This window comes from Vibrio rhodolitus (assembly GCF_003350325.1).
Lineage (GTDB): Bacteria > Pseudomonadota > Gammaproteobacteria > Enterobacterales > Vibrionaceae > Vibrio > Vibrio rhodolitus.
This window is the reverse complement of the sequence record NZ_QLYZ01000002.1, coordinates 115,343-173,013: the sequence shown is the minus strand read 5'-3', so window position 1 is coordinate 173,013 and position 57,671 is coordinate 115,343. Positions and strand designations below refer to the sequence as shown.

At 44.0% G+C, this 57,671-nt stretch carries 22 protein-coding genes (1 of these 22 cut by a window edge); 3 read left to right on the top strand and 19 right to left on the bottom strand.

All coding sequences use genetic code 11. The features are described 5' to 3' along the window. Positions 1 to 29 precede the first annotated feature (29 nt). Positions 30 to 1,793, top strand: coding sequence for a methyl-accepting chemotaxis protein (locus DPF93_RS02640; RefSeq protein ID WP_114764671.1), 1,764 nt, complete (start codon positions 30 to 32; stop codon positions 1,791 to 1,793). 66 nt (positions 1,794 to 1,859) lie between these two features. Here DPF93_RS02640 and DPF93_RS02635 read toward each other — a convergent pair whose 3' ends face one another. The 8 genes from DPF93_RS02635 to betI all read right to left on the bottom strand — a co-directional run bounded on the left by DPF93_RS02635 (position 1,860) and on the right by betI (position 17,233). Then, positions 1,860 to 5,639 carry an Ig-like domain-containing protein gene (locus DPF93_RS02635; RefSeq protein ID WP_164675295.1) on the bottom strand — a complete coding sequence of 1,260 codons (3,780 nt, stop codon included), beginning with the start codon at positions 5,637 to 5,639 and terminating at the stop codon, positions 1,860 to 1,862. A 237-nt stretch (positions 5,640 to 5,876) separates the two neighbouring features. After that, positions 5,877 to 10,067: an Ig-like domain-containing protein gene (locus DPF93_RS02630; protein ID WP_114764669.1), complete on the bottom strand. Its 4,191-nt coding sequence runs from the start codon at positions 10,065 to 10,067 to the stop codon at positions 5,877 to 5,879. A gap of 314 nt (positions 10,068 to 10,381) precedes the next feature. After that, entirely contained in the window at positions 10,382 to 11,566 is a 1,185-nt protein-coding gene (gene choV / locus DPF93_RS02625) for a choline ABC transporter ATP-binding protein (RefSeq protein ID WP_114764668.1), read from the bottom strand. A 1-nt stretch (position 11,567) separates the two neighbouring features. After that, the gene (choW, locus tag DPF93_RS02620; RefSeq protein WP_114764836.1) at positions 11,568 to 12,410 is read right to left on the bottom strand and encodes a choline ABC transporter permease subunit; all 843 of its coding nucleotides are present in this window, start codon (positions 12,408 to 12,410) and stop codon (positions 11,568 to 11,570) included. 56 nt (positions 12,411 to 12,466) lie between these two features. Beyond that, positions 12,467 to 13,405, bottom strand: coding sequence for a choline ABC transporter substrate-binding protein (locus DPF93_RS02615; protein ID WP_114764667.1), 939 nt, complete (start codon positions 13,403 to 13,405; stop codon positions 12,467 to 12,469). Positions 13,406 to 13,440: 35 nt separating this feature from the next. Then, complete coding sequence (gene betA / locus DPF93_RS02610) at positions 13,441 to 15,141, bottom strand: choline dehydrogenase (protein ID WP_114764666.1); 1,701 nt, start codon at positions 15,139 to 15,141, stop codon at positions 13,441 to 13,443. An 18-nt stretch (positions 15,142 to 15,159) separates the two neighbouring features. Further along, a complete protein-coding gene (gene betB / locus DPF93_RS02605; RefSeq protein WP_114764665.1) occupies positions 15,160 to 16,620 on the bottom strand; it encodes a betaine-aldehyde dehydrogenase in 1,461 nt (486 codons plus the stop codon). Between the two features lie 16 nt (positions 16,621 to 16,636). Continuing rightward, positions 16,637 to 17,233 carry a transcriptional regulator BetI gene (gene betI / locus DPF93_RS02600; RefSeq protein ID WP_114764664.1) on the bottom strand — a complete coding sequence of 199 codons (597 nt, stop codon included), beginning with the start codon at positions 17,231 to 17,233 and terminating at the stop codon, positions 16,637 to 16,639. A 456-nt stretch (positions 17,234 to 17,689) separates the two neighbouring features. On the opposite strand from betI, the gene yddG reads away from it, so the two are divergent. Next, on the top strand, positions 17,690 to 18,616 hold the full coding sequence (yddG, locus tag DPF93_RS02595) for an aromatic amino acid DMT transporter YddG (protein WP_114764663.1): 927 nt from the start codon (positions 17,690 to 17,692) through the stop codon (positions 18,614 to 18,616). 91 nt (positions 18,617 to 18,707) lie between these two features. Here yddG and DPF93_RS02590 read toward each other — a convergent pair whose 3' ends face one another. The 3 genes from DPF93_RS02590 to DPF93_RS02580 form a co-directional block, all read right to left on the bottom strand. Further along, positions 18,708 to 21,806 (bottom strand): DUF748 domain-containing protein, encoded by a 3,099-nt coding sequence (locus DPF93_RS02590; RefSeq protein WP_114764662.1) that lies wholly within the window; start codon positions 21,804 to 21,806, stop codon positions 18,708 to 18,710. A gap of 205 nt (positions 21,807 to 22,011) precedes the next feature. Beyond that, positions 22,012 to 22,263, bottom strand: a complete 252-nt coding sequence (locus DPF93_RS02585; RefSeq protein WP_114764661.1) for a DUF2999 family protein — start codon at positions 22,261 to 22,263, stop codon at positions 22,012 to 22,014. Positions 22,264 to 22,398: 135 nt separating this feature from the next. Beyond that, entirely contained in the window at positions 22,399 to 22,800 is a 402-nt protein-coding gene (locus tag DPF93_RS02580) for an NUDIX hydrolase (RefSeq protein WP_114764835.1), read from the bottom strand. Positions 22,801 to 23,340: 540 nt separating this feature from the next. Between DPF93_RS02580 and DPF93_RS02575 the strand changes: the two genes are divergently transcribed. Next, on the top strand, positions 23,341 to 24,234 hold the full coding sequence (locus DPF93_RS02575) for a DMT family transporter (RefSeq protein ID WP_114764660.1): 894 nt from the start codon (positions 23,341 to 23,343) through the stop codon (positions 24,232 to 24,234). Positions 24,235 to 24,263: 29 nt separating this feature from the next. Here the strand turns inward: DPF93_RS02575 and DPF93_RS02570 are convergent, their stop codons facing one another. The 8 genes from DPF93_RS02570 to DPF93_RS02535 all read right to left on the bottom strand — a co-directional run. Further along, positions 24,264 to 26,204 carry an ATP-binding cassette domain-containing protein gene (locus DPF93_RS02570; protein ID WP_114764659.1) on the bottom strand — a complete coding sequence of 647 codons (1,941 nt, stop codon included), beginning with the start codon at positions 26,202 to 26,204 and terminating at the stop codon, positions 24,264 to 24,266. Positions 26,205 to 26,306: 102 nt separating this feature from the next. Then, a complete protein-coding gene (locus DPF93_RS02565; protein WP_114764658.1) occupies positions 26,307 to 28,199 on the bottom strand; it encodes an EAL domain-containing protein in 1,893 nt (630 codons plus the stop codon). Further along, positions 28,199 to 28,645 carry a hypothetical protein gene (locus DPF93_RS02560; RefSeq protein ID WP_114764657.1) on the bottom strand — a complete coding sequence of 149 codons (447 nt, stop codon included), beginning with the start codon at positions 28,643 to 28,645 and terminating at the stop codon, positions 28,199 to 28,201. Before DPF93_RS02560 ends, DPF93_RS02565 begins: the two co-directional genes overlap by 1 nt. Next, positions 28,638 to 29,084 carry a hypothetical protein gene (locus DPF93_RS02555; protein ID WP_114764656.1) on the bottom strand — a complete coding sequence of 149 codons (447 nt, stop codon included), beginning with the start codon at positions 29,082 to 29,084 and terminating at the stop codon, positions 28,638 to 28,640. The genes DPF93_RS02560 and DPF93_RS02555 overlap by 8 nt, the downstream gene beginning before the upstream one ends. Continuing rightward, complete coding sequence (locus DPF93_RS02550) at positions 29,085 to 30,230, bottom strand: HlyD family secretion protein (protein ID WP_164675294.1); 1,146 nt, start codon at positions 30,228 to 30,230, stop codon at positions 29,085 to 29,087. A 96-nt stretch (positions 30,231 to 30,326) separates the two neighbouring features. Then, positions 30,327 to 31,685: a TolC family protein gene (locus DPF93_RS02545; RefSeq protein WP_114764654.1), complete on the bottom strand. Its 1,359-nt coding sequence runs from the start codon at positions 31,683 to 31,685 to the stop codon at positions 30,327 to 30,329. Between the two features lie 66 nt (positions 31,686 to 31,751). Beyond that, entirely contained in the window at positions 31,752 to 56,732 is a 24,981-nt protein-coding gene (locus DPF93_RS02540; protein WP_114764653.1) for an Ig-like domain-containing protein, read from the bottom strand. Between the two features lie 908 nt (positions 56,733 to 57,640). Next, positions 57,641 to 57,671: the end of a protein kinase domain-containing protein gene (locus tag DPF93_RS02535; RefSeq protein ID WP_114764652.1), read on the bottom strand. 710 nt of this gene lie beyond the right edge of the window; only the last 31 of its 741 coding nucleotides appear in the window; the start codon falls outside the window, past its right edge; its stop codon occupies positions 57,641 to 57,643.

Below are 57,671 nucleotides of genomic sequence, written 5' to 3'. Positions count from 1 at the left end.
TTCCCGTCAGTCAAAGATTGGAAGACATTATGAAAATAAAAACAAAATTATACTTACTTGGCGCAGTTGCAATTGTAGGTATCACCTCACTTTTGGGAACAAGCGCTCACTTAACCCAAACCACAGACGAACTAAATCACGCAACGCAACTGACTAAAGACTTGGAAATTCGTCTTCTTAACCTCAGACGCAATGAAAAAGACTTTTTGCTACGCGAAGACTTAAAGTATTTGGATAAATTTCAAGACAATATGGCGACATTTCTCGAGGTAGAATCTGAGTTAGCCAATATTCTCACCTCACATAACTTACCAAGCAGCGCAAGGTTAAAGAGTGACATAGCTCTGTACAATACTGCATTTGAGAATCTCGCCCAATCTTATAGCGTCTACGGCTTAACACCTTCTGAGGGATTACTTGGTGAGTACAACAAACTAGTTACTGAACGAAAAAGTTCATTTTCAAATCAACAGTTAATCAACTTGATCGCCTTTGATAGTCAACTTAAATCCGGAAAGTTTGAGCCCCAGTTACTCGCTAGCAAAGACCCGATAATTGTCGATGCAGCAAAACGTTTGTTCGATCAGAAGAAAGTAATAGGTTTACGTTATGATCAAGGCTTGCTAGGTGAAGCTCGACAAGCTTCGCATGCAGTTGAAAAACAGTTCAGCCAATTTTCGCAATCTTTGAACCAACAAGCAAACGACGAAATTAAGCAGTTAGCCATAATAAAGAACAGTTTGAGCGGCGTTGTCGCAATTATCATCATTGTATTGATCGCGCAAATTGCTCGTTCAATCATGAGCAAAATTGAGTCACTTTTACGAGTGATCCGAGATATATCGGATAACAATGATATATCACTGCGTGCAAACTTAACTGGTAATGATGAGCTTACCGATCTTGGTCGCTACTTTAATCAATTACTCGAAAAGCTAGAAAGCCTGCTTTCCAACACTAAGAACAAAGCTCATGGTCTTTATGACAGTACCTCTAACATGCACAACGAGCTGGAATCCGTGATCTCGCAATTCCAAGTGCAAGCAGAACATACCACGCATATGGCGACTTCCGTACAAGAAATGGTTGCGACAATCCGCGAGATATCGGAGAGCACTTCTGTCGCGGCGGAAGGTGTTCAGCAAGCAAGTATTAACGCCGACGATGGACGTAATGTTGTCGTTGATACCATCGACAATATAACCCAACTTTCAGAGCGCCTTTCAGGTAGCCAAACGTCAATTAGCTCACTAAATCACCATGTCGATAAAATTGGCGATGCGGTCAATATTATTCAAGAAATCGCTGAGCAGACGAACTTACTGGCATTGAACGCAGCTATTGAAGCAGCGCGTGCTGGTGAGCAAGGGCGTGGTTTTGCGGTAGTAGCGGATGAAGTACGCGCTCTTGCAAGTCGAACTCACCAATCGACAACAGAAATCACCAACGTTGTTACTGCTATCCAAAATCAGATGACGACAGCAATGAGTGACATTGAAGAGTGCAACAATCAGGGCAAACAAACGCTCGCTGGGTCAGAAAAACTCGACATGAGCCTTGCACAAATATTGTCAGATATGCAGGGTATTCAAGCCAATTCAGAGCGCATCGCTTCAGCAATTGAAGAACAAGGTGTGGTTATGACCCAAGTTAGCGACTCGATCACCGAGCTAAACACCATTTCAGACAACAATACCCAGTCAGCGAAGCATTGCTTAGTCGAAGTCGACCAGGTAGCGCTACAAGCTTCAGACATGGATAAAGAAGTCGCGATGTACAAAACCTCGGCTTAATAATAAAAAGCCGCCGATAGATGGTAGTCCAGCTATCGGCGGGCAATTGACCAACGAATACTTCATTTACCCGTTATTATTTGGGTCAGTAATGATTAAAGCAAGTTGCTCACTGATAGGATTATTTCCTAGCTGATCTGCGATATTGTTAATTTGAATCGACTGTGACTGACCACCCTTATTTATCGTCAAAGTAACATCATTATCGTTTACTTCGGCGATAACATTTTCGAGAATATCATCAATGGTTTCACCCGGTTCTAACAGATCGCTAAGGTCAATAGAATCCTCTCCAATGGTAAAGTCGCCGATAACGTCAGTACCTCCATCGAAATCCTCAGCTTGCCAAACAAACGTATCACCGCCGCCCAAACCAAATAGAATTTCATCACCAAGGCTTGCTCCCAGGGTATCAATAGATTCACTGCCTTGTTGCAGTAATGACCCCTCAGGTAACACTGTGATATCCACTGGGCTCGTTTTGACTTCTGTATTATCGGCTGTTAGTACAACAACATTGAACGTATAGTTGCCAGGCTCAGCCACGTTTAACGATAGCCCAGATAAATCACCTTGATAATCGCTAACATCAATAGAACCCTTGTTGTCCACGCTTAGTTCATCATTACCTAGCTTGTATTGCGTACCTTCCGGGAGTTCACTGACATCCAGTTTTACTTTAAGCTGATCTAACGACAGTTCGTTACCGGCTAAAGCAACGGTGATATTGTTGATTGGGAAAAAGCCGTCTTCTACACCAACGTTATTCAGTGTTTCAAGCTTGATATTATCAAGTAACGCACCATAGCTATCTGAATCCTCTGACTCAAACACCACTCGATAATCACCACTACCGCTGGTTTGGAAATGTATAATTTCGGATGTCCAGTCTTTATCTTGGTCGTAGGTGTACAAAAGCTCCCTTGATATACCATCAGAAGACTCTAAGAAAATTGCCATCGGTGAGTAGCGATACCCCCGGCGGGCAACATCGAAGGCTAGTGTATAGAACTGCCCTTCACGAGCATTAGAAATTTCCGTATAGAGTTGGTTGTCACCTCGGCGAGCCTCCAATTCGAACACTTGGTTGTTCTTATCATCAGCTAAATTACCTCGATAAATGGGTTCATGTCCGACTTCTATAATGTCATTCTTATTGTCAGTTCCCCAGACACCCTCTGCTCCATCAGCTATTCCCGCTTGGGTATTGGCCGTATTGAGGTTTTCAACATCAAGATAACTCCATTTGTTACCAACATCTATCTGGTCGAAATCATGATACGAAATGATTGAATCTTCCTCTTGTTCAATCAAAACATCAACAATATCCCCTGTCGAAGTGATGCCTCCTATCATCAGTGTAATATCTTCGACACCTTCATCTAGTTCATCAACCAACGTCGGTAATACCACCGAAAACTCACTCACTCCGACCGGAACTGTAACCGTTTGTGAGATCGGATTATAAGTTACGCCGTGTGTAAATTGAGCGCTGCTTAGATCTACATCGTCTAGCGTTGCTTGATCACTCGGTAATCCAATCAGAATGGCAAACTCTGCCGCACTTAATACCCCGGTGTTCAACTCAACACGGAATACCAAATTATCCCCTTCAACCACTGCGTCATCTTGTAAGTAAATGCAATGAACACAAGGCTCAACCGGTTCAGGATTAACAATGATACTAACGGTCGCTTCAGAGAAGCCGCCTTTGTCATCGGTGATCTCATAGTCAAAGGTTGTCGGTCCCGAGAAATCATCATCTAAATCAACGTAGACGATGCCATCTTCCACCCAAATTTGAGCATTGTTCACTTCAGAAACATGAGTAAAGCGGATTGCGTCCGAGTCAGGGTCAAAATCGTTTCCTAGTAACTCCTCTATTGGGATTTGTAGTACTTCACCTTGATTCGCGGCATAAGCTCCTGAACCAGATGCAGTAAAGCCCGTTAAGAAGTAATCAGAAGAGTCCGTACCTCTTGCTGGCTCATTAACAAAATCCACTGCCTCAAACACCACTCGGTCAAAGGCAACATCACCGGAGAAGCTGTAGTTCCCTTGATTACTGCCATCATTAGCAATAAACATTGCGCTTGCGACAGCTGTATTTCCCAAGTAAGCCACCCACTTACCTTGCTCATGATTGCCTTGTCCGCCTTCATTTTTAAACAAGTTGGAAAAAGTAAAGCTGAACTCGGTTGCTGGCTTTTCTAAGTTAAATATAAACTGCTCAGAAATCCCTTCTTCACGATTAAATTGGATCTGATTGGCAGGACCGCCATTTTCATCTCCGCTTACACCACGTTTTAAGCCATCGCCTGAGATTTGCTGAGACTGACCATCATAAGCAGCTTCTATCTCACCCTCATTATATTCCCAAGAGCCCTCGTTGAAGCTACCGTATGCAACACTAAAGCCCTCGGGGTCATCTATCGCAACTGGTGGATTGTTATCAGGTAAACCAAGTGTTACCGTACTTTCTTCACTTACATTATTGTCACTATCTACCGCACGGTAATCAAAAGAATCATCCGGTACGTTAGTTTCTAAATAACGTAGCTCCCAATTGCCGGGGCCCTCGGTACTCAATTCTACATTGGTAATGGAGGCATCAGATGAAGGCGGGACATCAATGGTAATTTCTTTGAATAACTCAGCGTTACCTGACGTCGTCTTAGTGACTAACTGCTCAATCACGGAGCCATCATCTAACGTTACTCGGATAACGACTTTAGTCTCTTTCGGGTGACCTTCTTCAAACCACCCGCCCATGCCATCAAGTCCCAATGTGAGTGAGCCTGCTGGACGTTGGCTCAAATCGATATTAATCGTCTCGCCTTGGTTAATACCATTACCATCTCCCACACCTAATCCATATCCGATGTGGTTTTTATCGCCATAATATTGTGTAGGGACACTGCCGCTAGTTGTTATAAATATTTGGTCGACGACATCATCATTTTCATCGGTAAAGTTAAGCACTCGAATATTGGGGTCGTCTGTGGCTTCACCCCAGTTTAAAAAGGCGGTGGTGCTCTCATCACCCTCTCGACCCTCTGGCTCTTCTTTCACCCCAAGGATGAAGCCGGTAGATTGCTGGTCGTTTTGATAACTAAAAAGCTCAGGATCGAATTTTTGCAGCTCTCCAATTGGCGCACCACCATCGTCAAACAAAGTAAGCATATCTTCAGTAACAGGCTCACCGTCATAGAGTAATGTGCCGGACTTTGGAAGTGAGGTGATCACAACAGATAGTGGTGTATTTACAGCGTCATCTTCTAAGTCGGAAATGTGATCTTCACTAGCAACCGGACTATTAAATCGCACGCTAGCAAGACCATCACTATCTAGTAAAACAGTAAAGTCTTCAGATAGTGGCGGAGTATTTGGGGAAAGAATTGAAGCTATAGACGAAAACTCTCGGAAGATATCAAGCAGTACACCTTGCTGTGTCGTCGATAAACCAAGACGCTCGAAACCTTGAGTTTCAAACAACGTAGCAGCTATCGTTTCATCACCACTACGAAAAACCGTATCGAGCAGAGTGCCGCTCGATGTATCTTCACTACCTGCCCCAGGATCTAGCTCTTCGCTTAGTTCAGCAGGGTCTTGCCCTTGCTCGATCGCCTCTAAAACTTGGTTTACATCATCAGTGATATTCACTTGCGTTCCATCACTGCTGGATAACGTCGCTTGTGCCGATTGTTCAGGACCTTGCTCAATGATTACTTCATTTGGGTTGAGCGACTCTCCCGGGTTTAGAATTCGTGCGTTACCAGAGGCATCTATTACAATAGCTTGCCCTGCTGCTAGCTTAGCGATTGCTGCCAATCCATCATAGCTCATAGCCATCACCGTCCATTATCAAGTACAGGTTCTCAGCTATAATTATTGACTATTTTGACAGCGCGTTATTCCCAGAAAATGAAACTGGCAAGAAAATCAAAGCCAATAACTTGCACCAAACTCATAACGTTCTAATATTTAAAACAATAGAGGCACTAAATATGACCGTCTCAATAATGAGAATGGAGCATTTATTGTTGTCAAACAAAAAGAGGGCTAATTTGCCCTCTTTGTTATTTATGGTGTTGTGTTAGTTATATCATTGAGTAAACGAGATAACTGATCACCGCTGATCTCACCGGCATTAGCATCTAGATAGTTTGCCTGCTCTGCTAACCCCTCTAGTCTAATTTCTTGACTTGCGGAACTATCACCTCTTGACGCATCTACGGTTAATATTACGTCTCCATCATCTGATACAACAGAGCTTAAAATATCGTCCATTGTTTCACCTGAACTGAATAACTCAGAAAGGTCGATAATATCTTCGCCTAGTTCAAAATCTTTAATTGTATCTGCGTTGACTGAGCTTAACGCTTCGAAATCCCAGCTAAACGTATCAGAACCATCTAGACCAACTAAAATGTCAGAATCAGTTTTCGCCTCTAGTAAATCATCGCCATTGGTTGCTATCTGAACTTCACTCGCCAATGGTGATAGCGACGCGTCTAACACATTCACTTCGATATCGTCTGACTTAGCAACGACATCATTTTGGTGTAACACCTCAACAGTAAAATGATATGATCCCTCTTCTCCCACCTCGAGACGAAGGTTGGATAAGTCGGTCAATGTTCCAAGTTCAACCCAGCCATCTTGGTCAAGATCGGTAAAGGTTTGCTCCCCAAGAATGAACTTACTGTCAGATGGCAAATCGTTTAAACGAACTCTGACTTCAAGATCATCATTCGTAATACCAGCGTGTAAATCTGTCGAAAAAGTTATATCAGCTAACGGAAAGGGCTGTGCTTCAAAGCCCACGTTATTGAGTGTTTTTAGTTCAATGTTATCCAGTAAAGCGCCATAACTATCAGTCTCACTCGATTCAAAGACAATTCGATAGTCACCGTTATAGTTGGCGTCGCTTGGAATCTGGAAGCTGATTGATTCTGCCTTCCACTCTTTGCTTGGTTGATAGGTGTATATATCTGCACCGATTTGGTTGCCTTGGGTATCCTGAAGGGTAATTTTCATCGGCGAATCATGCAAACGACGAGCGACCACATCAAATGACAGCGTCAGGAACTGACCTTGTTCGGCTGAAAACTCTGTATAAAGATCGTTGTCACCTTTATGAGCTTCGAGTTCTAATACTTTCTGCTTATCATCATCGGGGTCTTTTGCGCCATAAACAGCATGGTCTCCAACTTCAAAGTTATTACTCTCAGTACCCCATTTTCCTGTAGACCCTTCCAGGAACTTTACATCATCAGCCTTGATATGTTCCCAATTTTTGCTGTTGCTCTCTTTATACTCTACTTGATTGAAATCATGATAAGAAATAACGGTATCGCCTTGCTGACGGATTTCCACTGCATTAACTGCAACTTTTACGGCTGCTTCAATGAGTTCCGAACTTGAAACTAACCCTTTATCATCAGTGATCTGATATTTAAATGAAATCTCATCCACACCTTCAGGTAACTGAACTTTGACGTAATCGCCATCAATCCAAGCTTTAGCACCGTCTGAAACCTCAGAAACATGAGTCAAACGAATATCATCGCCATCAGGATCATAGTCATTGCTAAGCAACTCAGCGATACTAATTGCAATTACCTGACCTTCGAAACCAGAATACTCGCTAGTTCTAGATGCCCGAAACCCAGTAATAAAATAGTCTGACGAATCACTACCTTTAGGTACACCGCCAGTATATTCAACCGCATCAAAAACGATTTTATTAAAAGAACCTGATAAGTCTTCGATATGATAAATACCTTTATTGCTGCCATCATTTGCAATGAAAACTCCAGTATCTACCACGTTGTTGCCATTATAGGTTGTCCAACGCCCCTGTTCATGGCTGTTACTACCACCTTCATTCAAAAACAAGTTGGAGACAGAAAAACTAAAATTATCAACATGGTCTTTTAATTCAATGACAAATTCTTCTGACTTGCCATTTTCAGAGTTGTATTGGATTTGAGCAGCTGGTCCACCATTTACATCATTTGAGACACCTTGCTTCAAGGTGTTTTCATTAACGTTATTACTAATTCCGTCAATGCCGTAGCGCGTAGAAATGTTAGCTACTCCATCATCTGACCAGCGTAAGTTATTATCGATATTAAATGTACCAAGCCTTACTTCAAATGATGTAGGATCATCTATAGCAACAGGTGGCTTATTATCAGCAATCTTAATATCTACTTGGGCTTCTTCGCTGAAATTACCATCGCTATCTAATACTCGGTAATCGAATGACTCATCTTTCAGTTCTGTTTCAAGATAACGTAGTTCCCAGTTACCAGGACCTTCGGTACTGACTTTTACTGAGGCAATACTGGCGCCTTTATGCTCGTGGGGAACATCAATGGTTACTTCGTGGAAAAGCTCACCGTTGCCACTAGTGGTTTTAGTGACTTCTTGCCTTAGAACTTCACCATTGTCTAGGCTGACTTCGATAACCACTTTAGTCTCTTTGCCATGCCCTTTCTCAAACCACCCGCCCATTCCATCAAGACCTAAGGTAACGGAATCTGCCGGACGCTGACTAAAATCAATAACTATCGATTCGCCCTGTTGGATACCATCTCCTTTGCCAACACCAAGACCGTATCCAACATGGTTTTTATCACCTAAGTACTGCATCAAAGTAGCCTCTTTGCCACTTTCTAGCTCAGCTCTTATCGTGATTATGTCATCACTGTCGTCAAACCTAAGCTCTCGTGTCGATGGGTCACCAGCAACCGGTTCCCCCCAGTTTAAAAATGACGATTTACTCTCATCATCTTTTAAATCTGTTTGTGGATCTTTCACGCCAAGAACAAATGTTCCTTCATTTTGATAGGTAAACTTGGTCGGGTCGAACTTAGTACCATCTACTAATTTTCCACTCTCATCAAATGTGGCAAGATCTTCTTCAACAATTGCTCGACGTTCATCTCCTAAACCATAATAAAGCGTACCCGTCGCAGGTAACTCAGTAATTACAATTTCCAATTTTTTTTCATCAAAATGGTCATCTTCATTATCGGAGATTTTGTCATACTTGCTGTTGGTTGAGTTGAATTTAATGCTAGCGAAGCCATCGCTGTTCAAATTTACACTGAAGTCTTTCGCTTCTGGAGGGTTGTCGTCAATGATTTGAGAGATTGCTGTCGCAGGGGTGTCATTTTTCACGTAAAGGCTGTCAGAAGTAACCTCTAACGTTAGGCTTTCTGAATAGTTTTCATCTTTAACGCCGTCATCACTGACTTTAACATAGACAATAAGCTCTTTATCACCCGCTACTATGATTAGCTCTTCAGCGGTTACGGCGTTATAGCCACCAGCGCCATCTGAGAGATAGAATTTGTTTGAGTAATCGTCACTACTTTCGGCTAAGTCTGTATCTATCCCAAGATTAAGGTTTAATAAAACGTCTTCTGTAACCGCTTCATCCAATGTAATAGTGAATGGCAAATACGCATCATCCGCCTCTTTGATTGTTGGCTCTGTGGTTACAGACAGCAAAGCAACAGGAAGAACATCAACATCGACCGTGACGGTGTCAGTGCCACCTTTTCCATCGCTGACTTGAATTTGGAATTTATCGCTACCGTTGTAGTCGGCATTTGGCGTGTAAGTCCAGTTTCCGTTTTCATCGATAACAACCTGACCATTAGAAGGACCGTTATTGGCATCTAAAAGGTAACTCAACTGATCATTATTACCATCAGTAGCATCAATTTTACCGCTATAGGATTGATCTTCTCTAGTCACGATGGCTTGAGATTGACCAACAGGGTCAAGGTTTTGCTCAACGGTATCTGAAATTGCTCTTGAGAAAAAGCTTACCTGCTCGACGACAGCATCAAACTGCTCTCTTGAAACACCCAGCTCTTGAAAACCGAGTGTTGTGAACCGGGTCTCTGCCATTGTTTCATCGCCATTGCGCGCTAATGATGCCGAGCCTGAAATACTTGAACCATTATCTTCACCTGCCGCGGTGGCAAATGAGTTATTGAGTTGCGTTGGGTCTGCGCCTTGCTCTAAAGCAGCAAAGATCTGTGATACATCGTCACTAATGTCGGTATCATTGCCGTTAACACCGACAATACTCGCCTGCACATCTGTGTCTTCTTGTGCTGATTCGCTCAACAATAACTCACCAGGCTTTGGGATTTCGCCGGGTTTGAGCATCCTGACATTACCGAATTGGTCGATCACCATGGTTTGACCAAACGCCAAATTACCGAGTGTTATAAATGCTTCCATTTTCATTGTCGCCACCTAGCCTATTCGATTGTTATATGTCAAGAACTTGTATTGATAATTTATACATTCATTCCGTTATTAATCTACCATCATATGCAACAATCAATAAACTTAAACACCCACACACAACTCGAGAGATCACAATAGTTTAACAATGCTCACAATTTTATATTTCTATCAATGTGACAAAATATCATTATTGAGACACCAATTTTGACTAGCTAAACCAAAAGAACTAGTACGAGCGATCTTGATTATTAGTACGATATTGCGACCATCGAGATGGTCGCTTTTTTAATGAGATTAAGTAGCTGTTGTGGTTACGCTACCTGCTTAACTTTAAAGTTACCTAGTAATGCTTCATACAACTCATTGTCCCCGAGAACACCTATCACGGTTTGTTCTTCCACAAGGACTAAAGGTTGGTCGGTACGCTGTTTTAGCTCAATCGCTTCACGCATAGAGATTTCTGGGTCAACCAAAACCACGCTAGATTCAACGATCGACTCTATCTCACGCTCTTGTTGTGACCAATCGACCAACGACTTGTGGCTATCCAATAATTCAATTTGGTTGTTCTGATTATCGAGCCACAATTGCTGCTTCTCGCAAATCAGCAATTTGTCCTGCTTTGTCTTAAGCTCATCACGTGTTTGCATTAATGAGCGACCTTTAAGCACATTAAGCGGATTGGTATGCGCAACAAAGTCTTTGACATAATCGTTTTCTGGCTCAAGAATAATTTGCTCTGGCTTACCATGTTGAATCAATTTACCTGACTCCATGATGGCGATATTATTGCCAATTTTTAACGCTTCATCCAAATCATGGCTAACAAACAAAATGGTCTTGTTGAGCTGTTTTTGCAGTTGAATCAATTCGTCTTGTAACTGTGTGCGAATAAGCGGATCCAGCGCCGAAAATGGTTCATCCATCAATAGAATGTCACTATCCATCGCAAAGGCGCGAGCTAGACCAACACGCTGTTGCATGCCTCCCGATAGCTCGTGGGGGAATTTATCTTCCCATTCAGCCAGCCCTACCATCTCCAGTTGCTCACGCGCTTTTTGGCGGCGCTGCTGTTTTGGTATTCCCTGCATTTCAAGCCCAAATGCCACATTATCAATCACGGTTAGCCAAGGCATTAACGCGAACTTTTGGAAAACCATTGAGACGCGATGAGTACGTAAATGGCGCAGTATTGACTCATCACAGCCAGAAAGCTCAACCATCTGGTCGCCATCTTTAATTTTCAGCGAGCCACGAGAGATTTGATTTAAGCCATTCACCGCTCGCAACAAACTCGATTTACCTGATCCTGATAAGCCCATCAGAACGCAGATTTCACCTTGTTTAATCGACAGTGACACGTTATCAACGCCAACCACTTGTCCAGTTTGATCAATAATCTCTTGGCGGCTGTTGCCGGCATCTAATAGCGCTAGTGCTTTCTGTTGCTCATTGCCGAACACCACATCAAGGTTTTCAATTGTAATTGCGTCCATGTTACGCCTCCTTCTGATTTGGTGCTTTGCACAAACGATCAAGGATGATCGCCACCAACACAATCGCCAACCCAGCTTCAAAACCTTGCGAAATATTGACCGTATTTAGTGCACGAACGACTGGCTTACCTAAGCCATCGGCACCCACTAGTGCTGCGATAACCACCATAGATAGCGATAACATGATGCATTGTGTTACACCCGCCATAATGCTCGGAAGTGCCGCAGGTAATTCAACCTTAAATAACAACTTCATCCGGCTTGCGCCAAATGCTTTACCTGCTTCAATCAGTTCTTCAGGCACTTTGGTAATACCCAAATAAGTCAGGCGTATCGGCGCGGCAATGGCAAAGATGATGGTTGAAATAAGCCCCGGCACAATACCTAAGCCGAACAGAACCAGCGTTGGAATAAGGTAAACGAAAGTCGGAACGGTTTGCATTAAATCGAGGATGGGTCTTAACAAGGTATAAAGCCAAGGACGATGCGCAGCCATAATACCTACTGGAACGCCAATTAATACGGAAATCGTTGTCGCAGCGAACACCAAGACAAAGGTTTCCAGCATTTCTTGCCAGTAGCCTAAATTTAAAATCGTCAGTAAGGCGACAACGACAAATAATACCAATGGTATGCTTCGGTGTAGCAACCAAGCTAATGCAGCCGTGATCAAAATTGGCAGAGCTGGCGGCATCCACTTAAATACATCCACAACGAACAGAATAATGCCTTCCAAGAAGAAAGAAACCGCGTCAAATAGACCCGCCGCATTGAGTGTTAACCAATCAACACCTGTTTCCATCCATTCACCTAACGGAATTTTGTTGTCCGTAATAAATTTCACAGTAAATCCTTCGTGCTTTTGATGAGCGCTAGTCACCTAGAGCTCTTAAATACAAGTTATGCTTTTGAATTTAGGTAGTTTGTAACCGCTTGAGTTGCGTCCTTACCTTCTAGCGTAGTCACGCCTTTTAGCCACGCGTCGATCTGAGTCGGGTTTGCCTTCAACCAATCTTGCGCCGCTTTCGCTGGCTTTTGTTTTTGGTTAAGAATCGCTTCCATGAGCTGGTTTTCCATCTCAAGGCTAAACTCGAGATTTTGAAGAAGTTGCCCAACGTTTTGACATTCATTGACATAGTTAGCACGCACATTGGTATAAACATTTGCACCGCCATAGTTCGGACCAAAGAAGTCATCGCCACCGGCTAAGTATTCCATTTCAACATTGCTGTTCATTGGGTGCGGAGCCCAACCAAGGTAGACAATCCACTGATCACGACGTACTGCGCGAGAAACCTGCGAAACCATCCCCGCTTCGCTAGACTCTACTAAACTAAAATCTTTCAGCCCGAATGAATCGCTATCAATCATCGATTGAATCAAACGGTTGCCGTCATTACCTGGCTCGATGCCATAAATACGGTCTTTGAATTTGTCGGCATGTTTTGCGAGGTCGGCGAAGTTTTTCACTCCAGCGTCGTAAACATATTTGGGTACCGCTAAAGTGTATTTCGCCCCTTCTAAGTTGGCACGCACGGTTTCAACAGTGCCCGCCTGGCGATACTTAGCGATATCCCCTTCCATTGTTGGCATCCAGTTACCTAGAAATACATCGATATCCCCATTTGCCATCGAAGAATAGGTTACCGGAACAGAGAGCAAATCGGTTTTGGTTTGGTAGCCCAAGCCTTTTAGAATTTCACTGGTTACTGCGGTTGTAGCTGTAATGTCTGTCCAACCGACATCAGCAAAACGAACGGTTTCACATTGGTTTGCGTATGCACCAGCAGCAAAAGTTGAAAGTGCGACAGTTGAGAGCAGTTTTGTCATGGTAGACATTTGTTTATTCCTTGTATTTGTTACTAACTTTCTATTTAAGCGAGAGAATCCAACTCTCTTTTTGGTGGATGCATGCGCTGCATCTCTTGCCAGTTCGGGGCTATCCAAACTGGAGTATCTTGTGATAATTGGAGCGGTTTACCCAAGATCATATCCGCTGCACGTTCCGCGACCATAATGGTTGGCGCATTCAAGTTGCCATTGGGAATGGTGGGGAATATTGACGAGTCGACCACGCGCAGCGCATCAATGCCTCTCACGCGGCATTGTTCATCAAGTACCGCGAGTGGATCATCGTCTGCACCCATTTTGCAGGTACATGATGGATGATAAGCACTTTCTACATTTTGTTTTACCCATGCATCAATAGCCTCATCAGAGGTGATTTCAACTCCTGGTTGAATCTCATCACCACGAAAAGCGTCCATTGCTGGTTGCGAGAGAATTTCGCGTGTTAAGCGAATACAATCACGCCAATCTTGCTTATCTTGCTCGGTAGAAATGTAGTTAAACTCAATTCTTGGCTTATCCGTTGGACGATTGGAAATGATCTCTACACTGCCGCGACTTTCTGGTTTGTTCGGTCCGACATGTACTTGGAAGCCATGACCATTAAATGCTGCTTGACCGTCATAGCGCATCGCAGCCGGAAGAAAGTGATACTGAATATTTGGCCACTTTACCCCTTCGCGAGAGCGAATAAACGCACATGACTCAAAGTGATTAGTGGCGCCAAGCCCTTTGCGAGTCAGAACCCATTCGGTACCAATCATTCCTTTACTGATCAGACCCAGTTTGCTGTTAAGCGTAATAGGTTGTTCACAATGATATTGAAAGTAGACCTCTAAGTGATCTTGTAGATTACGCCCAACGCCTGCTAAATTGTGAATAACACTGACACCAGCATTTTCAAGCACGGTACGCGGACCAATTCCTGAAAGCTGCAACAGTTGCGGTGAACCAATCGAGCCTGCACTTGAAATCACTTCTTTGCTCGCCAGACACGTTTGCTGTTTGCCTGATTTGTTAAAGACAACACCGACAGCCGTCTTGTTTTCCAGCAGGACTTTTTCCACTGTGACTCTTTTAGCCAAAGTAAAATTGCTGCGTTTTTTTGCACGGCTTAAATAAGCATTAGACGTTGAAGCTCGCACACCCTTATCGACTGTCATATGCATTGGACCAAAGCCCTCTTGCTGATAGCCGTTATAATCATCCGTTTGTGGGTATCCTGCTTCTTTGCCTGCCTCAATGAATGCTTGGTAAAGCGGGTTAAGGCTCATGTCGTTACCGTTACAAGTACCAACCGGACCGGAATCACCACGGTATTCATCTGCACCGCCAACCCAACTTTCGGCGCGCTTAAAGTAAGGCAGACAACTTTGATAATTCCAACCTTTCGCACCTTGCTGTTCCCACTCGTCAAAATCACAGGCGTGTCCACGGACATACACCATGCCGTTAATAGACGAGCTACCACCGAGCACTTTGCCGCGTGGACAGTGCAATTGGCGATCATCCAGTCCTTGTTCAGCTACTGTTTCAAACTGCCATGCGTATTTTTCACTGTTCATTGGATACGAAAGTGCGGTCGGCATTTGGATAAAAATACTCTTATCGCTCCCGCCGGCTTCAAGCAGCAGCACTTGGTAATTGCCACAAGCACTCAAACGATCTGCTAGCACACACCCCGCAGAGCCGGCACCAACGATGATATAGTCGTATTGTTTTTTCATATCAGAATCCTCGACTATTTACGCGTAAGGGCTGACGAAATCGCCCAATTCCACCAGCACACTCTTGGTTTGCGTATAGTGTTTGAGTGTGTCGACACCATTTTCACGCCCAATGCCCGAAAGCTTGTAACCGCCAACAGGCATCTCTGCTGGTGAGTCTCCCCAAGTATTGATCCAGCAGATCCCCGCTTGAAGTTGGTGAATAACTCGATGAGCCCTTGAAAGGTTTTGGGTAAATACCCCTGCCGCTAAACCATAATCTGTATTGTTAGCACGAGCGATAACCTCATCTTCATCACTAAACGTCATCACAGACATAACGGGACCAAAGATTTCCTGAGCAACATGTGCCATTGATTCATCGCAATCGACAAACACCGTTGGCGCGACAAAATTGCCTTGGCTAAGGTCACCCGTTGTGACTTTGTAGCCACCAATCAGAAGTGATGCACCGCTGTTTTTAGCTGTTTTAATCGCGCTCAACACCTTCTCTTCATGCTGTTTAGAGATCAACGCGCCAATTTGCGTCTCAGGATTAAGTGGATCGCCGATGATCAGTTTCTCAGTGCGCTGTTTCAGCCGTTCAATAAAACGCGGATAGAGATCTTGATGGACATAAACACGAGTACCGTGTGTGCAGACTTCACCTTGAGTATAGAAATTCGCCACCATTGCCGCAGAGACCGCCTGCTCAAGCGGTGCATCGGCAAAAATAATTAGCGGTGATTTGCCGCCAAGTTCCATCGTGACTTGTTTGAGCGTCGCCGCACTATCACGCATCACCGCTTTACCTGTCCCTGTTTCACCAGTAAAGGAGACTTTTGCGATAGCAGGATGAGCAGTCAGCATCTGACCCACTCGCGCATCACCTTGAACTACATTAAACACACCGTCAGGTACACCGGCTTCGCTGTAGATCTCAGCTAGCTTAAGCGCGGTTAATGGCGTTTCTTCAGAGGGCTTAAAGATCATCGCATTACCTGCGGCTAAGGCCGGTGCAGATTTCCACATCGCGATCTGAATTGGGTAATTCCATGCACCAATACCCGCGCAGATGCCTATTGGCTCCCTGCGCGTATAAAAAAACTGCGATTCACTAAGCGGTTGCTGATCGCCCTGCAGACTTGGGGCTAATCCAGCAAAGTATTCAATAACATCAGCGCCAGTTGCAATATCCACCTCAATGGCTTCCTGAATCGGCTTACCCGTGTCTAACACTTCTAAGTGTGCTAACTCATCATTGCGCTCACGTAGCAAAGCCACGGCTTTAAGTAGGATGCGACTACGCTCCGTGGCGCTCATTGCCGACCATTTTTGAAAGCCTTTTTCGGCAGACTCAATGGCTAACTCTAACACCTGTTGATCCGCTTGTTGCACCTGAGCTAGAGGTTCATTGTTGGCTGGATTGTAAGTAGTGAAATACTCCTCGGATTGACCAAAGTGCATCCCACCATTGATATAGTGTGATCTGATATCCATTTGAAGTGGTGACTCTTTATTGTTTTGTATAAAAGGTAATTTGTTTATCTAGGTAGTCATTGATGATGACGCGCGCTTGTTCAGCGTCGATACCTTCAGGGTTGAGCGTCCCGCGAAGCCAAATACCATCGATTAGTGAGGCGATACCATGCGCAATTAAATCTGCTTGCTGCGGGCTAAACATCGCTTTAAGTTCAATTTTTAGATGGGAAAGCAGACGTTTTTCGTTAACGCGTTGTAAACGCTTTAGCTGCTCGTCATGCATTGAATAAGACCAAAACGCTAGCCAAGTTTTTGCCACTTGGTTTTCTGCTTGATAGCCGACAAAGTTACCGTCAACGATGGCATTGATTCTTTGGTAGTGAGCATCCTTTGGCAATTGCTGCAATTGCTGCGTAATCGAAGATGAAAGTTGCCTTAAGATTTCTCGCATCGTTTCTTCAAGTAAACCATGCTTACCGCCAAAGTAGTGGTTAATGATCCCGGTCGATACCCCAGCCTCCTTACTAATCAACGATATACTCGCTGCATGCAAGCCAACCCGATCAATGACCGACATGGTCGCATTAACAAGCTGTGGTTTCCTGATTTGAGGCATCCCTACCTTGGGCATTTTGCATCCTTGTTATTTTTAATTGAACGGTTAGTTAAATATAGGATGCACGAATTTTACTTAGAACTCAAATCAAAATAACAATTCTGTTACCACTTGAAGTGAAAAGATACTGATAAAGCAGCATCCGATTTACATTGACACAAGATAATCAACATGCGTTCCAAAAGACAATAAGGCAAGATAAGTGGCTGTATCAAATATACATATTCCTTATAGACAATTAATCCTCCATCGCTTGCTACATTCGCTTTTTCTAGCAATTTGCCATTTGCCAACTATGTCATTAGTTAGCACTCTAAGCTTTTTATTGTCACTAAAATGCTTAGCAAAATGATTTGCTATTGATATGTTAAAGCGTGATAACACCTGAGCTCAGCGTAAAAAATTGAGTTTCAAATTGGTAGATTTAAGGTAAGCTCTGCGCCTGCAAGAAATAGAGTGTTACATTTTAAAATGGAAAATAACCACATACGATTCACCGTTTATGGATGTGTTGCGATCCTATTCTGGAGTTGCTTGTTAGCTAGCGCACGAGTTGTGACTGAACAGCTCGGTCCAATTGGCGGCTGCGCTTTACTGTATAGCGTCGCAGCTCTGTTATTAGTACTCATTCTCGGAGTACCAAAACCGTCATTATTCTCACTACGCTATCTGTTATTGGGTGGGAGTTTGTTTGTCTGTTATGAGATTTTTTTGGCTTTGTCGCTTGGTTTTTCCAATAGCCGTTCACAAGCGATCGAAGTTTCAATCGTCAACTACTTGTGGCCAGCATTAACAGTTTTGTTCTCTACTATTGGCGGCACTAAACGTCCTAACATATTGCTCTACCCTGCAATTTTGTTGGCATTCATCGGGGTTGCAATCACTGTAAGTGGCGAGCAAGGTTTCTCTTTAAATCTTTTAATTGCCAACATCAGCACTAACCCAATCGTCTATGTGATGTCTTTTACCGGAGCGGTGCTTTGGGCGGTTTACTGTAACCTCACTCGACGTCAGCAATCAAAACATAATGCTATTACGTTGTTTTTCATCGCAACAGCCATCGCCCTTTGGATTAAATATGCTTTATCCAACGAGCCCGCAATAAGCTTTAGCTGGCAGTCGAGCTTTAGTTTGTTGATCACCGCATTTTTAATGGCAGGTGGCTATGGTTTGTGGAATATCGCTATTATTGGCGGCAACATGGTGTTCTTGGCAACTTTGTCCTATTTCACGCCAGTACTGTCAGCGGTTTTCTCATCCATCATTTTGGGCGTGAGTTTAACCCACAGCTTCTGGTATGGCGTCGCGATGGTCACCTTAGGTTCGTTATTAAGCTGGTACCTGACTAGAGAAAAGCCAAAGTCCTCGTTAACGCTTGGCGAAGAATCCCCACAATAAAGCTGTTCGATTTTCTATCAGACAAAAAAAGAGAAGTACCAAGTACTTCTCTTTCACTTTTTAAGCTAGCAGTATCAACTAGAGACTGTTGTTAGTTCACCTCTAGTGACAGCGTCACTTGACTTGCGTCTTGGTCAACATCAAATCGGCTATCAAGTAAAAATACGCGTGATGCGTCAACCTTAGTGACATCGACAAGATACGCTTTAACCGATTGTGCACGCCTTTGGGCTAGTTGCCCTAACTCAGCAGGCGTTACTTGCTGCTCGTTCAGCACCAAGTTGTAGAGTGCGATATGCCAACGGCGATCGAGTTCTTCATCGGTATAATCTTTATCTTTGCTATCTAGATCTTGCTCTATCGTATCTCGAACCGCATCAGCCTCTGTACCAAACTGCTGCTGATAGGTTGCGATTAGAGCTTCTGACAGCGGACCTTGCACTGGAATAGAGCTAGCAGTTAAGTCCTGTGGTAGCTGTTCAACTGACATATTGGCTTGCTCAGCTAACTTCTGTTCGAATTTACTAAGTGCCAGTGCTTTACTGTCTTCAATCGCATCAACCGAACCATCGACAGACAGCGTTAGCATCGGGCGTGTCTCTAACGCCTCACCAAGTTGCGCAAGCTTTTCTTGTTGTTCTGCATCGAGTTGATCCACTCCAAAAGAAAAACTTACTTCGTTCAGTTCATCATCTGCATCCGCAAGTCCGGCGATAAACGAGAATGGCGCTGTGACTGCTTTGGTAATGATGTTAGATAGTGTCTGCCAAATTACTGCACCAACACTAAACTCAGGATCATTTACATCACCAGACACATCCATACCTAAGTCAATCACTCCATTACTGTCTTGCAGTAAGGCAATTGCGAGTTTGATAGGCAAATCTGTCGCTAAATCACTGTCACTTGCTTTACCCAGTTTTAGCTGATCAACCACGACATGGTTAGAACCTTGTAGCTGGTTGTTCTCCAACTTGTAGTTTAGCGCTAGCGTCAATTGACCTTTGTCGATGTAATGACCGGCATAGGTACCTGAGTAAGGGTTAACCGTGGTAAGTTCAATGCTCTTAAACAGTACGTCCAAATCCAAATAAGGCTTTTCCAATAACGGGTTGATTTCACCTTTGACTTTAACTGGTGCGTAACGGTCAATACTGCCACTAATATCTACCGACGCTTTAGTCCCTGGAATACTCGACACATGACCAATACTGCCGTGCAACTGTTCAATACCGGAAGCAAAGTTTGGTGTTAACGAGTTATCAGCAAAGAAAGCCGAACCGTCTTTAAACGAAATATTGCGCACTTTCAAAGCAAATGGCTTGCTGGCACCCGCTGCCGTACTACTTGTTTTTGCACTATTTTGCTTAGCTGCCGTTGGCTGCTCCACAACCAAATCACCAATATTGGTGGTTCGATCTTTGTTGATCACCACTCGCGCGTAAGGTTGGCTTAAGCTTAGTGTATCGATATCAAGTTTGGATTTATTGAGATCGAAGGCAAACTTGTTGACCGCTAAAGAGCGCCACTTAACAAACGGCTTTTTCAGCTTGTTGTCACGTACAGATAGATGATTAACCGCAGCGCTACCACTGGCAACAACCTTGCCATTAGCGTCAGCACTCAGCTTAGTATTAGCTGTAAACTCACCACTGGTTAATGTAGCGTTAACCGCAGTAGCAATGTACGGCTGGAACTGAGCAAGCTTAAGTGATTTGACGGCAATATCTGCATCGACACTCTGCTTTAGTACATCCGCCTCACCTCTTACGCTCAAATCACCTTTACCATTTAGAGACGCAGATAGATCAAACTCTATTGGCTGAGACAGATCGCTCACTATCGATTTAGTTGATAAGTTAATCGCAGCCAGTTGCCATTTATTGGCTTTATTGGTGAGCAAGTTTTCTTCAACATTTAGCGCGTAGTCTTTAAGCTCAATACCGCCTAGCGTCACCAACCATGGTTTCGTCATGCTGCCAGAATCAGTATCTACAGTGTTCGCCGTGCTTTTCGCTTCGTCACTCTGCTTATCGGCTCCAGCGGTGTTGTCGCTACTTTGCTCCGCGTTCGCGCTCGATTTAGGAGTAAATAACTCAGCAAGATCCGCGCCCTTAGCATCAACTTTTGCTGAGACCACTAATCCATTAGAGTCAATGCCGTCAACGATAACTTGTTGAGTCGCTGTATTCGCCGCAATACCTTTAATCGCAAAGCTTTGCAGTGAAACCACTGATTTACCGTAAGCATCAAAATTGAGTTGTTCAAGCGACAAATCACCAGAGTCGGTCACTACAGTAACAACATCTTGCTCTGGCGTTTCACCTAGCGTTTGCTCAACAGTGTATTGAGTAGCAAAACTCAATTTACCCGAGCTTAATTTGGCAGCAAACTCGTGATCAGCAAAGCTCCACAGTTTCGGTAATTGAATGTCTTTGATTGCAACATTACCAACCACACGTAATGGTTTTAACTGCAACTGACCTTCGAGTGCAACGTTAGCTGAATCGTTGTCAGTGATATCAACCCGGTAGTGATTAAGTTGAGCATCGCCACTCAAGAGATTCTGCGTAGCAAAATCAGACACAGTAACGTTGATACTTGGGTATGCAAGTTGCGTATCTGTGACTGCATCATAGAAGTAGATTTCACCGTTAGTCAGCGCCGTTTGCTTGATGTAGACCGGGAATAGTGGCGCGTTTCTATCAACCACCTCTTCATTTGACTGCTCGTTTTCCTGAGCTGGTGGGCTATTTTTCTCTACCGCGGCAAGAATGTCGCTAAAGTTAAAAGTGGTTTGCGGAGAGTCAGACAGCCTGTCAATCTTTACCAACGGCTGGTCCAGTTTGATGTACTCTACTTCAAGCTGACCATTTAGGATTGATTGCCAAAAGTTAACTTGCAGTGCAGCTTGGTTAAATTGAACAAATGGTTTATCCCCTTCAAGGATCGCAAACTGATCGATGCTAATTTGCAGAGTGAACGGGTTAATTGCGACTTTGCCCAGTTGAACAGGACGCTCAATTAGGCTAGAAAGTTGTTTAGGAACCTGTTGCTCTGCAACATAAGGAACTAAAGCGCCGACTAGCGCTGCATACGTTAGGTATCCACCAGCAGAATACGTTGCCCAACGAATTGCGCGCGGCAAAGTTCGAAACTTTGTGACCGCTTGACTAAACTTGCTCGACATTATGACTTCTTACTCCTTCGCCTATATCGAATAATATGCGCATTATACGCGGAACTTGTTGTTCGTTTTGTCAGAACCATTCAAATTCAACTGCTTATAAGTAATCGAACGTGATCTGTTTCTAGAGATTTAACTGATATAAAAAAGTCGCTGAGAGAAATCGACACCAACTCCTTTCAACGACCTTTCGCAATACAGCTAGACACTATTTTTGTAGTTGCTCTTTAGCCGCTTCTACCTTTGCAAAATCAAGACCTAGCTCATCAACCGCTTCTTTGATTAATGCTGGATTTTGCATCACCTGCGCCATCAACATTTGCAGCTTATCTTGCGGTAAACCTAGTTGGGCAATGGTCGCCATTGCTGCAAGTGGGTTTTGCGTCAACGTCTCGAAAATCTCGCTGATTTGCTCATCGCTAATATTGTTTTCTTTCAGCAGTGCGATAATAGGGTTCATCTCAATACCTTTCACATTCAATTAATATCTTGAGCGTAAGTTTATCACTAACTGTTACGCCGTCTAAGCAGATTGTGCCCTGCCTCGCCTGATTGAGCATTAGTTAAACTAACCAGACAAGCTAGCCGCGCTTGGCTATTTAACCAGTTGCTGATCGACGAGCGAATCAAGCACAACCAAAGCTGCTAACGAGCAAACTTCGCGCTCTTCAGTGCCGATAAAGCGAAGTTCTTCAATTTCGGCATCGGCTGCTAATTCACCGCTGAAATCAGCAAAATAACAAGTCAATTGAACCGTCACACCACTTGCTTTACCATCTGCTTGCGCACTATACGTTCCAGCGTATTTGATAGTATCTCTATCTAAATCAACCGACAGCTCTTCTTTGATTTCACGCACAAGCGCTTGCTGATCGCTTTCACCTTGTTCACGCTTACCACCCGGCAGGTAGAACAACTCTTTTCCTTTCGAGCGTACGGCTAGAAACTTACCATCTTGGATAGTAATCCACGCCAATTTATCAATGATTTTGTCCACTTGCATATCAACCTTATTGGAATTTAAAGCGGATTATAACGAAATCTCTCGAATACGGGCTAGCGTTTCATTTACTGACAATAGCGCCATATAGATTTCGTTATATCCCAATTACATTCAATGTAATTGGGTTATAAGTAGTTATTATCAGGTGCGCTGTTAAGATTCACCGCGCAAACTCAGTTAACCACTGTATTTGATTTATTGATGTTTGCTAACAACGTTTAGTAGGTGTTCTCTTACCTAGTCCAGTCTATGGATGAACAGAGTAATCTCATAAAAAAGCAACAAATCGAACTGGTTTTGTTTTAGTCTAGGTTTCACAAAATTCCGGCTGAGGAATCAAGGCTAAAGCAACTCCAGTTCACCCTTTTAAATCTGCTCGTCAGTCGCTATTTTTAGATTCCCTCCCTTCAACAACAACCTCCAAACAATCGAATCAGATATCACAAAAACGCTTGCTGGCACTTTGCCAAACTTCGAATTCGCTTATAGTCTCTTTCTCTTTAACCCGATGTAATTATCTTAGGAGCCCCGAAATTGCAGTACGTCGGTGAATTATCAGCGCTATCAGCCGCTGCGGTGTGGGCAATCGCCACTTGGATTTACGGTCAATTTAGCCATCACTTTTCTGCACTTCAACTTAATATCGTTAAGGGTGTTATCGCATCGCTAATGATGGCACTCGTTATCCCTTTAACAGCTACTATTCCCGATTCAATTGACTCAAAGCATTTACTGGTACTAGCCGTCTCAGGTGTTATCGGTATTGCTATTGGTGACAGTGCCTATTTTGCCTCGTTGAAACGTATTGGCGCCAATAAAACGTTACTACTCGAGTCTCTCGCGCCGCCACTGTCTGGCATATTAGCGTTAGTTTTCCTTGGCAGTGTGCTACCTATTCAAAGTTGGCTTGGGGTGGTGATCACCACTGTCGCGGTGACCTTCGTGATACTTCAGCCAAATAACACTGGGCAAAGCACTGTATCTTGGTCGGGTATTGGCTTTGGTTTGCTCGCGAGCACATGTCAGGCAACCGGTGTGGTGATATCACACTACGCTTTAGTTGCGGGGGATTTACCGCCACTACTTGGCGCATTTATCCGCTTAGTGGTAGGTGTATTGGCGGTAGTATTGATCATTATATTTGCTGAAAAACAGCCGTTTAAGCAGATAAAAAATCATTTTAAACAACTGACTCAACGAGCCTTTTTGACATTGCTTTTAGCGATTTTTGTTGGCACATTCCTCGCGTTGTGGCTACAACAATCAGCCTTAAAGTACGCGAACCCTGCCATTGCTCAGACCATCATCGCAACCAGTCCACTGTTTATGCTGGCGATCTGTGCATTCAAAGGGGAAAAGCCAACGATGAAAAGCATTGTAGGTACGCTAGCGGCTATTGCTGGCATCTCTTTGTTCTTCCTAGATTAGCCACCAACCCTAAGGGTTTGATCTTGATATCAAACCCTTACTGTCGCGCTTTTGACCGTTACTACTTGTTTATCTTTGATTTCAAAAATATTGTTGATCTGCGCGAGTACATTTCTATCGTGAGAAACAACCAAAACAATTGAATCCTTTAACTCAGTGCGAATGTACTTAAGCATGGCGACGACATCGAGCGGCGAGAGGTTAATTAAAGCCTCATCTAACACAACCAAGCGCTTATGTTTATCTAGGCTCATATAAAGTAGCAGCTTTCTTTTTTGCCCCGTCGACATTTCGATGGTTGAAATATCACGCTGGAAAATAAACTCATAATCTATCGGTATGTCGTTAAAGATCGCAGTGCATATTTGCGCGATACGATTGGCATCACGTATGCCGCGTAGATAAAAGTTGGAGTAGATTGAACCACGTATAAAATCACTACTCGGGTCAAGATAAGCGACCAACTTAGCAAACACCGCCCTATCTAGGTCAATACCATTATAGAATTCGTTATATTGCACTGCACCGGTGTACTCTGTATGGTTTTGTAGAATACTTGCCATTAAAGTGGATTTACCGCAGCCTATATTCCCCGCAAAACCATAGATATTGCCTTTGGTTAACGTTAGATTGATATCTTCGAGTAGAACTCGCTCATCAACAGAAATGGTTAGATTTTTCAGCTTAACACTTGAAATACCATCCACCATCAACCCTTTTTTCATCAAACGAGCTTCTATCTTTTCGAACACGTCCTTAAATGCGGTATTGAGATGGTAAGTTGAGGTTAAGATGAAAAAGCTTTTTGTCACCAAACTAATCATGCTTGAGGATGCACGCCCATTAAGGATAAGCAAAGCGATTAAGACATTAAAAATCTCAGTATTGGCTTTAGAGGCGAAAAAGATAGTACTAAACAGCACAAAGCTAGCAAGAAATGAGCTTAGTCTGACAAACTCGTCCCAGTTAAAATTAAACGTCGCAATGTCATGATCACTGGAAAAAGACTTCTTGCACGATAACTCAAAGTTATTCAAGGTCGCTTCAGTATCAAAAAATCTCAGTTGCTTGTTGTTTTTATAGTAAGAAATCCGCTCGTTGAGCAGATCCTGCTGCGCCGACTCATGCTCAATATATAAGGTGTAATTACGGTATCTCAAGTAAGTAGAGACAATAACTATCGCAAGATAAAAAGCGAGTAAAAGCAGAGCTTGTGATCCGATAAAAACAAACAGCAGCGCGACGACTAAAGAGAAATTCACCACGTCAATGATCAAACCGGACAAGTTGTCCCATATTACCTTGCGGTTAGATTCAACCATCCTCACTTTAGTCAGCACATCTTTATGTCTAAAAAAAGGCATGACACTAAGAATATAGCGTTCGATCTTCAATGCATTTTTGTCTACTGCGGTTAAGTGGTGTTTCTTAATAAAATGCTTGAGGGAATACTCGATACCCCACAATAGAACAAATGCTGTGGTGACATACAACAAGGTTGAAATTAACTCATTGAAGATCAGCCGAGTGTTAAACAAATTGGCATAAAACGCCGGAATTAAGATAAAGGGTACCGCGGCAATAAGGAGAAAATTGATGCGCGGATAAAGTGAAAAGATGGTTTCGATGAATTGGCGACTCGATAGTTTTTTAGGATACTGCTGAATATGGACGACTTCTTTGCCGATCAGGTGCTCGGTATCAATAGGCTTTTTGTCCTCAGCGACAAAAGAGGTACCAACTCGATGAACGTAACTCGCATCACTTTCCAACGTGACAAACGAATCTGGCAGATCATTGCTGTCTTTTACTGTTAGTCGCTCAAAATGATAATCAAACAATGAGTCTTGAAATAGCGCATCCAGGTAGGTGATAAACGAATCTAAATTCTCGTAACTTAGCCGCTCAAACGCTTTCCAATCAAAGTCAGCCTTTGAATCTACAATTAACTTCTTAACGGTTGCTTTCATCTACATCTCAGTCTGTTAGCAAACCAAGTTCTTGGTTTGATTGGCTATGTCATTCGCCGCAAAGGTTGAATTCAACTTTCGTCACCTTTGCGGCGCTACGATTTATACTTCTGCCTCTAAGACAGGCTGCTCTGAAGTTAGGTATTGAGATTCAAATTCACTCGACGCAACAGGTTTACCGAAGTGATAACCTTGGAAGTATTCACAACCAACCTCAACCAATTTGTCGACTTGCTGCTGCACCTCAACGCCTTCCGCCTGTACTTGGATATTCATTTGTTCTGCCATCATCATGACCGACTTAACCAAGTTGAAACTCGATTCGTCTCCTTCCGATATGCCGTTGATAATGTCGCGATCAATCTTCAATCGATCGATCTCAAAGTCTCTTAAGTTAATCAGCGACGTATAACCTGTACCAAAATCATCAATGAAAGTTTTCAAACCAAGATTATGCAGCTGTCTGATCTTGTCTCGAGCCGCAGCAGAGTTGCCAGAAATGGTATCCTCAGTGATCTCTATGGCGATAGAACCAGGGTTAACGCCTGATTTCTTGAGGTTAATTTCGATGTCATTAACAAAGTTTGGTGACAGCAGTAGCTCGCTGGTAGCGTTAATCGACGCGATCCATTCATGTTGCCAACAACCCTGCTTTTGCCATTTTGAAACTTGGTGAATCGTTGAATGTACAACCCAAAGTTCGACCTCAACCGACACCCCTTCTTGTTTAGCCAGTTTGAATAACTCATAGTTTGAGATTGGTCCGCGCACAGGGTCTATCCAACGAATAAACGCTTCTGCACCAATCAAACTTCCGTCAGCACGAGTTTGAGGCTGGTAAACTAAAGAAAAGCTTCCTTCGTGAATGGCATTTTTAAGTGACTCGCCAATCGGTAGCGCAGTCGCTATGCGTATGTCATGCAAAATCGAGGCAACGCGATCAAGCTCACCGGAAGTTTGCTCAATAACGTCTGTGGTAATTTGCTGGGTGCGAGTAATATCGTCAGACATCTGCACAACACGATTCGACATGCCATCAACTGCAGAGGTAACAAATCCAGCTTCCACCCCCATTCTTTCTGCGTGTTGTGCGAGGATTTTCTCCATATTTTCATTGGCAGCCGCCATGGTTTCCATGCGCCCTGACATGCTTGAAAGAGCCTTGGCGGCTTCATTCGCTAAGCTATTCATATTCTCGGCATATTGAGCAAAAAACTGCTCCATTTTTTGGTTAGTTCGCAGTTGTTCCTCGCGAATACTTTGCATCTGCTCAGCTTGATTGAGTGCAATTTGGTTATGCTGGTCAAGGCTTTGATTAAACTGCTTGACCACTGTCGAGCCTGAGTTCGATTCGAGCAAAGTATGTAAGTCAGTCCAGGTTTTTTCTTTGTCATGCACCAGCTCTAAGGTTTGCTGAAGCGTAACATGCACTTGCTCGAAGTTCTGATTGATGATGTTTTGTTCTGTATCAAACAGCGGCGCGATACGATCGCCATCAAATCGACTTCCCTCACTACTCACTTGGTGAAGATCAAAAAATGAATTGAGGTAGTTTGAAGCGACGAGAATAGAGACAGACGTACCAACACCCAGGATGGATGTTAAGAACGCAAGTGACATTGAGTCCAGCGCCAAACCAATTGAGTTAAGCAGCAAAGCCATACGCTCGGTAAAATCACCTGATGCGTTTAGACCAGCAGCGATGCCGGAAATCATATTCGCCAAACCAACAAAAGTACCGATCAGACCAAATGACACCGCCAAAGACGATGATAGCGTTACCTGACTACGAAAATACTCGATATTGGCGAATTTATGGTGCCTAAAGAAAAACGCAACACAGAAAACTGAAATCGGATAGAGGTAAGTGATTGCGATTAGCGCTGTTATCTCTGGTGAAAGCTCAAAACACTCGTATATAAACTCCCTTGAGCCATCAAAGTAATACGCTAATGCTGGTATCGTGATGTAAACCAGCAATCCAAAAATGTACATTAATCTATCTCCCACCGTACTTTCGATAACACTGATGTTGTCGCTACTATTTCTGTACTAATCTTCGTTTCTTCAGGTAAATCCAATATATTTAAAAGACGCATTATGTTAACTGCGCTTTTCTTTTCAGAGTCTCGACTTTCAATCGTGAAAGTAATATTGCGAGCACCAATTAACTGACCTTTAATTTGATCAACTAACTCTGGTTTCAACTTAAAATTCACCACATATTTAAATTCTTGCTTTACTAAATCCGCACTAAGAATTTCACGATAAGAGATCGGCGAATATGCCTTATCTTCTTCGACGTCGACTACAGCCTCTAATTTTGCTGCCGATGTAATTGCGGTTGACGTTTGTATCAGGAAGAAAATACACACCAGCACCATAACAATTAATGAAGATGCCAACGCATCAACAAATGGTGCAAGAGAATCATCATCCATTTGCGCTCTCCTCTTGCTGAGTTTCCTCTATTGGGTTGAGGTTGATGTCGATAAAGCAGGTATTGAATACTTCCTTTTCTGCTATCGTATACATTGGTGCAACCGGGATCGCATCATCAAAATACTGCGTCATTGTGATGTAGTTGTAAGTACTGATTTCTGTCATTTGACGTTCAGATGAGTTAAATCCATAAGTGCAGCCATTTTGATAAGAAATAACTCTATCATCTATTCCAGCCACTTCTGTTTTTAGTATGACTTCCCGTATCAATTGGGGCTCAATATAACTGCTTTCCATAACATAACGATATTTAACATCATTAATCCGGACTAAGCCTGTCGTTGGCATTATCGCTTGAACAAATGCGAGCAATGTTGCAATAACCACTAGAACAATAACTGCAAGTGCCGATGAAATGGCTGATACAAATCCAATCATTTACCAAACCTCAAACTTAATATCACTCGGAAGCACGCTAAAAATAAACTCCATAACATTAATTTTGTCGTCAACCACAAACACTTGCACATCAATCCCTAAATTTAACGAAAGATCTAAGAACTCCTGATCTGGCTTTATTGTCACGCGATAGTATCGCTTGCCATTTTTATTTTGTTCATCATAGGCGATTGAGTCTGAGCTCAACTCAACAATGGTTCCGCTAAATATTTCATTAAACCCCGGAGAATTAATTTTTAGACGAACTTCTCGGCCAATATTGAGAAAATGTCGGTATCTTGAGTCAAATTTGGCAGTTACTTCTTGCGAAGCTCCTTCTTTTTTCAACACGAACATTTGTGACGCTTCTTGTACAAACGTTCCTACCGCAAGTCCGTCAGTCAGCTCCAATATGCTGCCGTTTATTGGCGAGCGAATAACAGATTTTTTCTTCTTCTCAGCCAGCAATTGTTGTTGATAGGTTTTCTCGGTGATCTTGGATTTCAGGCTGTTGATTTGCTCATCTAAAGTCAGCAAACGCTCAGAGCGACGCATTTGAAAAACCATCAATTTGTCAGTCAGTTTTTTCTTTGCTTCCAACTCTGAAATCATAAACGAAACCAACTCGGTATTCAGATCGCTTAGCTCCGTTTCTAGATCGTAAAAGCGTATGGTTTCACCTTTACCTTTGCGAAGGGCATTGCGTTTTTTGGTAAGAATTTTGCGTTTTTTATACAGCTCATCAGCCTTTTTCTTACGCTCTAGAGCTAGATCAACAAGGAATTTTTGCTCTAGAAGGTAGTCTTCGTAGAAACTCAAAATATAGAGCCCGCCAGCGCCTGCCGATGGGGAGGCTTTTTGACAACCATAATCAGAATGACTAATAGGTGACGCTGAAAATTGATCACTGACTAAGAAGCAACGTTCATCTTCATGTTGCACCAACAAGCGAGTGTCCTGCTCAAGTTCTACCGTAATTTGTTGTAATTGATATTCATCAACAAGATTGCGATAGCGCAACATCGCCTGACCAATTTCAAGCTTCTCACCTTGAGAGACCATCAAATCAACGATATAGCTGTTTGATGGTGCTTTTAACGATACGTTACTCTCTTTGATCCCCGTTAACCCAGAACCAGGAGCCACTACCTCCACTTCCTTAAAGAGTAGGATATAGAGTAGTAACGTGGCTATTGCGATGCTGACTAACAGCTTATGTTTTCTGCTAACAATCATGGTCGACTAGTAAATCTTTTGCGATTTCAGCTCCATTAGTTCATAGAGTTGGTCGTACAAACTCAACTCCATGTTAAGTAGCGCGATTTCAGACTGATTGAGAGACGAGATGCTTTCAGCAATATCTAGATAAGTAACTTTATCTGTGTAGATTTCATTTTTCTGATTTTCAATAAGCTCTCGATTGATGCGTAATTGCTCAATCAAGTTGTTGCGTTTTGCCATGGTATTTTCATAGTCCAAGGCGGTCGCATCGAGCTGTGCGAGGAATTTTTGCACGCCCATGTCATATCGTTCTTTTTCCGCTTTATAGAGTTCCAATGCCGATTCTTGGTCAGCACCAATACCGTGGTTGTACAAATCGTAAGTGACGTTAAGACCAAAATACGAATCGTCTGTATCGCCCCATTCGTACTGATCGTTACCACCATAAAGCGCCACATGGGTCTCATTAACTAAATCAATTTTTAGCCGTTCACGCTGCGCTTTCGCACTTTGTAACGTCGCCTTAAGTAGGTATTCAGTGGAGCGCAGACCGTAGTTATCTCGGATAAGAGCGTGGCTATCAAATTTAGTCACATTGATATCTAACACCGAAACAAGCTTGTTGTAGTCAATTCCAATTCGCTGGGTTTGCTCTTGGCTACCGAGTTCCAAACCCGTTTCGATCCTTAGATCGCGAAAGTAGCGATCAATATTTGAAACAACGGCGAAGACTTGCTCTTCAAAGCGCGACTTGGTTAACTCCACTTCCATCGCATCTGATTGGGTCGATACCCCTGCTTCCGTGGCGTTAAGCTGTTTTTGATAGAAGTTTTCCAACTCGACACGGATTTCATCGGTTTGGCGCTTAAATTCACGGGTTAACTCAACCTTTGTCAGGTATTTGAGCACCACGTAGTAGATTTCTAACTCTTTTCCTTTGAGGTTCATCTCGCCAGACAAGCGATTGTTTTCACTGGCATCAATACGGTCATCAGTGCTTGAACCCCAAACTTTGGCTCTGAGTGTCAGTATAGCCTTACCAGTACTATCGGGATCGGGACGAGGTTCGCCGTAATACTCTTTTTGTTCTGATGAAAGCGTGGCTGTTGGGTAGAAGTAGCTCTCCTCTTTATCTTTTAAGATCTCGGTTGAGCGGAGTTCGTAATTTAACGCTTTATACTCATAAGAGATATCTAACGCTTGGTTAAGCACCTCTCTAAAGCCCAAATCATAATTTGCAAGTGGAGTCTGAGACGACGAGTCCACTACATTATTGCTTGATATTACTACCGCATTTTCATCAGCAAAAACTGAAATTGGCATCAAGCAAAACACGCCAAGTAGCGCACCTGCCAATCTAAACGACTGAATGTTATCCATCTGATTTTCTTATCATCCTTGGGTGTATCCAGCGAGTGACTTGCACTCGCTTTTCCGAGCAAAAGGTTAGAATGTAAACTCTTCTGATTGGTTTCCAGCAACATCCGTAATTGCAATTTCTACCAATTGTCCCGTGTCAATATTATCTATAGACCAACTGCCATTCTCCAGTACAGTGGTCGATTCTTTAGAGCCATCTTCAAGTAACACATCAATTCGTGCACCAAGCTCTGTGGCTTCTAGGTTTCCAGACAGGATAGCTGCACCAGCATCAATGTTGACGTCTAGATTGCTCGTATCCACCGCGACCTGATCGAACGTAATAGAGTTAGAACGCGTGTTTTGCACAATACCATTGACTGATTCCGTCAAGGTGTAAGCATTGATGCCACTTGAAAGCTCAATTGGAGTATCTTGGGCAGACAAGTCTATTGACCATTCGCCATATTTATCGGTAGTGGTAGTCAGCTCATCATCGCCAATCTTCAATGTGATCAATGATTGAGGCTCACCTCGACCTTCAAATGTTGGACTGATGTTATTGGTGATGTTGTCATTACTAAACAAGCCTGTATCAGTAGCACGGCTCAGACCGTCATCGATAAACGGCATGCTCTCTCTTGAGTCGTAAGTCACGCTAAACTCTTTACTCGACTCATTACCGGCAACATCTTTAGCATTGAGCACTATATTGTGAGTCTCGCCATCGACTAATGAGTCAAAGCTATAACTCCAACGACCATTAGCATCAACCTCGACATCAACTGCAATTCCCGCTCCTACTTGAATGGTAAGCGTCGCATCTCTTTCACTTAGAACGCCTGATAGAACACCCGTATCCGTGTTCCAAAGTACGTCGTCAGTTAGGTAATCAATATCTGCTTCAACCTTTTCTAGCGTGATAATCGGTGCGAAGGTATCAACCACCATATCGTGTTCAATGTGCTCGTTATTTCCCCACTTGTCCCAAATCGTAATATCAATTTCATACAAGCCATCAGAGAAATCACCGTTTGGTGTAAACTCCCAGTAACCGCTCTCATCGACCTCAATATCTTTGAATATCGGCGTAGTGCCATTACCGCTGATAACCACGCGCACCGTGGTACCAGGGTCGGTATTACCGAAGATCACTGGCTTGTCTTTACCCACATGTACTTGATTACTTTCTTCAAATACCACTCCAGAGTCAGCATCTTTCACCGCGACATTAATAGGTAAATCATCTGGTTTGACACTGACGATAAACTCGGTGTTGATTGGCTCACCTTGATCATCCGTTGGAGTATTGCCTGCTTTGTCTTTATAAACGACTTCTACCCGATACTCAGTGGCACTACCATCAGCATTTAGCGCAAGGTCATCGAGGAGCTTTATTTCAAAGACATCTCCGTTGGTGATCTCGTCTGTGCCACGGAACCATATTTCTTCACCTTCCATATCGTAGACCGTCACATAGAAAGCTCGGATTTGCTCGCCATCATTACTGTCTTTACCCACTCGCACAGCAAAGTCAGGATCGTTGGTGTAGTAAAGTGGCAGCTTAGTCTCTGGGTGGAGAGTCTTACTCGGGTCTCTAAATGTCACGATGTTATCTTCGAAAATGCTTACTTGTGGTGCTGGCATTTCACCCAATACCGTGTCGACCGCAAATTTGACTTCCGTAGACTCAGTATTACCCGCCTTGTCTTTCGCAACAACCGTCATCACATAACTATCATCGGCGTACTCAGAGCCCTCAGGACGCTGGTAAGAGAAAATCGTTTTATCGACTGTGAAACTATCTTGGTGAACAATTTCACCAGCTGAGTTTCTTACAGTGATTTCAATATCATTACCTTTCTCGGTATAGATTTTTACTTCCGGATTCGGATTGTTGGTGTTGTGCGTCCAATGCCAACCTTTTTCCTCGATAAAATCGGCAGTTAGAGAAATCCCCGAGTCAAAAATGATCGTTGAGCTTTCTGTCACAACATGCCCCACTTCATCCACTGCCTGAACCGTAAATGGGTACTCTAAATCCGGCATTGCTTCGGTAGTAATCGACCACTCGCCGTTCTCATTAACCCTTGTATCGTAAACCACGCCATGGATTGTGATTCGAATGGTATCCCCAATAGTTGCCCCAGAGCCTTGGAAGAATATTTTCTTCTCATCATTGGCATCATTGACGATGTAGATTGGGTTACCATCAGCATCATTCCCTGTATGTTCTACCGTGTTGTCTTTGTCTGTTGCAGGCAGAATGCTCCAGTTACCAATCACTGGCTCTGAGGTTCTAATGGTGAGATCCATACTTTCTGGTTCCCCAGAGATATTCCCTGCGGTATCTGTTGAGGTGACTTCAACAACAAAAGTGCCATCGAGGTCGCTGCCCAACAATTCATCTGGTTTGGGTGAGTAACTCCAAGAGTTACTATCACTCACCTGCGTTGCCACATCAATAATCGCAGCGCCAACTTTGATGTATTGCTTGGTATGCTCATCGTAAAGCGTTTTATATATCTTGATGTAGATGTCTGCTCCGGCTTCACCAGTACCTGCAATGACTGGGTTCGGAACCATGGTTTTATTATCGCTTGCAACATTATCACCAAAGATCAGCACGTCACCCGTGTCAGAAGAACCTTCCAATGCCACGCTGACATCTGGAGCGGTTTTGTCATAAATAATTTCGCGTGATACTTCTTGGTTTTCCGTACTCAAGGTATTACCCGCTTCATCAGTAACGGTAAAGACGACTTTATACTTGCCTTGTGCAAAGCCACCGTTTATCTGATCTTCTGGCAATTGGAAAGAAATCTGACTGCTGTTGGTCTGGTCTACTTTAACCACAAGTCGATCAACTTCTACTCCCGCCTCATCATACAAAATAGCGGTGATGGTATTGTCTGCCTCCGTGGCGCAGTTAAAGGTCAAATAGCCCTCTTCACCATTCACCGTTGCTAGATCTTTAGTAATAAAGTCGGTTGCAAATGCGCTATCATTTTCTAAGCTCACTTGGAAATTAATCGCGGTTTTGACTCGTACAACACCTTCAAACGAGTCTTTATTTCCCGCGATATCATTGGTAATAAGATCAAAGTTATAGGTGCCATCTTCTTGGTGAGGCAGTGTATATTGCCAATCCCATACCCCTAGCTCATCTGCACGCTCGACTAAACTGATGCTTCCCCCCGCTACTGCCGTCGCGACTTGTCCGTTTTGCGCAATATAGAATGTCTCATTACCATTCAACTCGATGTAAGCATCATTGAAATCACCAGTTAATGTGCCTTTAAAGGTTGGCGTATCATCGCGAGTGATATAGTCCGAATTTTTAACTGCATCATCGGGTCCCGGTGCGATACTTTGACTATCTGCCACAACGATGCCTTCAATCTCAGGCGTAACACGGTCAATAGTGATTTGACCAACGCTTCCACTTGGGTATTGATTTGGATTTTCGGGATCAAAACCAACCATATTGCCCGCTAAGTCGGTACTGGTTACCCAATAGGTATATTCGACGCCATCCTCTAAATCACTTGCCGAAACCGAAAATGACCCGTTTGACGTTGCTGTGGCAGTTAAGATTCGAGCGCCCTGCACGTCCCAAGACTCGCCTTTTTGCGCCAGAATCACTTTTACGCTCGCCCAAGCATCGGTCTTACCAATGATATTTAGGGTTTGGCTGTTGGTCAGCCCACCTTCACTACCTTCAACTTCTATTTGCGTTAGTGTGTTGTTGGTATCGATGACTAACTCATCGATTTCTGCATTGGTATAGCTGTTATCAGGAAACTGAACATTGTCTTTAGACACCGCAACTTCGATAGCGTATTGACCATCAGGGAGATAGTAGTTGCCTGCCGCCAAATCGGCGTTATCAACTGAGTCATTTATGGGTGAATAGCCATCACTGCCTGACATGCTGCCAATTGCGCCACTACCTAACTGTAGTGACCAAGTGCCATCGATTCCAGCTAAGGTTGAAAACGTGGTTGTCATTCCCGTTACTGAATCTGTGATGGTTACTCTAACCGTTGAATCTGGCGTAGCATTACCATACAGCCAAGGGTTCGACACATTGGTTAACGTATCGTCCAGCGCAGATGAATTGGAGTCATCTTGCAGATGGACCGTCACTGGCATAATGTCAGGTTGAATGGTGATTTGTTTCTCAATCACCGAGGTATTGCCCGCCAGGTCTTTGGATACAAGGAAAATGGTATGGATACCGTAAGCCATTTCACTGGTAGTGATCGAATAGGAACCTGACGTATCCACTTGGCTAACGCCAAGCAGATTTTGCTCAGCAATTGCACCAACATAAACCGACACTTCAGCGTGTAGGTTTTGACCGTACATTTGCGCGAATTCAGATTGCCCTTTAAATGTTAGAGTTCGATCACTGGTGATGATTTGATCGTCAGTTAAGCTAAACTCTCTTCTGTCACCGTCATCCTCTTCAACATGAACTTTCTGTAATCCCGCTCTAAGTTCAGGCACGGTAGTATCAACATAAAACTCACCAGTAACTTCTTGGTCTACTGTCGTGGTATTACCAAGTTGGTCGACAGCTGAAATCTCGTAACTGTATTTGCCATCTGGGAACTTGGTTGGCGTATTGCTATCACCGGAGAAGTTTGGTGCAAAACTCCAAATGCCGGAGACATTTTGCTGCGTTTCATCCCAAATTACGCTGCCGTATTGATCAAAGATACGCAATGTCACATCCGCATTCGCCTCGGTTGTCCCAGCGAACTGCGGTAATGGATTGTATGTCCAGCCATCCCCATCTACTTCAGTATCAGTGGTCAGCTTACCGTCTAATTCGACACTGCGGTCGATAACTAAGCTGGTTTCAAACTCAGATTTGTTACCAGCGTTATCCTCAGCCACCAACTTAATCGCATGATCACCCTCAGTTAGGGAGTTAATCAAGTTGCTTAATGACAGATCAAAGCTACCCGAAATATTGCTAGATAACAGAGAGTCCAATTCGACGACAAAGTCTGGCGTCGCCTTACCATCAACAAAGACGCTGATCTGCCCACCATTTGTTTCGCCGCGATCAATATTACCGGTAATCGTTAGATCATTTTTAACCCCGTTAGTCAGCCATTTCTCTTCGAACAGCTTAATACCATCTGTGGCATCTGACGTCTCTAGGGTGATGTTACTCATCACAGGAGCTGTGGTATCAAGTACGAATGAGCTTTCTTCTGATTGCGTAATTAAACCGACTTCATCTGTTGATTTGACATAGTAGCTATATTTGCCATCACCCAAGGTTTCCAACAACTCATCACCAATGGTAATATTCCACTCACCTGAACTGTCGGTCACTTGGTTAGCAAAGTATCTACCGACTTCTTCACCGCCAGCATTTTTCAACACAAGCATGACTTCACTGCCTTGCTCTGCACTACCGGTAAAGGTCGGCTTTGTCTCGTTGGTGAGGTCTAATCCCGGAATATTGTCATCATGATCAATACCCGAATTTAGCGAGACGGTCGGTACCTCTGGCGCCGTAGTGTCAACAGTGAAATTAAACGCGTCGACTCCTTCGTTACCCGCCTTATCCGTAACTGTGACCACTGCTTTCCACAAACCATCAGCAAGCTCATTAATACCAAGACTTGTGAGCAAAGCTTGATCACTAAGATCTAGTGACCATGTACCATCTTCAGCGATGTTAACATCGGTAATTTCGTATAATTGCCCTTTGCCATTGTCTAGCACAATCTTAATCGCGGAAACGTCAGTATCAGTTAGACCATCAAGTGTTGGCGTTGAAACACGAATGACATTGTCAGTTTTATTAAGATCTTCTTGCGTCATTGAATCGCCAATGCGCACGTCATCATCCGCTAATCGGTCAACTTTGTCCTCATCAGAGACATCCCCCGCGACTGAAACCTTCGAGTCATTGGTTACCAAAACCGTCTGTGACGCTGCATTTTGGTTGCCTGCTTTATCAAACACGTCAACCGTAACTCGGTAGGTCGAGTCATTGACCATTGCACTATTGTTGCCTTCACCAAATTGGAAGTGCCATTCGCCAGTGACACTATCGGCGTATTTGATGTAGGTTTCTGCTGGTACAGACGAATCTACCGCTAGGAAGTTACCATCGGCATCCAGAATCACTTTCTCAACAGTGATTGCGACTTGCGCTTCAAGTTCTGCCTTGCCGGTGATTACCGGATCATTAAGCTTGGTTACCCAGTCACCTAGATCACCAGTGTCATTGATGATGCCATTAAACATATCTGGCATCAGTAGATCTGTTGCACTGTCTGGTACGTCTTTATCAACGGTTACTTTTGCGTCAGCTGCAGAGATTTCTTTACAGTTGCCTTCTATATCCCAAGCTTCGATTTTATATGGAACATCAGTAACGCCTGAGAGCGCTAAACTGTCGAACGAGACTTCCCAAGAGCCGTCTTCATTAACCGTGACAAATTTATGCCTTTCTGCTCCGGTGTCTGGGTATAAAGTCACTTTTACTCGTGCGTGTGCGTCATTGTCGACCACCTGACCGGTAAACTTCAGGGCGTCATTGTTGGTGTATTCGTCATCATTTGAGAATCCGGTATCAATGGTCTCGTCCTTAGCCAGCTGACCGACACCATCAATTTCAGTATCAATTTCAATCTGTTTCTTGCCTGTCGTGGTAGCATTACCCGCCACATCAGTAGCTTTAACGTAGTACTGATAGCTGCCAGATTGCAATGTTTCGATATTGGCACTGGTTAACTCCCAACGCGACAAGGTTGGATTCCAGGTAATCGCGCCAGCCGAGCCATCATCGTTAATCGAACTGTAGTTCTGAACAACAACGCCCTCGTCATTTAATATGAAGAGTTCCACTTTGGCGTCACTTTCATTAAACGCGATATTAAATTGTGGCTTTTGCACATTGGTTTTGTTGTCAGAGCCATAATCAATATTGCCCTCAGAAACATCAGCGCCCATACCGCTGTCACTACTTGGACGTGAACCAAACCCAAGATCTAGCGTTATGTCAGCAACAGAAATATTCGGTACGGTTGTATCGATAACTAAATCTTTAACAAAAGAGTCTTTATTACCAAATTCATTGCTCGCTTCGACTTTGTATGTGTATTTCCCCTCGACGAGGTCGACATCATTTAGTGTCCAGGTGCCCATGCCATTGCCGTTATCGACAATGGCCACTCCATTGTTTGGCGAGCTATAAACTGCAAATGGCTCAGAGCTGCCCTCTTGATAGAAAGTGACCGTAACATCAAACGGTGCGTCTTCTGGCGTTGCAACTTGCCCTGAAAAGTCGGGAGTGAGGTTATTGGTTATAGAGTCCGTTTGATCTAAACCGGTGTCGTTTTCTTGGTCCGATTTTAAACCATCGTTAACCTTATCGAGATTCGGATTCTTAAACTTCATCTCAATATTGTTGCCCGCCTCATCACTGTCGTAGATGTAGGTGTTGCCGGCAGTATCAGACACAAATACCTGGTACTTATAAGTACCTTCGTTGGCGGCGCTCGCTTCACTGATAAGTCCTGTCGCCTCAATCGACCACTTACCATCAGTATCAGCCACTGCATAGTATTTACCGTCAAGTAAGGTACTCTCACTTGCATCAGATGAGTTTGCTGGATAGCGACTTGTCACATCACCATTAAACACAAGATAGATGATCGAGCCGGGCTCGGTATCACTTCCTTCAATGACAGGTGAAAGTACACTGGTTTTATTGTCATCTTGATCGACACCTAAATCGCTACTTGCTGCTAAATCTGCAGTAAGACTTGTGGTGCTATCAATCGTCACTTTACCGCCATCTACAACGCTTGAGTTACCTGCAGCATCAATCGCGGTGATGGTATAAGGTTTATCAACCTCATCGGTCAAACGAACATCATTACGGACAATCTCACTAGGGTTATCAGAACCAAAGCCAATAATCTCAGTAACAGGCTGCGACAGGTCCAGTTCCCAATTACCATTTGAGCTAGTTGCTTGGTAGGTTTTACCTTCAATGGTAACGAAGACATTAACCGATTCATTACTGCCGGCAATCGCGGCTGTGTTTGCGCCACTGTAGGTGCCAGCGAATTTTGGTTGAACGTTAAAGGTAATGCCATCGTCGTTCGCAAGGCCGGTATCATTAACGCTGTCACCAGTTACAAACCCACCGTCGACGATTGGCGCACTGTTATCAAGGATAAATGTTCCACTATCGGTATCGCTATTACCTGCTGCATCCTTACTGATCACTTGGTAGCTGTAGCTGCCTTCTGTAAAGCTTGGTAGCGAACCTGGTGAGGTAAGCAAGCTGCTATCAGATAGATCAATTGACCACTCTACTTGAGTATCTATTTGTTCAAGTGTTGGATATGGCAACTCTAGTTGGTACTGGTAATCAACATTGTTAAGAGTGACGGTTAGAGTAATGACCGAGCCCGCTTCCGCTAACCCAGAAATAATTGGGTTGTTACCATTATGCGAATTAGTTAAATCGTCATCGTTATCAATACCAAGGTCTGTACTACTATCCAGATCCGCGCTGATCGTGGTTGATGCATCAAAAGTATAGTTACCTGTTACCTGATCAGTGTTGCCCGCAACGTCCGTCACTATGACCTTGTAGGGATAATTACTGCCTTGAGTCGGCACAAACGAAGTTAACGATTCGCCTTCACCAACACTAAGTTGCCAAGATTTATTGAGTTGAGATTGATCGCCGTCGAGTGTTTTATTTGCCACCTTAACGAACTCTCCGTCCACTTCAATATAGATCTCAACCCTTGCGCCACCTTCAGCTTTACCACTAAATGTCGCAACACTGTCTGAGGTTATTTCTAGTGCCATATTACCCGCTGCCTGATGGCGTTCACCGGTGACGTTGGCTAACTCCACATCGACTAAATCGATGTGATTATCCACTAATAGCGTCCCTTGATCTGATGCTGTATTACCTGCTTTGTCAGTCGCTTCAATTTCATAGCGATAATCGCTACCTCCAGCATTAGGGGTAATGATATTTTCACCAAGTTCAAGATTCCAAGCGCCATCCGTGAGGGTTTGAGTGGTTTCAAATAACAACGCACCGTCGGATTCACGGTAAAGTCTAAACGTGACTTCACTATCAGGTTCCACTGTGATGTTAAAGCTTGGCGTGGTATCGCTAGTGATGTTGTCGCTATTGCTCTGTCCAAGGTCACTTGCATTATCAAGTTCAATATTGACTGGTGACACCTGATTATCGTATTCAAATTTATCTTCAGTGACAGCGATATTACCCGCGGCATCTTCAACTTGAATACGGTATTCATACTCACCTTCCACAGTGAGGTCATCCGCCAACTGAATTTCAAATTCACCATTAAGCGAAACAACGGTTACTGGCGCACCAGATTGAACAAACTCTCCACCCGGAGATTTGATATACAAGGTTACGATGGCGTTGGTTTCTGTTTTACCGACAAATACAGGCTTCTCTGCCGTTGTTACTTTATCATTGTAGTGACTGCTGTCTCGTCCCGTATCACCTTGTTCGCCAAGCTTCAACCCGACGTTTTCAAGGCGAGCGCTAGCATCAACAGTAAAGTTTTGTTGGTCAATAGTAACTGAGTTTCCGGCAACATCTGTCGCGGTCAATGTATAGCTGTACTCTTTGCCGTTGACATTGAGGTGCTGGGCATTAAAACGTGATAGATCAACTTGGTAACTCCACGTATCGCCATTTACTGTGACGGCTTGATCAGTCACCACACCATCAATGGAAATTCTAACGTCTACGCCTTGTTCAACGGTGCCAGTAAGCGTGATCATCTCTTTGTTAGTCCGTTGATCTTCGATGTTATTTGCATTGGTTGTATTACTATTTGCATCTAACCCATGGTTAGCAAAATCACGCGGGTCTTGCCTATCTATGGTGAAATCTGTCGAACTAATTGTTGATTCATTACCCGCTAAATCAATGGCTTTGAACTGTACTTTTACATCCTGTTCAATAGCACCAGATAAGTCCTCTAATGAGGCGAGATCCTCTTGCCAAATACCATTATCACTAACAGTGGTAAACAGTTTAAATTCACCCGTTTCGCCTAAACGGTAGTAAATCGTCGCGCCTTGCTCACCTTCCCCTTTAAAGTTAAGTACTGTCTTATTGGTGATGTTGTCATCATTGCTTTTGCCTGAATCACTCTCAGACGCCAGATCGACATTCGAGATAGCGGTGTTTTGATCAAGAATATATTTACCACTAGTTACGCTACTGGTATTGCCGGCACTGTCCGTCACTTTGATGGTGTAATCGCGCTCAACTCCGGCAATATCATCATTACCCAAATCTTGAACTAGGATTGACCAGTCACCACTGTCGTTAACTTTTTCCCAATATGAACCGACGCCAGCAACCTCAAGCAATACCCAAGCGCCAGCCTCGGCTTTACCTTTGAAAACTGGCGTGTCTTGGTTGGTCAGCAGCACTTCTGCCGAGACTAAAGCATTGTTAATCGATAACGTAGAAACCGCTTCTGGATTGTTAGTATCAATCTCAAAACTCTTGTTTTCCACCTTAGTCACATTGCTGGCTTGGTCGGTCGAACTTACGCTGTAGTTGTAAATGCCACTTGCCAAATCGCTATCGTTGTCATCAATTTGGACACGCCAAGTGCCATCATTCTCAACCTTCGCGGTAAAGGACTGCTGAGCATTACCGATCATCACCTGTACCACAATATTCGCGCCCGGCTCACCACTACCTTCAAGGATAGGTTTGGTGATGTTGGTCACCTGATCTTGACGAGACGCAAGCGCTGCCGCGCTGTCAGCCGCATTGGGAATACCGCTATCACTCTCTGCTTCCAGTTTGATGTCACTAGTTGTCAGGGCATTGGTTGCATCAACCGTAAACTCACCTTCCAATTTGAGCTCGTTACCGTCCGCATCTGTCGTATTGCCTGCTAAATCTTCTACGGTAATGACGTAGCGATACTCTACTTCTTGCAAATTGCTCTCAAGCGTTACGCTCCACTCACCTTGATCGTTTGCCTTAACTTGAATATCACTCGGTACCACGCCGCCATCAGCTCTTACTAGCGATAAGGTGATGGTCGCGCCAGCATCAGAAGTGCCACTGAAGGTTGGCTTGAGGTGGGCGTAATCTATTTCACTGTCAGCATCTCGGTTTTGGTTCTCTAAACCGCCGCTTAGTGTCGCGACTTTATCAATATGCAACGTTTGATTTTCAAGTTCACTTTCATTGCCTGCTGCATCGGTTGCTATAACGTCATACTGATAAACTTTCCCTGCAGCTGAAGTGTGATCACCAGCCTTATCACTCAGATCGACATTTATTGACCACTTGCCATCCGCTGTTGTGGTATCTGTATAAGTCACGCCACCAATGGTGATCGACACTTTGGCGTTCGCTTCGACCGTGCCGGTTAACTCAACCTGCTCTTGGTTGGTTCTTTCATCGTCAAGTGCAGCGCTGTTGGTCGCATCCGTTAAACCGTTGTTGGTTAAACCTTCTGGCGCCACGCGGTCAACGGTAAAGTCGACCTGACTTGGTTCTGACCAGTTACCCGCTTCATCTTGCGCTTTAAAGTAAACGGTGTAATCCGTCGCAGGATCGCCAACCAAGGTCTCTAAACTGGCAAGGTTCTTACTCCATATGCCGTTTTCATCTACGCTAGCAAATTCAGCAAACTCGCCTGACTCACCCAAACGATAATAGATAGTCGCGCCTTGCTCGCCTTGACCAGTAAAATTGAGTACCGTCGCCTTGGTTAGATTGTCATCATCGCTGTTACCTGAATCACTCTCAGACGCCAGATCGACATTTGAGATAGCGGTCTTTTGATCAAGAATATACTTGCCGCTGGTTACGCTGCTGGTATTGCCAGCACTGTCAGTTACCTTGATGGTGTAATCACGCTCAACTCCGGCAATATCATTATTACCCAAATCTTGAACTGGGATTGACCAGTCACCATTGTCGTTAGCTTTTTCCCAATATGAACCGACGCCAGCAACCTCAAGCAATACCCAAGCGCCAGCCTCGGCTTTACCTTTGAAAACTGGCGTGTCTTGGTTGGTCAGCAGCACTTCTGCCGAGACTAAAGCATCATTAATCGATAACGTAGAAACCGCATCTGGATTGTCGGTATCAATCTCAAAGCTCTTGTTTTCTACCTTAGTCACATTGCTGGCTTGGTCGGTCGAACTTACACTATAGCTGTAAATGCTACTTGCCAAATCGCCATCGTTATCATCAATTTGCACACGCCAAGTGCCATCATTCTCGACTTTCGCGGTAAAGGACTGCTGACCATTTCCGATGCTCACTACTACCACAATATTCGCGCCCGGCTCACCACTACCTTCAAGGATAGGTTTGGTGATGTTGGTCACCTGATCTTGACGAGAGGCAAGCGCTGCCGCGCTGTCAGCCTCATTGGGAATACCGCTATCGCTCTCTGCTTCCAGTTTGATGTCATCACCAGTTAGGGCATTGGTTGCATCAACCGTAAACTCGCCTTCCAATTTGAGCTCGTTACCGTCCGCATCTGTAGTATTACCTGCTAAGTCTTCTAAGGTAATGACGTAGCGATATTCTACCTCTTGTAAATTACTCTCAAGCGTGACGCTCCACTCACCTTGATCGTTTGCCTTAACTTGAATATCACTCGGTACCGCGCCGCCATCTGGTCTTATTAGCGATAAGGTGATGGTGGCGCCAGCATCAGAAGTGCCACTGAAGGTTGGCTTGAGGTGCGCGTAATCTATTTCGCTGTCAGCGTCTCGGTTTTGGTTCTCTAAACCGCCGCTTAGTGTCGCAACTTTATCAATATGCAACGTTTGATCTTCAAGCTTACTTTCATTGCCTGCAGCATCGGTCGCTATAACGTCATACTGATAAACTTTCCCTTCGACTGATGTGTGATCTGCTGCTTTACCACTAAGATCGACGTCTATTGACCACTTGCCATCCGCTGTGGTGGTATCTGTATAAGTCACGCCGCCAATGGTGATCGACACTTTGGCGTTCGCTTCGACTGTGCCGGTTAACTCAACAAGCTCTTGGTTAGTTCTTTCATCGTTAAGTGCTGCGCTGTTGGTTGCATCCGTTAAACCGTTGTTGGTTAAATCTTCTGGCGCCACGCGGTCAACGGTAAAATCGACCTGACTTGGTTCTGACCAGTTACCCGCTTCATCTTGCGCTTTAAAGTAAACGGTGTAATCCGTCGCAGGATCGCCAACCAAGGTCTCTAAACTGGCGAGGTTCTTACTCCATATGCCGTTTTCATCTACGGTTGCAAATTCAGCAAACTCGCCTGACTCACCCAAACGATAATAGATAGTCGCGTCTGGTTCACCTTGACCGGTAAAATTGAGTTCTGTTGCTTTGGTTAGATTGTCGTCATCGCTGCTACCTGAATCACTCTCAGACGCCAGATCGGCATTTGAGATAGCGGTCTTTTCATCAAGAATATACTTACCGCTGGTGACGCTGCTGGTATTGCCAGCACTGTCGGTCACCTTGATGGTGTAATCGCGCTCAACTCCGGCAATATCTTCATTACCCAGATCTTGAACTTGGATTGACCAGTCACCATCGTCATTCACTTGTTTCCAATATGAACCGACGCCAGCAACTTCAAGCAATACCCAAGCGCCAGCCTCGGCTTTACCTTTGAAAACTGGGGTGTCTTGGTTGGTCAGCAATACTTCCGCCAAGACTAAAGCATCATTAATCGATAACGTAGAAACCGCATCTGGATTGTTAGTATCAATCTCAAAGCTATTGTTTTCCACCTTAGTCACATTGCTGGCTTGGTCGGTCGAGCTTACACTGTAGTTGTAAATGCCACTTGCCAGGTCGCCATCGTTATCATCAATTTGCACACGCCAAGTGCCATCATCCTCAACCTTCGCGGTAAAGGACTGCTGACCATTTCCGATGCTCACCAATACCACAATATTCGCGCCCGGCTCACCAGTACCTTCAAGGATAGGTTTGGTGATGTTGGTCACCTGATCTTGACGAGACGCGAGCGCTGCCGCGCTGTCAGCCTCATTGGGAATGCCGCTATCGCTCTCTGCTTCCAGTTTGATGTCATCACCAGTTAGGGCATTGCTTGCATCAACCGTAAACTCGCCTTCCAATTTGAGCTCGTTACCATCCGCATCTACAGTATTACCTGCTAAATCTTCTACGGTAATGACGTAGCGATACTCTACCTCTTGTAAATTACTCTCAAGCGTTACGCTCCACTCACCTTGATCGTTTGCCTTAACCTGAATATCACTCGGTACCGTGCCGCCATCAGGTCTTACTAGCGATAAGGTGATGGTGGCGCCAGCATCAGAAGTGCCACTGAAGGTTGGCTTGAGGTGCGCGTAATCTATTTCGCTGTTAGCGTCGCGGTTTTGGTTTTCAAGTCCACCTGTTAACGAGGTTTGGGTATCAATCACCAAGTCTTCGCTTGAAACAAGGTTTGTCACATTACCCGCTTTATCCGTTGCAGTAATGGTGTACTTAGCCCAATTGCCATCATCCAATGCAATAGACTCAATTTGCCAAACACCATTGGTGACGATTGCCGTACCAAGTAGCGTATCACCGACAGACACTTTAATTTGTGCGCCATCTTCACCAGTTCCGCTAAACACCGGGGTATCATCAGAGGTAATGCCATCGCCCTGTATACCAGTATCCGTGAGCAGTTTTCCGCTGACTTCTGGTGCCTGCGTATCAATGACGAGCGTTTGATCTTTGAGCCTTGATGTATTGCCAGCAATATCTGTTGCCAGGATATCGTATTGATAGGTCTGATTTGCATCTAACTCAATATTATTGACAGTCCACGTTGCGACACCATCGGCATCGGTATCAATATTAATCACCGCATCGAGCGTCTCGAGGATGGTTTCACCCTGACGAATCACCAATTGAACACTCATTCCATCTTGAGCTTCAACCTGACCATTAAAGTTTAATATCGTGTTTTGGGTTTCACCGTGACCATTACTTGTATCACTGGCTAAACTTAATCCACCAGCAAGATGAAGTGGTGGCTGATTATCGATAATCAGAGTATTGCCCGTGTTTACGCTGGTATTTCCGGCTATATCTTCAACATGAACCGTGTATTGGTACTCTCCATCAGCCAATTCAATTGGCAACTCAAACTCCCAGTCGCCGTTTGAGTTTGCCTCAACACTGGCAAAATCGTTGTCAAAACCAACAAACTTGATAGTAACAATCGCGTTAGCCTCGGTCTTTCCTACTAAGATAGGGGTGCGAATCTGAGTAATATTATCAGTCTGGCTCGCTCCGGTATTGTTTGTTTCCGTCTGTTTTAGCCCAGTTGTCGATTCATTTAATGTACGATCAATCACTAACTCTTGCGCTGGTAGAGAAGTAACATTGCCTGCCTTATCGGTGACTGACACAACATAGCTGTACTCACCTTCCAAAATTGTATCAGGTTGATATTGCCACGTTGCACCAAACTCTGAATCATCAGCAACTACGACTGCACTTACCGAGATGTCTTTTCCATCTTGATCCGTAAAGGTGATAGTTACTTGGGAATCAGCTTCGACGCTGCCAGAAAATAATGGTCGATTTGCATTTGTAATACCGTCTACATTTGATAGACCAGTATCTGAGGCAGAATTTTGCTCTAATCCGCCATTAATTTGTGCATTATTATCGATGGTAATCGAGTAGCTGCTGTCTTGGCTTGCTCCCAATGTGATGGTATTGCCGGCTAAATCTCTGGCTTCTACTGTGTAGTAGTAGGTTTGACCATGTGTCAATTCACCCAGCGTACCGCTTGTTGGTGTTGCGAGAGCTAAATCTACTGACCATTTTCCGTCAGCCACTGTCGTTTGATACTGCGCACCATTAATATCGACAGTGATTGTGTCACCATCATCCCCGCTACCAGAAAGTGTTGGTTGGCTATTGTTAGTGACTTTATCGCTATAGGAGCCAACAATGAAATCAACACCAGTGTCGCTACCTGAAGCGGAATCTAGCCCAGCAGTTAGGCTAATTTCTTTATCAATCGTGAGATCAAGCTGATGTTCGGCGGTTAGAGTGGTGTTGTTACCTACCGAGTCAACAGCAGTAACCGAGACGGTGTATTCTCCACTGACTAGTATATCTTCACTTTCAATACGCCATGTTTCATCATCACCCACTACAAACTCGTAGTCCTTCTGGTAGCTGCCATCATTAGCTGTGACCGTCAAAGTAATCTTCGAATCAGCCTCACTTGTACCAATAAAGATCGGAGCTTTGCTTACGCCAGATTCTTTGAGGTTAGTGATGTTATCCCCATCGAGATTACTATCGCTTTCTGCGGCTAACTCGATGGTTAATTTCTGCGGTGGTGTACGGTCAACAATTAACGTTTGTTGGTCAGTGCTGGCTTGATTTCCCGCAGCATCAATTGACTCAATCACATAGTTAAACTCACCTTCAAAATCAAAACCGGTGAGATTGGCACTCCAGTTTTCGGCACTGTCAAACTGAGCCTCAATTGAAAGATCATTACCAAGCAAAGCTTTTAGCTTGCCATCGAGTTCATCATTGCCAGTTGACTTGAAAACAATGATGACCTGTGAATTTTGCTCTGCACTGCCGATAAAGCTAAACGCTTGCTTAGAGGTCGCCCCCTGCTGAGACCCCGTTTCATCAAGTTGGCTAAGACTTCCCGTCACATACGTTTTGGTATCGACGACAATCTGACCGGAAGTCTCACTGGTATTGCCAGCCGCGTCACTTGCTATCACTTTATAGCTATGCTCAACACCATCCCAGTCATTGTCAGCACCACTTGATAATTCTTCCGTCGCTTGCCAAGTCCACTGACCATCATCAGTTTTAACCAGTTCATTACTATCAACAAGCACGCCATTTATATAGAGTTCAATGCTTGTATCGGCGTCTGAACTTATTGCAAACTCTGGTGTGTTATCGTTGGTTAACGCATCGGTAATAACAGTTGGCGCGTTAGGATCAGTGCGGTCTATGGTAAATGAATGTGAGATTTCACCTGTGGTGTTTGCCGCTTTGTCTATCGCCTCAATGGTGTAGGTGTACGCTTGGTTATCGTTAAATTCAGTTGAGGCATTTGGAATAGTGACGGTCCAATTGTTACCATCTAACACCAACAGATGAGCGTAAGCGTCGCTGCCATCAATCTTAAAGATCAGGCGATCAAGATTAGCATCCGATACCGTGCCTTTAATGACTATAGTTTCTGCTTCGTTGGTGAGTTGATCACCTTCAACTCCACTATCGCTCTCTTTCGCCAACTTGCCACCACCAACAACGGGGGCACTGCTATCAACAATCAACTTGTTATCAAGCGTCGTTTCATTACCTGCCGCATCAATGGCGACAATTTTATACTCGTACTCACCATCTTGAGTAAACGTGATATTGGGATTTAGCGTCCACTGCCCATCAACGACGACGGCTGGGTAGTCTTGATGGTTAATGATCAGTTTAACACTTGCTCCCTCTTCCACGGTTCCGCTAAAAGTTGGCGATTGAACGTTGGTCAACTGACCATCTTGTTCACCAGAATCACTTGAACTATCCAATCCGCCTGAAACATCAGGTGGTGTCGTATCAACATAGAGATGACCGCTTATCGAGCTTGAGTTATTCGCATAATCAACCGCAATAACCTTGTAAGTATATCCAGGTAGCGCTTGTGACTCCGGCAACTTCAAATTATCCGCAAGAGTATAAGACCAACTGCCATCTTCCTCGGTCACAGTGAACGGGTCGATAGTGATTTCTTGCCACTCGCCTGCTTTATCATAGCCTGAGATTTGAATGGTTATTTTCGATTTGTATTCGGCAACACCGGCAAATGTTGGCGTTTGATCATTGGTGATCTTCAGTTTATCTTCAACATCTGGGTTTAGACTAACCTGAGAAACTTTGTCATAAACCAAGGTACCTTTTTGTGGCGCCGAGGTCTCATTACCCGCTTTATCCATCGCAACAATCGTAAAGTCATACGAATCTTGCAATGTTAAGTCTGCCGACGTGAGTGGGTTATCCTCGGTACTCCATTTACCGTCACCGTCGCTATCGTAGACAACAATGTCACGAACACCCTCAATACTCAGAGTGACCTCACCACCCGGCTCTACCGTTCCTTCAAAAACTGGGATGGTATTGGTCCACAGATCCGACTTGCCCGCCTCGTCATAACCAGAATCGTCGCCATCTTCTAGCTTGTAGGTCAATTCTTGTGGTGCTTGCGTATCGATAACTAAGCTCTCTGGGTCAAGCTGCATGGTGTTGCCCAAAGGGTCAACAATTGAGACTTGATAGAGATAATGGTCACCTGCGAGATTATCGTTCAACTCTGGCACGGTAACACTCCAGTTGCCCGCATTCGAGCCATTACCATTGATCACTTGTGAAGCGCTATCGATTATAGTTACACCGTCACTTGCAAGGATGTTAACTGTTACTGTTGCACCGGCTTCACCTGAACCATTAAATGTCGGGGTACTATCTTTTGTGATACCATCATTGTTAGCAAATCCCGTATCAGAGGTCGAACTCAGCCCGCCAGATACTGTCGTTTGCATATCTATGATCAGTTTACCAGTCAGGCTATCAGAATAGTTGCCTGCTTTATCAACTGAGTAAACTTGATAGTCATAAGCAATATCACTGTGCGCAATATCATTAGGTAACGTGATGCTCCAGCTGCCATCATCCTTCACCAATACCGAGCGCGTTTGCCCTGCCATAACAACGACCACTACCGTTCCGGCTTCAGCACTACCGCCGAAGGTCGGATTCTCGGTCGCAACTGCGGGGATGCCCTCTTTTAAAACTGGAGAAAGAGAATCGAGTGTCACTGACGGCTTGGTGGTATCTATGGTTACCGTCTGCGTAACCTCCGCTTTATTCCCTGCCGCATCTGTTGCTTTGATCGTATAACTATTTACACCTTCAGGCAGTGCGGTAGGCAATGTTGCCGTCCAGCTGCCGTCATCATTAACCACTGCCTCGACGGTTTGGTTAGAAAAATGAAGTGTTACTGACGCGCCCTTCTCAGCCATGCCGATAAACGTCGGTTTATCTTTAGCGGTATAGTTGTCATCGTTACTTCCAAGCTTTACACCCACAACATTGTCGGCAAAAGTGTCTTCACCGGCTTTCAGCCCACCACTAACTGAGGTTTTGTCATCATAGATAAAGCCGCCTGTTACTATGGTGCTCTCGTTGCCTGCGATATCGGTCGCTTTCACTGAGTATTCATAAGTCGCACCATCATCATGTTCAGCGCTCAGATGAGAATCAGCAAACAACTCGCTGCCGTCAATACTCCAATCACCCGACTCTACCTTGTTCAGCGTATAGTCAATATTGCCAATAGTGATGACGATAGTTTCAACATCTTCACTAACAGTACCACTGATATCCGGTTGCGCATTATTGGTCAGCGCTGGCATATTGATCGTTACGTCTGCCGGGGTGTTATCGATGGTCAACTTACCGCTATCTGTCTGAATATTACCTGCTAAATCAATGGATTTGAGCGTATAATCAATATCCTTTTCTTCAGCAAGCTGGTCGGTAACCTCTAATGCCCAGTTACCAATTTCATCGGTGACTGCGTTATAGACTTTATCCTTGATGAAAAGTTGAATTTCAGCGTGAGCTTCTGCGGTACCGACAAAGCTAAGTGCAGTTTTTCCTAGATTGTTATAAGTGGTGATACCATCACTGTTAGACGAGCCTTTGTCATCTGCACTACTCAATCCACCTTCAATTGCAACCGTCGAAGTATCAATGACAAGCTTGCTTCCCTCTAGCTCAGTAACATTACCAGCTTTGTCGACCGCTTTTAACGTGTAGTTGTATTCGCCATCAGGCAGAACTTTGTCGACTTCAACTTGCCAGTTCCCACTGGTAACTTTGGTTGTGTAACTCTCGCCAGCAATATTTACTACAACAAAGTATGGATTGTCGTCAGACGCCCCTTCTAGCGTTCCGGAAAATGTTGGGCTTTGCACCGAGGTGATATCATCGCTGTCTCTGCCATCTAGCACACCATCATCACGGGCATCATCCTGCGCACTTAGCTTGCCAGTAAAACCCTCTGGCGCTTGGGCATCAACGATAATTGAGCCGCTTGTTTGTGCTTCGTTACCCGCCGCGTCATTCGCTGTGATAACAAAATCATGTTGCTCAACGTTGCCTTCAACTGCCAACGCATCAGTGACTTGGATATTCCATATCCCTGAATCTAATACCTTAGCGCTATACTCCTTGCCATTGATCGAAAGCGTAATAATTGCGCCCGGTTCGCCATTGCCTTGGAATAGCGGTTTCATTTGGTTGGTGTAATTATCAGAGTAGGTTGCTTCTTCACCGTCAAAATTGACACCAGAGTCACTGGATGAAGCTAGGTCACCAGAAACCTCTGTTTTCGGGTCTACCGTGATTTTTCCGGTATCGGTATCATTGTTACCCGCTTTGTCAGTCACGCTAATGGTATACTCGAACTCCTTAACAATATCTGCGTCACTTTCGAGTAGGTTATTGGTCACTTTTATCGACCATTCACCACTATCTTTAGCCTGTGTGGTGTAAACCTTGTTATTAATTTTAATCTCAATTGCTGCACCGGCTTCCGCAGTTCCTGCAAACGTCGGCTGAATATGTTTGGTTAGGTTATCGCCAAGCGTACCTGAATCACCAAGTAAAGGATCGGTGCTTAAGCCGTGGGTGTATGGTTCAAGTATTGTGTCAATGGTAATCGTGCCAGACTTAATCAGTTCATTTCCTGCTAAATCTTTAGCGATCAACGTATAAGAATGAGTGGTATTGGTTAGCTCTTTAGTAACTTGGACTCGCCAACCTCCAAGGGGGTCTACTTCGGCATGGTAAGTTTCACCCGCTATCAGTAATGTCACCGATGCCTGCGGGTCAGTGACACCACTGAACCAAGGAGAGCGTATATTGGTATAACCATCTAACGCCCCTTTATCACTGTCTGCATCAAGCCCACCAGTAAGCTTACCAGGAACTTGGTTATCGATTTCTAGCAAGCCATCATAGTGCGCTTTGTTACCCGCAATATCGGTAAGTTGCACAGTGTAGCTGTAAAGATTATCGCTCAGCGATACCCCATACTGCGCTAAATCAATCGCCCAATTGCCATCGTCATCAACAACAGTGGATAGATCGTTAACACCATTGCCAAGGCTTAAAACGACTGTCGCGCCAGCGTCTCCTTTACCCGAAAAGGTAGGATTGCGAGTTTGAGTAATACCATCGCTATCAGAAGCACCAGTATCATCCTCTGCGAACAAAGTTCCGGTTACAGACGCTTTGTTATCGACCACCAGTGTTTTATTGACCGTCGTGGTATTACCTGCCGGATCCGTCGCCACTATCGAGTAATCGTAGGTATCATCAACAAACTGTGGAGTATTGGTTAACTCGATTTCCCATCGACCATCGGGGTCAACGGTGGTGCTGAATTCCTTGCCATTAATCGTCAACACGACCTTATGACCCGACTCACCTGTACCGGAAAATTTCGGTAAACGGTTTTGAGTAATACCATCATTGTTAATGTTAGTATCACTGCCTGCATCTACGCCGCCACTAAAGATTGGGTCTTTAGTGTCAACCACTAACACACCGCTACTCGTTGCCGTTGCACCGGCAAGGTCTTCCGCGACTATCTCGTATGACCAAGTGCCATCATCAAGATCTTCTTCGAGCTGTTTAAACCAGCGACCATCTTCCCCTACCTTTGTGATCGCCGTTTTTACCTTTGACCCACTGACCAAGCGGATAGTTATAATCGCATCCACTTCGCCAGTCCCATAAAACTCGGGTTTCGTTAAACTAGTATAAGAGTCATCCCAACCAGTTTTAGTGTCCTCAGATAGATAAGCGGATAAGGTGGTTTGAGTATCAATTGTTATCGAACCATTGGTTTGGTTTTCGTTGCCCGCCTTATCTAGCGTGGTAATAGTGTAGGCATAATTACCATCAAGCTTGAGTGCATCAGCGACTTGAATACTCCACGCTACATCACTGCGGGTTTCACCATCTTGATTGTCATCCAATACGATTGAATACTCTTTACCATTGATGGATAACGTAACCTTCGCGCCTTCTTCTGCTAAACCGCTAAAGGTTGGCGTATTATCTTTGGTGTAATCATCATTATCAAATCGACCTTTATCACTGCTAGAGTCTAATCCTCCAGAGATAACAGCTTGCGTATCGACGACAATCGTACCGACTTCTTCGACCTCATTGCCAGCATCATCCATTGCCACCAAAACATAATCATACGAGCCATCCTCAAGCTCATCAGTAACCGTTGCGCGCCAGCTACCATCAGCATTGACTATAGCAGCGTATTCTTCGCTGCCAAGTTTTAGCGTAACGTGTGCGCCTGCATCGACTACACCAGAAAAGCTAGGCAAAGTATTGGCTGTGTAATTGTCGCTATCAGACAAGCCAGAATCACTTGCATCATCCAGCCCACCTTTAAACAGTTGCGGGGGCAATGTATCAACTTCTATTTGAGCTACCGGCAAAGTGGCTTCGTTACCCGCTAAATCAATCGTTTTTAGAGTAAACTCGTAAACGCGGTCATCAAGCTCGATATTGTTCTCTGCCAAAGAGATAGCCCACTCGCCATTTACGACAGTGGTTTCTAAAATCGTTCCAAGTGATGGCTCAAATGAAAGGTAAATTTTGGCACCATTTTCGCCAGTACCGGAAAATGTCGGTTTGTTAAACTTAGTAAGGTTATCTGTCGCGGAAATGCCCGTATCAAAAGCAGCATCTAGGCCGCCAGAGAAGACAGCTTCAGTATCAATCGTTACGCTTTGATCATTGATAACCGTTTGGTTGCCAGCAAGGTCGTAAGCCGTAAGTGTGTAATTATGCGTACCTTGGCTCAGCGGTTGGTCAACCGGTATCGTCCAATTTCCATGTTCATTCGCTAGCGCTTCAAAAATTTTTCCATCAATTTCAAGTTTAACGATGGTACCCGCTTCAGCGACACCAGCGAAGGTAGGCAGTGTATTTTTGGTAATTTTATCGACGTTACTAAAGCCAGTATCCACCTCAGCGGTCTCAATTAAGTCTCCGCTAAAGCCAGTTGGTGCCAGCAAGTCGACACTAATATTTCCGGTTTCTTCGGAAACATTGCCCGCATAATCGCTAGCCGCTACTGTGTATTCATAATCGCCATGCGAAAGAGCGACATCAACCCGAACGACCCAATTGCCATCTACATCGGCTTGCGTGGTGTAATCTTCACCATCAATACTCACCGTAATAAAGTTGTTCGCTTCAGCAACACCTGAGATAAAGGGGTTTTGCTTATTGGTATAACCATCATTATCAAATCGCCCTGAGTCACTATCGGCTGAAACGCGCCAAGACTCTTGAATTGGTGCTTCGCGATCAATCACCAATTGTTTTTCAATGGTTTTTACATTCCCTGCTCTATCTTGCGCCACCAACTTGTATTGATAAGTTCCATCGGCAAGCTCCGCTAACACCGCGTCGTATTTTGGGCGAGTATGATCTAACGACCAAGAGCCATCGCTTTCAACTACTGCTTCTATCGCGCTGCTTGCTCCATTAAAGTACAATTGTACCGTTGAGCCCTCTTCGACTTTACCCACAAAAACCGGCGAGTTATTGTTCGTTACCCCATCAGTTTGCGAGTAACCCGTATCCACCGCTTGAGTTTGTTTTAAGCCACCGGTAAAGGTAATCTGAGTATCAATTTCAACGGTATCCGTTGTCACTTCAGAGCGGTTACCTGCAGCATCAATCGCCAATACGGAATAGTTTTGCACACCATCACTAACAGCAGCCACCGTTGTTAATGACCATTTTCCGTCACTGTCAGCTTCGGTTTCGTAGGTGCGACCATCAATGGTTAGACGAATCGTGGCGTTAGCTTCTGCGGTGCCTTCAAACGTTGGCTTGTTGTCTGATGTGAGCTTATCGCTATTTGATATACCCAAGTCACTATCTTGAGTAAGGGCGACGGTTGGCGGCTCCGGAGCCACGGTATCTATCGTTAGTGTTTTACTAAATGTCGCTTCTGCTCCACCTGTACTAATTGCCGTAACATCGACAGCATAGTCGCCATCGACAAAGCTCTCACTGACTTCAATTTTGAACACACCCGTAGCATCGGCTACCGCTTGATAAACGGCTGAGTTAATTACCAAGGTCACGTTCGCGCCTTCAAGCGTTAAACCGGTAAACGTCAAACCTGTCGTAATATTGGTGGTAAAGTCGCCGGATTTGCCGCTGTCATCTGCTTTATCAAGGGAAACGGATAGCGTAATTGGCTCTTCTACTAACTGTTCGTTTTCATCTGCATCTTGAGAAGGTCGACTTGAGGACGAACTGCTACTAGTAGGAATAATTGGTTGTTGAGGTGTTAGAGTGAATTTTTTTTCCGGACCTTCACCTTCAAACTCAGACACATCGTTGTCGACATCAGTGAGCTGCTCTTGGACTTCAACTACGAAGTCCTCGACCTCTGACGGACCATCAGGCTGAACCTGCTCTGAACTCTCTTGGCTTTGTTCAGCTTTTGACTCTAATTCTTGCTCTTTTAGCGCAAGCTCCTGCTCTGCTTCTTCTAGTTCAACTTTAAGTTTTTGTAATCGAGCGAGTTCAGCTTCAAGCTCTTGCTGCCGCTGCTCTTGCAACTCTTTCTGCTGTTCTAATTCTTCTTGCGCTTCAGCATCTTGCCCGAACGGAATTTCTTGCTCAGAGGAAATGACATCTTCGAGAAATACATTTTCTAACGACTCTAAATTTACTTTTGCCGACTTAACTAGCTCTTGCATCGAGACCACATCATCACCATTTAAGACGGTTAGTGTGCCTTTCGCAATATCAATCAACGCATCCTTAATAACTTGTACTTCACCATTTTCATCTTTTAGGTGCAGATCAAAACCATTAACTTTAACGTCATCCAGTGATTTGATATTTAATTGAGCCATAGATATAAGCCTTCCAAGCCAGCAATTCGTTAAGCACTTCCTAATTAATTTCTGAAGTGCGCGCTTCTTATAAGAATTCAGCCAGAAACAATGCAGCACAAAATTCTATTTATACTGATTTGTTGCAAAGCAAAGACAATTACTTGCAAATCATAACAATAGCGAGAACGACAAAATTAATTAGTTGAAAGGATAAATTAAAGCTTTCGAGACGAGTCACATATATTCGCGAGCGGTATGTAATGATACAAGACATTTATAAATGCATTTAAGAATAGGTCACTAAAGATAAAATCAACTATTTTATCGGCTGAAACTCAACCTCATAACTAATGCTATAATTATCATTAAAACAGTGTAAAAATCTAACTCAGCCCGCCAACCACTTAGTTTAAGACAGTAAACGATGAATAAATTAGACTAACAAGAATAATTGAAATATTTATAACAATCTCAATATAAACCATACAAATAATATTAAAGCCTCAAGCGCACTAATATTTATTCAAGCAAAGACCTCTACAAAAGCTTTTATCCGCACAACAGACTGCAAAAAGCAACAATTAGCAAAGCGAGAAATACATTCAAATATACAGCATGAATCCCTGTATATTTAAATGTAACTACCAAACAGTCAATAAATCCCTATGTAAAGTTGAAATTCATTTCTCTTCTTATCCATATATTGATTCAAAAGATGGTCAAACATTAGTTAATTAGGCTAATCAAAAATAGTGAAAGTTTGTTATTACATGGGAATAAAACGAGAGGCTATAGGAGCACTCACTATAAATATGGCGCTTCTAATTTACTTCAGGTCACTGATCGGATGTACGTCTACTCTTCTTCAAACGTTATCTCACAGAAAGAGCAACTGAATTTTGAGAGAAACTAGGATTTGAGAAAAACTAAGACAGATCGTCAAGTACCCGTTGGGTA

Coding starts and splice junctions, on each gene's coding strand:
- DPF93_RS02640 (WP_114764671.1), top strand. CDS start 30: ATGAAAATAAAAACAAAATTATACTTACTTGGCGCAGTTGCAATTGTA.
- DPF93_RS02635 (WP_164675295.1), bottom strand. CDS start 5,639: ATGAGCTATGATGGATTGGCAGCAATCGCTAAGCTAGCAGCAGGGCAA.
- DPF93_RS02630 (WP_114764669.1), bottom strand. CDS start 10,067: ATGAAAATGGAAGCATTTATAACACTCGGTAATTTGGCGTTTGGTCAA.
- choV (WP_114764668.1), bottom strand. CDS start 11,566: ATGGACGCAATTACAATTGAAAACCTTGATGTGGTGTTCGGCAATGAG.
- DPF93_RS02615 (WP_114764667.1), bottom strand. CDS start 13,405: ATGTCTACCATGACAAAACTGCTCTCAACTGTCGCACTTTCAACTTTT.
- betA (WP_114764666.1), bottom strand. CDS start 15,141: ATGAAAAAACAATACGACTATATCATCGTTGGTGCCGGCTCTGCGGGG.
- betB (WP_114764665.1), bottom strand. CDS start 16,620: ATGGATATCAGATCACACTATATCAATGGTGGGATGCACTTTGGTCAA.
- betI (WP_114764664.1), bottom strand. CDS start 17,233: ATGCCCAAGGTAGGGATGCCTCAAATCAGGAAACCACAGCTTGTTAAT.
- yddG (WP_114764663.1), top strand. CDS start 17,690: ATGGAAAATAACCACATACGATTCACCGTTTATGGATGTGTTGCGATC.
- DPF93_RS02590 (WP_114764662.1), bottom strand. CDS start 21,806: ATGTCGAGCAAGTTTAGTCAAGCGGTCACAAAGTTTCGAACTTTGCCG.
- DPF93_RS02585 (WP_114764661.1), bottom strand. CDS start 22,263: ATGAACCCTATTATCGCACTGCTGAAAGAAAACAATATTAGCGATGAG.
- DPF93_RS02570 (WP_114764659.1), bottom strand. CDS start 26,204: ATGAAAGCAACCGTTAAGAAGTTAATTGTAGATTCAAAGGCTGACTTT.
- DPF93_RS02565 (WP_114764658.1), bottom strand. CDS start 28,199: ATGTACATTTTTGGATTGCTGGTTTACATCACGATACCAGCATTAGCG.
- DPF93_RS02560 (WP_114764657.1), bottom strand. CDS start 28,645: ATGGATGATGATTCTCTTGCACCATTTGTTGATGCGTTGGCATCTTCA.
- DPF93_RS02555 (WP_114764656.1), bottom strand. CDS start 29,084: ATGATTGGATTTGTATCAGCCATTTCATCGGCACTTGCAGTTATTGTT.
- DPF93_RS02545 (WP_114764654.1), bottom strand. CDS start 31,685: ATGGATAACATTCAGTCGTTTAGATTGGCAGGTGCGCTACTTGGCGTG.
- DPF93_RS02540 (WP_114764653.1), bottom strand. CDS start 56,732: ATGGCTCAATTAAATATCAAATCACTGGATGACGTTAAAGTTAATGGT.